This window comes from Mesorhizobium sp. WSM4808 (genome assembly GCF_055811675.1).
This window is the reverse complement of record NZ_JBVVQX010000007.1, coordinates 246,431-300,447: the sequence shown is the minus strand read 5'-3', so window position 1 is coordinate 300,447 and position 54,017 is coordinate 246,431. Positions and strand designations below refer to the sequence as shown.

General features: G+C 63.5%; 58 protein-coding genes (2 of these 58 running past the window's edge). 28 read left to right on the top strand and 30 right to left on the bottom strand.

What is annotated here, in order from left to right; genetic code table 11:
- Positions 1–1,361, top strand: the 3' portion of a protein-coding gene (locus AC0L2U_RS15620) for an ABC transporter substrate-binding protein (protein WP_473602153.1). Its footprint begins 280 nt before the window's first position; 1,361 of the gene's 1,641 nt are visible here — the last part of the coding sequence; its start codon lies off the left edge, out of view; its stop codon occupies positions 1,359–1,361.
- Between the two features lie 434 nt (positions 1,362–1,795).
- Positions 1,796–1,978, top strand: coding sequence for a hypothetical protein (locus AC0L2U_RS15615; protein ID WP_292695260.1), 183 nt, complete (start codon positions 1,796–1,798; stop codon positions 1,976–1,978).
- A 153-nt stretch (positions 1,979–2,131) separates the two neighbouring features.
- Here the strand turns inward: AC0L2U_RS15615 and AC0L2U_RS15610 are convergent, their stop codons facing one another.
- Complete coding sequence (locus AC0L2U_RS15610; RefSeq protein WP_164895779.1) at positions 2,132–2,644, bottom strand: hypothetical protein; 513 nt, start codon at positions 2,642–2,644, stop codon at positions 2,132–2,134.
- Between the two features lie 289 nt (positions 2,645–2,933).
- Between AC0L2U_RS15610 and AC0L2U_RS15605 the strand changes: the two genes are divergently transcribed.
- Positions 2,934–4,001 carry a cyclic nucleotide-gated potassium channel gene (locus AC0L2U_RS15605; protein WP_128289832.1) on the top strand — a complete coding sequence of 356 codons (1,068 nt, stop codon included), beginning with the start codon at positions 2,934–2,936 and terminating at the stop codon, positions 3,999–4,001.
- Positions 4,002–4,122: 121 nt separating this feature from the next.
- On the opposite strand, the gene lepA is transcribed toward AC0L2U_RS15605, so the two are convergent.
- Positions 4,123–5,928, bottom strand: coding sequence for a translation elongation factor 4 (gene lepA, locus AC0L2U_RS15600; protein WP_128289831.1), 1,806 nt, complete (start codon positions 5,926–5,928; stop codon positions 4,123–4,125).
- Between the two features lie 259 nt (positions 5,929–6,187).
- On the opposite strand from lepA, the gene AC0L2U_RS15595 reads away from it, so the two are divergent.
- The 4 genes from AC0L2U_RS15595 (at position 6,188) to msrA (ending at position 9,531) form a co-directional block, all read left to right on the top strand.
- The gene (locus AC0L2U_RS15595; protein ID WP_128289830.1) at positions 6,188–7,240 is read left to right on the top strand and encodes a TadE/TadG family type IV pilus assembly protein; all 1,053 of its coding nucleotides are present in this window, start codon (positions 6,188–6,190) and stop codon (positions 7,238–7,240) included.
- A gap of 147 nt (positions 7,241–7,387) precedes the next feature.
- Positions 7,388–8,080: a DUF1223 domain-containing protein gene (locus AC0L2U_RS15590; protein ID WP_127398808.1), complete on the top strand. Its 693-nt coding sequence runs from the start codon at positions 7,388–7,390 to the stop codon at positions 8,078–8,080.
- Positions 8,081–8,181: 101 nt separating this feature from the next.
- Positions 8,182–8,481: a hypothetical protein gene (locus AC0L2U_RS15585; protein WP_473602152.1), complete on the top strand. Its 300-nt coding sequence runs from the start codon at positions 8,182–8,184 to the stop codon at positions 8,479–8,481.
- Between the two features lie 318 nt (positions 8,482–8,799).
- The gene (gene msrA, locus AC0L2U_RS15580) at positions 8,800–9,531 is read left to right on the top strand and encodes a peptide-methionine (S)-S-oxide reductase MsrA (RefSeq protein WP_127268581.1); all 732 of its coding nucleotides are present in this window, start codon (positions 8,800–8,802) and stop codon (positions 9,529–9,531) included.
- Positions 9,532–9,618: 87 nt separating this feature from the next.
- On the opposite strand, the gene AC0L2U_RS15575 is transcribed toward msrA, so the two are convergent.
- A complete protein-coding gene (locus AC0L2U_RS15575; protein ID WP_127397543.1) occupies positions 9,619–10,623 on the bottom strand; it encodes a cytochrome d ubiquinol oxidase subunit II in 1,005 nt (334 codons plus the stop codon).
- 295 nt (positions 10,624–10,918) lie between these two features.
- On the bottom strand, positions 10,919–12,280 hold the full coding sequence (locus AC0L2U_RS15570) for a cytochrome ubiquinol oxidase subunit I (RefSeq protein ID WP_127808524.1): 1,362 nt from the start codon (positions 12,278–12,280) through the stop codon (positions 10,919–10,921).
- A 260-nt stretch (positions 12,281–12,540) separates the two neighbouring features.
- Here AC0L2U_RS15570 and AC0L2U_RS15565 point away from each other — a divergent pair, with 260 nt between their 5' ends.
- Positions 12,541–13,467 (top strand): ABC transporter ATP-binding protein, encoded by a 927-nt coding sequence (locus AC0L2U_RS15565; RefSeq protein WP_127268578.1) that lies wholly within the window; start codon positions 12,541–12,543, stop codon positions 13,465–13,467.
- A complete protein-coding gene (locus tag AC0L2U_RS15560) occupies positions 13,464–14,225 on the top strand; it encodes an ABC transporter permease (RefSeq protein ID WP_292337343.1) in 762 nt (253 codons plus the stop codon). Before AC0L2U_RS15565 ends, AC0L2U_RS15560 begins: the two co-directional genes overlap by 4 nt.
- A gap of 192 nt (positions 14,226–14,417) precedes the next feature.
- Here AC0L2U_RS15560 and AC0L2U_RS15555 read toward each other — a convergent pair whose 3' ends face one another.
- On the bottom strand, positions 14,418–15,455 hold the full coding sequence (locus tag AC0L2U_RS15555) for a phosphatidylglycerol lysyltransferase domain-containing protein (protein WP_473602151.1): 1,038 nt from the start codon (positions 15,453–15,455) through the stop codon (positions 14,418–14,420).
- Between the two features lie 352 nt (positions 15,456–15,807).
- On the opposite strand from AC0L2U_RS15555, the gene AC0L2U_RS15550 reads away from it, so the two are divergent.
- Positions 15,808–16,998 (top strand): flavin-containing monooxygenase, encoded by a 1,191-nt coding sequence (locus tag AC0L2U_RS15550; RefSeq protein ID WP_473602150.1) that lies wholly within the window; start codon positions 15,808–15,810, stop codon positions 16,996–16,998.
- Here AC0L2U_RS15550 and AC0L2U_RS15545 read toward each other — a convergent pair.
- Together AC0L2U_RS15545 and AC0L2U_RS15540 are read right to left on the bottom strand one after the other, a co-directional pair.
- Positions 16,990–17,214 carry a hypothetical protein gene (locus AC0L2U_RS15545; protein ID WP_013528677.1) on the bottom strand — a complete coding sequence of 75 codons (225 nt, stop codon included), beginning with the start codon at positions 17,212–17,214 and terminating at the stop codon, positions 16,990–16,992. The two genes, AC0L2U_RS15550 and AC0L2U_RS15545, sit on opposite strands and share 9 nt — an antisense overlap.
- Positions 17,215–17,353: 139 nt before the next feature.
- On the bottom strand, positions 17,354–19,357 hold the full coding sequence (locus AC0L2U_RS15540) for a PhoX family protein (protein WP_473602149.1): 2,004 nt from the start codon (positions 19,355–19,357) through the stop codon (positions 17,354–17,356).
- Positions 19,358–19,980: 623 nt separating this feature from the next.
- On the opposite strand from AC0L2U_RS15540, the gene AC0L2U_RS15535 reads away from it, so the two are divergent.
- Positions 19,981–20,379 carry a hypothetical protein gene (locus tag AC0L2U_RS15535; RefSeq protein WP_473602147.1) on the top strand — a complete coding sequence of 133 codons (399 nt, stop codon included), beginning with the start codon at positions 19,981–19,983 and terminating at the stop codon, positions 20,377–20,379.
- A 280-nt stretch (positions 20,380–20,659) separates the two neighbouring features.
- Here the strand turns inward: AC0L2U_RS15535 and AC0L2U_RS15530 are convergent, their stop codons facing one another.
- A complete protein-coding gene (locus tag AC0L2U_RS15530) occupies positions 20,660–21,319 on the bottom strand; it encodes a response regulator (RefSeq protein ID WP_023813468.1) in 660 nt (219 codons plus the stop codon).
- The gene (locus AC0L2U_RS15525; RefSeq protein ID WP_473602146.1) at positions 21,316–22,710 is read right to left on the bottom strand and encodes a sensor histidine kinase; all 1,395 of its coding nucleotides are present in this window, start codon (positions 22,708–22,710) and stop codon (positions 21,316–21,318) included. The genes AC0L2U_RS15530 and AC0L2U_RS15525 overlap by 4 nt, the downstream gene beginning before the upstream one ends.
- Before the next feature lie 172 nt (positions 22,711–22,882).
- On the opposite strand from AC0L2U_RS15525, the gene AC0L2U_RS15520 reads away from it, so the two are divergent.
- The 5 genes from AC0L2U_RS15520 to AC0L2U_RS15500 all read left to right on the top strand — a co-directional run bounded on the left by AC0L2U_RS15520 (position 22,883) and on the right by AC0L2U_RS15500 (position 28,001).
- On the top strand, positions 22,883–23,224 hold the full coding sequence (locus AC0L2U_RS15520; protein ID WP_013528672.1) for a hypothetical protein: 342 nt from the start codon (positions 22,883–22,885) through the stop codon (positions 23,222–23,224).
- A gap of 14 nt (positions 23,225–23,238) precedes the next feature.
- Entirely contained in the window at positions 23,239–23,958 is a 720-nt protein-coding gene (locus AC0L2U_RS15515; RefSeq protein WP_292565027.1) for a phosphatase PAP2 family protein, read from the top strand.
- Between the two features lie 246 nt (positions 23,959–24,204).
- Positions 24,205–24,483, top strand: a complete 279-nt coding sequence (locus AC0L2U_RS15510; protein ID WP_473602145.1) for a helix-turn-helix domain-containing protein — start codon at positions 24,205–24,207, stop codon at positions 24,481–24,483.
- Between the two features lie 69 nt (positions 24,484–24,552).
- Complete coding sequence (locus tag AC0L2U_RS15505) at positions 24,553–26,286, top strand: SulP family inorganic anion transporter (protein ID WP_128288868.1); 1,734 nt, start codon at positions 24,553–24,555, stop codon at positions 26,284–26,286.
- Positions 26,287–26,624: 338 nt separating this feature from the next.
- Positions 26,625–28,001 carry an adenylate/guanylate cyclase domain-containing protein gene (locus AC0L2U_RS15500; protein ID WP_127320693.1) on the top strand — a complete coding sequence of 459 codons (1,377 nt, stop codon included), beginning with the start codon at positions 26,625–26,627 and terminating at the stop codon, positions 27,999–28,001.
- Between the two features lie 128 nt (positions 28,002–28,129).
- On the opposite strand, the gene AC0L2U_RS15495 is transcribed toward AC0L2U_RS15500, so the two are convergent.
- From AC0L2U_RS15495 to AC0L2U_RS15480, 4 genes are read right to left on the bottom strand one after another with little or no spacing between them, the layout of a single operon-like run.
- Positions 28,130–28,591 (bottom strand): hypothetical protein, encoded by a 462-nt coding sequence (locus AC0L2U_RS15495; RefSeq protein WP_473602143.1) that lies wholly within the window; start codon positions 28,589–28,591, stop codon positions 28,130–28,132.
- 1 nt (position 28,592) lies between these two features.
- Complete coding sequence (locus tag AC0L2U_RS15490) at positions 28,593–29,111, bottom strand: hypothetical protein (protein WP_128307096.1); 519 nt, start codon at positions 29,109–29,111, stop codon at positions 28,593–28,595.
- Entirely contained in the window at positions 29,104–29,460 is a 357-nt protein-coding gene (locus AC0L2U_RS15485; RefSeq protein WP_473602142.1) for a hypothetical protein, read from the bottom strand. The genes AC0L2U_RS15490 and AC0L2U_RS15485 overlap by 8 nt, the downstream gene beginning before the upstream one ends.
- Entirely contained in the window at positions 29,460–29,603 is a 144-nt protein-coding gene (locus AC0L2U_RS15480; RefSeq protein WP_127331916.1) for a hypothetical protein, read from the bottom strand. Before AC0L2U_RS15480 ends, AC0L2U_RS15485 begins: the two co-directional genes overlap by 1 nt.
- Positions 29,604–29,778: 175 nt before the next feature.
- Here AC0L2U_RS15480 and AC0L2U_RS15475 point away from each other — a divergent pair, with 175 nt between their 5' ends.
- Positions 29,779–30,750 (top strand): AraC family transcriptional regulator, encoded by a 972-nt coding sequence (locus tag AC0L2U_RS15475; protein WP_292656541.1) that lies wholly within the window; start codon positions 29,779–29,781, stop codon positions 30,748–30,750.
- A 72-nt stretch (positions 30,751–30,822) separates the two neighbouring features.
- Here the strand turns inward: AC0L2U_RS15475 and AC0L2U_RS15470 are convergent, their stop codons facing one another.
- The 3 genes from AC0L2U_RS15470 to AC0L2U_RS15460 form a co-directional block, all read right to left on the bottom strand.
- Complete coding sequence (locus AC0L2U_RS15470; protein WP_127808496.1) at positions 30,823–31,629, bottom strand: C40 family peptidase; 807 nt, start codon at positions 31,627–31,629, stop codon at positions 30,823–30,825.
- Positions 31,630–31,710: 81 nt separating this feature from the next.
- Positions 31,711–32,643, bottom strand: coding sequence for a CHAD domain-containing protein (locus tag AC0L2U_RS15465; protein WP_127268426.1), 933 nt, complete (start codon positions 32,641–32,643; stop codon positions 31,711–31,713).
- The gene (locus AC0L2U_RS15460; protein WP_127268427.1) at positions 32,640–33,113 is read right to left on the bottom strand and encodes a CYTH domain-containing protein; all 474 of its coding nucleotides are present in this window, start codon (positions 33,111–33,113) and stop codon (positions 32,640–32,642) included. The genes AC0L2U_RS15465 and AC0L2U_RS15460 overlap by 4 nt, the downstream gene beginning before the upstream one ends.
- A 90-nt stretch (positions 33,114–33,203) precedes the next feature.
- Here AC0L2U_RS15460 and AC0L2U_RS15455 point away from each other — a divergent pair, with 90 nt between their 5' ends.
- The 4 genes from AC0L2U_RS15455 to AC0L2U_RS15440 are packed head-to-tail and all read left to right on the top strand — an operon-like array spanning position 33,204 to position 36,907.
- Complete coding sequence (locus tag AC0L2U_RS15455; protein WP_127397826.1) at positions 33,204–33,890, top strand: CerR family C-terminal domain-containing protein; 687 nt, start codon at positions 33,204–33,206, stop codon at positions 33,888–33,890.
- A gap of 13 nt (positions 33,891–33,903) precedes the next feature.
- Positions 33,904–34,857, top strand: a complete 954-nt coding sequence (locus AC0L2U_RS15450; protein ID WP_128288875.1) for an HlyD family secretion protein — start codon at positions 33,904–33,906, stop codon at positions 34,855–34,857.
- Positions 34,854–35,774, top strand: coding sequence for an ABC transporter ATP-binding protein (locus tag AC0L2U_RS15445; RefSeq protein ID WP_292139547.1), 921 nt, complete (start codon positions 34,854–34,856; stop codon positions 35,772–35,774). The genes AC0L2U_RS15450 and AC0L2U_RS15445 overlap by 4 nt, the downstream gene beginning before the upstream one ends.
- The gene (locus tag AC0L2U_RS15440; RefSeq protein WP_473602141.1) at positions 35,771–36,907 is read left to right on the top strand and encodes an ABC transporter permease; all 1,137 of its coding nucleotides are present in this window, start codon (positions 35,771–35,773) and stop codon (positions 36,905–36,907) included. The genes AC0L2U_RS15445 and AC0L2U_RS15440 overlap by 4 nt, the downstream gene beginning before the upstream one ends.
- A 615-nt stretch (positions 36,908–37,522) precedes the next feature.
- On the opposite strand, the gene AC0L2U_RS15435 is transcribed toward AC0L2U_RS15440, so the two are convergent.
- From AC0L2U_RS15435 to AC0L2U_RS15425, 3 genes are all read right to left on the bottom strand, one after another.
- Entirely contained in the window at positions 37,523–37,894 is a 372-nt protein-coding gene (locus AC0L2U_RS15435) for a hypothetical protein (RefSeq protein ID WP_063173458.1), read from the bottom strand.
- A complete protein-coding gene (locus AC0L2U_RS15430) occupies positions 37,884–38,165 on the bottom strand; it encodes a hypothetical protein (protein WP_063173459.1) in 282 nt (93 codons plus the stop codon). Before AC0L2U_RS15430 ends, AC0L2U_RS15435 begins: the two co-directional genes overlap by 11 nt.
- Positions 38,166–38,304: 139 nt before the next feature.
- Positions 38,305–39,234, bottom strand: a complete 930-nt coding sequence (locus tag AC0L2U_RS15425) for a LysR substrate-binding domain-containing protein (RefSeq protein WP_473602140.1) — start codon at positions 39,232–39,234, stop codon at positions 38,305–38,307.
- A 115-nt stretch (positions 39,235–39,349) separates the two neighbouring features.
- Between AC0L2U_RS15425 and AC0L2U_RS15420 the strand changes: the two genes are divergently transcribed.
- On the top strand, positions 39,350–39,958 hold the full coding sequence (locus AC0L2U_RS15420) for an NADPH-dependent F420 reductase (RefSeq protein ID WP_473602170.1): 609 nt from the start codon (positions 39,350–39,352) through the stop codon (positions 39,956–39,958).
- 43 nt (positions 39,959–40,001) lie between these two features.
- Here AC0L2U_RS15420 and AC0L2U_RS15415 read toward each other — a convergent pair whose 3' ends face one another.
- From AC0L2U_RS15415 to AC0L2U_RS15405, 3 genes are all read right to left on the bottom strand, one after another.
- The gene (locus AC0L2U_RS15415) at positions 40,002–40,601 is read right to left on the bottom strand and encodes a DNA-3-methyladenine glycosylase (protein WP_473602139.1); all 600 of its coding nucleotides are present in this window, start codon (positions 40,599–40,601) and stop codon (positions 40,002–40,004) included.
- Between the two features lie 97 nt (positions 40,602–40,698).
- Positions 40,699–41,676 carry a threonine/serine dehydratase gene (locus AC0L2U_RS15410; RefSeq protein ID WP_128288879.1) on the bottom strand — a complete coding sequence of 326 codons (978 nt, stop codon included), beginning with the start codon at positions 41,674–41,676 and terminating at the stop codon, positions 40,699–40,701.
- A gap of 242 nt (positions 41,677–41,918) precedes the next feature.
- Positions 41,919–42,242 (bottom strand): hypothetical protein, encoded by a 324-nt coding sequence (locus AC0L2U_RS15405; protein WP_023813492.1) that lies wholly within the window; start codon positions 42,240–42,242, stop codon positions 41,919–41,921.
- Positions 42,243–42,418: 176 nt separating this feature from the next.
- Here AC0L2U_RS15405 and mbfA point away from each other — a divergent pair, with 176 nt between their 5' ends.
- Positions 42,419–43,402: an iron exporter MbfA gene (mbfA, locus tag AC0L2U_RS15400; RefSeq protein ID WP_128362864.1), complete on the top strand. Its 984-nt coding sequence runs from the start codon at positions 42,419–42,421 to the stop codon at positions 43,400–43,402.
- Between the two features lie 165 nt (positions 43,403–43,567).
- Here the strand turns inward: mbfA and AC0L2U_RS15395 are convergent, their stop codons facing one another.
- The 3 genes from AC0L2U_RS15395 to AC0L2U_RS15385 form a co-directional block, all read right to left on the bottom strand.
- Positions 43,568–43,912 carry an antibiotic biosynthesis monooxygenase family protein gene (locus AC0L2U_RS15395; protein ID WP_127383493.1) on the bottom strand — a complete coding sequence of 115 codons (345 nt, stop codon included), beginning with the start codon at positions 43,910–43,912 and terminating at the stop codon, positions 43,568–43,570.
- Entirely contained in the window at positions 43,909–44,241 is a 333-nt protein-coding gene (locus AC0L2U_RS15390; protein ID WP_013528650.1) for an NIPSNAP family protein, read from the bottom strand. The genes AC0L2U_RS15395 and AC0L2U_RS15390 overlap by 4 nt, the downstream gene beginning before the upstream one ends.
- A 63-nt stretch (positions 44,242–44,304) precedes the next feature.
- The gene (locus tag AC0L2U_RS15385; RefSeq protein ID WP_127321960.1) at positions 44,305–44,520 is read right to left on the bottom strand and encodes a DUF1127 domain-containing protein; all 216 of its coding nucleotides are present in this window, start codon (positions 44,518–44,520) and stop codon (positions 44,305–44,307) included.
- A 68-nt stretch (positions 44,521–44,588) separates the two neighbouring features.
- Between AC0L2U_RS15385 and AC0L2U_RS15380 the strand changes: the two genes are divergently transcribed.
- Positions 44,589–45,263 (top strand): ArsR/SmtB family transcription factor, encoded by a 675-nt coding sequence (locus AC0L2U_RS15380; protein WP_127331372.1) that lies wholly within the window; start codon positions 44,589–44,591, stop codon positions 45,261–45,263.
- Between the two features lie 12 nt (positions 45,264–45,275).
- On the opposite strand, the gene ligD is transcribed toward AC0L2U_RS15380, so the two are convergent.
- Positions 45,276–47,792: a DNA ligase D gene (ligD, locus tag AC0L2U_RS15375; RefSeq protein WP_473602138.1), complete on the bottom strand. Its 2,517-nt coding sequence runs from the start codon at positions 47,790–47,792 to the stop codon at positions 45,276–45,278.
- Positions 47,793–47,804: 12 nt separating this feature from the next.
- A complete protein-coding gene (gene ku, locus AC0L2U_RS15370; RefSeq protein WP_128290160.1) occupies positions 47,805–48,674 on the bottom strand; it encodes a non-homologous end joining protein Ku in 870 nt (289 codons plus the stop codon).
- A gap of 377 nt (positions 48,675–49,051) precedes the next feature.
- Here ku and AC0L2U_RS15365 point away from each other — a divergent pair, with 377 nt between their 5' ends.
- From AC0L2U_RS15365 to AC0L2U_RS15355, 3 genes are all read left to right on the top strand, one after another.
- Complete coding sequence (locus tag AC0L2U_RS15365; protein ID WP_013528645.1) at positions 49,052–49,192, top strand: hypothetical protein; 141 nt, start codon at positions 49,052–49,054, stop codon at positions 49,190–49,192.
- A gap of 2 nt (positions 49,193–49,194) precedes the next feature.
- Positions 49,195–49,320 carry a hypothetical protein gene (locus AC0L2U_RS15360; protein ID WP_281061741.1) on the top strand — a complete coding sequence of 42 codons (126 nt, stop codon included), beginning with the start codon at positions 49,195–49,197 and terminating at the stop codon, positions 49,318–49,320.
- A 125-nt stretch (positions 49,321–49,445) separates the two neighbouring features.
- Positions 49,446–49,832 (top strand): thiol-disulfide oxidoreductase DCC family protein, encoded by a 387-nt coding sequence (locus tag AC0L2U_RS15355; protein ID WP_281062270.1) that lies wholly within the window; start codon positions 49,446–49,448, stop codon positions 49,830–49,832.
- A 43-nt stretch (positions 49,833–49,875) separates the two neighbouring features.
- On the opposite strand, the gene AC0L2U_RS15350 is transcribed toward AC0L2U_RS15355, so the two are convergent.
- The 3 genes from AC0L2U_RS15350 to AC0L2U_RS15340 form a co-directional block, all read right to left on the bottom strand.
- On the bottom strand, positions 49,876–50,259 hold the full coding sequence (locus tag AC0L2U_RS15350; RefSeq protein ID WP_127395883.1) for a DUF1850 domain-containing protein: 384 nt from the start codon (positions 50,257–50,259) through the stop codon (positions 49,876–49,878).
- On the bottom strand, positions 50,256–52,361 hold the full coding sequence (locus AC0L2U_RS15345) for a TRAP transporter permease (RefSeq protein WP_127395884.1): 2,106 nt from the start codon (positions 52,359–52,361) through the stop codon (positions 50,256–50,258). The genes AC0L2U_RS15350 and AC0L2U_RS15345 overlap by 4 nt, the downstream gene beginning before the upstream one ends.
- Positions 52,362–52,447: 86 nt before the next feature.
- A complete protein-coding gene (locus tag AC0L2U_RS15340; RefSeq protein ID WP_127395885.1) occupies positions 52,448–53,407 on the bottom strand; it encodes a TAXI family TRAP transporter solute-binding subunit in 960 nt (319 codons plus the stop codon).
- A 259-nt stretch (positions 53,408–53,666) separates the two neighbouring features.
- On the opposite strand from AC0L2U_RS15340, the gene AC0L2U_RS15335 reads away from it, so the two are divergent.
- On the top strand, positions 53,667–54,017 hold the 5' portion of the coding sequence (locus tag AC0L2U_RS15335; RefSeq protein WP_127267556.1) for a YciI family protein. Its footprint extends 18 nt past the window's final position; the window shows 351 of its 369 coding nt (coding positions 1–351); it begins with the start codon at positions 53,667–53,669; the stop codon falls past the right edge of the window.

Here is a 54,017-nt window from a genome sequence, read left to right as displayed (position 1 = left end):
GCAACGAATATCTGGTGCGCTGGAACACCGACTTCTCCTTCGAACCCTGGCTGCTCGAAAGCTGGGAGGCGAGCGACGACGCCAGGACGCTGACCCTGCATGTGCGCAAGGGCATATCCTGGTCGAATGGCGATGCCTTCAACGCCGATGATGTCATTCACAACCTCACCCGCTGGTGCGATGCCTCGGTGCCCGGCAATTCGGTCGCCGCGCGCATGGGCGCGCTGGTCAATGCCGACACCAAGAAGGTCGTCGACGGCGGCATCGCCAAGGTCGACGACTTCACCATCAAGCTCAATCTGCCCAAGTCAGACATCTCGCTGATCGCCGGCATGGCCGACTATCCGGCGCTGATCATGCACCGCTCCTATGAGGGCGATGGCGACCCCATGAAGGCGCTTGCCATCACCACCGGCCCCTGCGAGCTGGTCAGCTGGGATGCCGAGACGGGCGCCGAGGTGAAGCGCAAGGAAAAACCCTGGTGGAAGGGCGAATTCCATCTCGACGGCATCAAATGGGTCGACTACGGCTCCGACCCCAACGCCATGCTGTCGGCCTTCGAATCCGGCGAGATTGACACCGACCACGAGACCGCTTCCGACGCCGTCTCGCAGACCGAGCAGATGGGGCTGATGAATTCCGAGATCGCCACCGGCTCGACCATCGTCGCCCGCTTCAATGTCGCCAACGCGCCCTATGACGACGTCAAGGTGCGCCGCGCCGCCCAGCTCGCCGTCGACAATTCCGCCGTGCTGGCGCTCGGCCTCGGCGGCCGCGGCAAGCCCGCCGACAACCACCATGTCGGCCCCATGCACCCCGAATATGCCGATATCGGCCCGGCCAGGCGCGACGTCGAGCAGTCGAAGAAGCTGCTCGCCGAGGCCGGCAAGGCCGACCACGAATTCGAGCTCATCTCCGTCGATGTCGAATGGCAAAAAAGCACCGGCGACGCCATCGGCGCGCAGATGCGCGAGGCCGGCCTCAAGATCAAGCGCACGGTGCTTCCGGCCGCCACCTTCTGGAACGACTGGAGCAAATACCCCTTCTCCTGCACCGAATGGCTCGGCCGCCCGCTCGGCGTCCAGGTGCTGGCGCTCGCCTACAAGTCCGGCGCCGCCTGGAACGAAAGCGCCTACGCCAATCCCGAATTCGACACGCTGCTCGACAAGGCGCTGGCAACGCCCGACGCCAAGGCGCGCAAGGAGATCATGGGCAAGATCGAGCAGAATCTGCGCGATAGCGGCATCATCATCCAACCTTACTGGCGCTCGGTCTACCGGACGTACCGCAAGGGCGTCGAAGGCTGCGAACAGCACCAGGCGCTGGAGCAGCATTTCGAGAAGGTTTGGATTGAGGGGTGAGGCGTCGACCGTGACGCGTTGAAGGGACTTAAAGCCGAGGTCAGCGCCGCCCCTCATTGCCCTGCCGGGCATTTCTCCCCGTATAGTGACGGGGAGAAAGACGCTGGCCGCAACGCCGACGCTTTTTCTGCACCGTTTGCGATTGGCGAAAGCCAAGACGACAGCGCCCCTCTCCCCGTCTCTATACGGGGAGAGGATGCCGGCAGGCAGGTGAGGGGCAGCGCCCACATTGGTCTTCCCTGCTCCGTGAGGTTGAGGCAAGGCGCGTCAGCGCGCATCGCCAGCACCTATATTTCATGTACGGCGCAAAACGTGCGGTGCCAGGCGGTGGACCGCCGCGGCCACAGGGCGCATGGTTGCGCTGTCGCTGGCCACTGTATGGGCGCTGGTGCTTGAGAGTGTCAGCGTGCTCCCGCCCCGTCGGGAGCAATGCAATGGAAGGACCCCACGGCCCCGCGCTTACTTTCCATGCGTTGCGAAGGGCATTCAAGACATCCATTGCCGAACGCCTCATCCCTGAGGCGCAATGGGCGGACCACGCCAAGGCCTTGGTGCGCAAACTCACTGATAAGGCGCATGTCGACAGCGGCCTCGTCGACTGGATCATTCGCAAGTGAAGCAGAAGTGGCCGGCGCGAATGCCGGTGAGGCAGTTGCCTGAGCCCGCGCCGGCCACTGGCGACCTGATAAGGTCCGCCGCCCGGATTTTTTACCGTTCCGGCGATGCCGGATCAACCAGGTCGGACGTTTGGTACGGAAGCGGACAAAGGCTCACCGTTCCGCCCTCAGCAACGTCCAGATCCAGCCAACAAAGGTCAGCACCAGGAACGGATAGCCGGCGGCGGGCAGCGGCGCCGAGGTTGGCAGCAAGGGCGCGCCCCAGAGGATCATGCAAGCCGAGATGACAAACAGCACGGCAGCCACCAGCGCGGTGAGCCGCATCCACAGGGCGAAAGTCTTCGGCGCGCTGACCATGACCAGTGCCGCCGCCCACAGCGAGATGCCGCCGACATAGGAGGGCACGCTGGCCTCCAGTCCTGCCGCATTGCCCGCCAGCAGCAGGGTCTCGCCGGCGAGGAAGGTCAGGAAGCCGGCAGCTATGCAGTCATTGCCCAACCGCTGATATTTCATGGTCAGCAGGGCGGTCGCCACCACGAGTGCCACGCCGTCGATCGTCCAGAGCGTTTCGCGCAGCGGGGCGCTGGCGACGAAGGTGCCGGCTAGGCCGAAGGCACCGCCGATGGCGAGGCCGATCGCGGCGATGGTGTCTAAAGTGGTGCGCATTTGATGTCTCCCCAAGCTGGCTCGAGGATACCGCAGGACGGTGTCTGATCCAATGCTCGCCGATGGCGAGGCGCTCTCACCTGTTTGACTTCCCGACGCGGCTCCAGTGTCAGCCCGAAATCGACAAGGCGTGAAGGCAGAGACTGTCGAGAGAGCGGTCCGCAGCGCGTCCGCAGTCGACAAAGTCAGCCTTGCCCGAGAACCGATATCGGCGGATCGCAGCAAGCACCTTTACGCTTGCCTTGAAGGCAGCCTACTTTGGCAAATAGTAGCCGCTCGTGGGCACAGAATGTCGGTACTGCCTTTCCTGAGAATTTACGCGCCGCTCAACGCGGTGCTGGCTGCCCCTGGGCTTCTGGTGGTGGCTGCGCTCACGACACCGAACCTGTCCGGACGAAGCAGACTGGCTCTGACCGCACTGCTCGCGGTCATTTGGGGCGCCTATCTTCTGCAGATGGCCGCGACGCTGCTCAAGCACCGGGCGGGAGACCTTCGGGACAGGACGCCGGCAATCGCCATCGATGTGCTCGCGGTTTTGGTTCCACTCGCCGCATTTCTGCTCGGCGGCACGCCCGACTGGAGCCTCTACTGTGGTGTCTGGCTGCTGAAACCGCTGCGCGACTCGACCTTCTTCCCGGTGCTGGGCAGGGTGCTGGCCAACGAAGCGCGCAACCTGATCGGCGTCACCACGCTCTTCGGCGTCGTTCTGTTTGGTGTCGCACTCGCCGCCTATGTCATCGAGCGCGACATCCAACCGGAAAAGTTCGGCAGCATCCCCGAGGCAATGTGGTGGGCGGTGGTCACGCTGTCCACCACCGGCTATGGCGACCACATTCCGCAAACCTTCGCCGGCCGCGTCCTTGCCGGGGCGGTCATGATGACTGGCATCGGCATCTTCGCGCTCTGGGCCGGCATTCTTGCCTCCGGCTTCTATCAGGAAATCCGTCGCGAGGATTTCGTCCGCAATTGGCAATTGGTCGCCGGCGTGCCCTTGTTTGAGAAGCTCGGCCCGGCCGTGCTGGTCGAGATCGTGCGCGCGCTAAGACCTCGCAACTTGCCGGCGGGCGCCGTGATCTGCCGCAGTGGCGAGACCGGGGATCGGATGTTCTTCGTCGTGGAGGGGCGCGTCAGCGTCGCGACGCCGAACCCGGTGGAGCTTGGCCCTGGCTCCTTCTTTGGCGAGATGGCGCTGATCAGCGGCGAACCGCGTTCGGCGACCGTCAACGCCGCGACAGCGGTCTCCCTCCTGTCGCTGCACGCGGCGGATTTCCAGATGCTGTGTAGCAGCAGCCCGGAGATCGCGGAAATCATCCGCAAGACCGCGCTCGAGCGCCGCGGCGCGGCACCGATGGCTTGATCCCAATCGTGCAGCTCCACCGCCGCGCTGGCAGGGTGCGCGCTGCCTCCGGCAGCTCCCAACCGGACTTGTGCTCGCATCGACCAACCGGGTCGATGCGTTCGGCCGAAGGCCGAACCGCTTAGTCGCCCATCTTAAGCGCCTGGATAAACGCCTCCTGCGGAATATCCACCTTGCCGAACTGCCGCATCCGCTTCTTGCCTTCTTTCTGCTTGTCCAGCAGCTTGCGTTTGCGCGAGACGTCGCCGCCGTAGCATTTGGCGGTGACGTCCTTGCGCAGCGCCGAGATGGTTTCCCGCGCAATGACCTTGCCGCCGATGGCGGCCTGGATCGGAATCTTGAACAGATGGTTCGGGATCAGCTCCTTCAGCTTCTCGCACATCTGCCTTCCGCGCTTTTCCGCCGCCGTGCGGTGCACCAGCATGGAGAGCGCGTCGACCGGCTCCTCATTGACCAGGATCGACATTTTTACCAGGTCGCCCTCCTTGTAGTCGGTCAGGTGATAGTCGAAGGAGGCGTAGCCCTTGGAGATCGACTTCAGCCGGTCGTAGAAGTCGAAGACGACTTCGTTGAGCGGCAGATCGTAGATCAGCATGGCGCGCTTGCCGACATAGGAGAGGTCGGCCTGGATGCCGCGCCGGTCCTGGCAAAGTTTCAGGATGCCGCCGAGATAGTCGTCGGGCGTCAGGATGGTGGCGCGGATCCATGGCTCCTCGATCGCCGAGATCTTCACCACGTCGGGCATGTCGGCCGGGTTGTGCAATTCCTTCATCGAGCCGTCGGTCAGAGCCAGCCGGTAGACGACGCTCGGTGCCGTGGCGATCAGGTCGAGGTTGAACTCGCGCTCCAGCCGCTCCTGGATGATTTCCAGATGTAGGAGGCCAAGGAAGCCGCAGCGATAGCCGAAGCCGAGTGCGGCGCTGGTTTCCATTTCAAAGGAGAAGCTGGCGTCGTTGAGGCGCAGCTTGCCGACCGCGGCGCGCAGATCCTCGAAATCGGCGGCGTCGACCGGGAACAGGCCGCAGAACACTACCGGCTGCGCCGGTTTGAAGCCGGGCAGCGCCTTGGCCGTGGTGCGCTTGTCCTCTGTGATGGTGTCGCCGACGCGGGTGTCGGCCACCTCCTTGATCGAGCCGGTGAAGAAGCCGAATTCGCCGGGGCCGAGCTCGTCGACATTGATGCGGGCCGGCGTGAACACGCCGGTGCGCTCGACCAGGTGCTTGGCGCCGGTGCCCATCATGCGGATGGTCTGGCCCTTTTTCAGCACGCCGTCGATGACGCGCACCAGCACGATGACGCCGAGATAGGCGTCGTACCAGGAGTCGACCAGCATCGCCTTCAACGGGGCCGACGCGTCGCCTTCGCGCGGCGGCGGCAATTGGTGGACGATGGCCTCCAGCACGTCGGGAATGCCAAGGCCGGTCTTGGCCGAGATCAGAACGGCGTTGGAGGCGTCGATGCCGATCACCTCCTCGACCTGCTCGCGGATGCGCTCGGGCTCGGCGGCCGGCAGGTCGACCTTGTTCAGCACCACGACGATCTCGTGGTTGTTGTCGATGGCCTGGTAGACATTGGCCAGCGTCTGCGCCTCGACGCCCTGGGAGGCGTCTACCACCAGCAGCGAACCTTCGCAGGCGGCTAGCGAACGCGACACTTCATAGGCGAAGTCGACGTGTCCGGGCGTGTCGATCAGGTTGAGGATATAGTCCTCGCCATTGTTGGCGCGGTACTTCAGCCGCACCGTCTGCGCCTTGATGGTGATGCCGCGCTCGCGCTCGATGTCCATCGAGTCCAGCACCTGCTCCTTCATGTCGCGCAGCTCCAGCCCACCGGTCAGCTGGATCAGCCTGTCGGCAAGCGTGGATTTGCCATGGTCGATATGCGCGACGATGGAGAAATTGCGGATGTGGTCGAGGGGCGTGCTCATGGCGCGCGTTTAGCAGGGGTGGCTTGCCCGAGCAAGCGGCAGGCTGCCGCCGCACATGTGACCCGGCCCGTTGCCTGGCAAGCCGTACGGCCGCTGCCGGGAAGGCAGAGCAGGCGGCTGCCGAGGCAAGCGGTGCGGGCGCTTGTCGCCTTTTCCCCCGGATTCCTCGAAAAATAGATAAATTTTAACCACACGCGTTAGAGCATAATTTGTGATCGGCATGTTAGCGGAGGGAAATATCTGATGTAAGGACGAAGGCATGCGGGGGCTTGCAGGCAGTTTTATCGAGTCGCGGAGCGGCTCGTTCGCACCGATACTTGTTCTCGCCATGATACCGCTGATCACCGCGGTCGGCTTTTCCGTCGACTACACCTCCGCGGTCCAGACCAGGTCGACCGAGCAGGCGGCACTCGACGCCGCGATCCTGTCGATCACCACGATGGACACGGCCTCGACGAAACCGCAGCGTCAGTTGGTGCTGCAGGATACCTACAGAGAAAACGGCGGACAGGGCACCGCGACCTTGAACAGCTTCGACGTCAGCGCCAACGGCACCGCCACCGCGCAGGCCTCGGCGAGTTTCGCCATGAAGACCGTGTTCATGCAGATCGCCAGTATCCCCACGGTGGCGATCGGCGTCACGTCGGCGGTGAACAAGGCGCCAGCTTTGGTGGAGGCGACCTTCAAGGTCACCGGGGTGTCGGGCTACTGGAACAAGACAATGACGCTCTACGGCACGATGTTCGGTGCGAAGGAGGGCAAGCCTCTGATGACGATCGATTACAAATACGGCGGGGGCACGGATCCCAAAGGGTACGGCACCACCACCGTCAGCAAGATCGACAGTCTGGGCGTCGCCACGGTGGCCCAAACGCAGGTTTGCAAGGTCGGCAAAAAGGCGCCTGACGGGGTGACGCTGAACACCGACCAGTTTGGCACGAAATATTACTGCGTCGACACGATGGCTGCCGGCAACACCGCCGGTGCCTCAATCGACGTCAGCCAGATGGCTGGCCTCTATCTGCAGATGAACGTCCCATCTGGCAATCCGCAAAACCTCTATTCGAACGATCCGGCCACGTCCAACCGGCTCTATAGCTCGACAAGCAAGGACATCCCCCCGGCCGAAATGGCGACCGGCCAAATCGTCGATATCTTTGGCCTCGTTCCTTGTGGATCGACAGCCTACCAGGCCTGGGAAGACGGCGGCAACAAGGTCCCGGCGCCCGTCAGCAACGCCGACTTCTTCTACAACGTCACCGGCAAGTGCGACTTCAACAAGCGGCCCAACAACACGCGGCTGACGCAGTAGAAGCTGCTCTTCTTGCCTTCTCCCCTTGCGGGAGAAGGAAGAACGCTAGCGATCACAAACCGGTGAGCGCTGTAACGAAGGCGCCGACAGCGGCGAAGTGGGGATATCAGCGGTGCATTCAGGCGCCGCCGCCCACGGAGCAAGCCGATGTCCCGCAAGTTCGTCACAGTGTCCAGCCTCTCATCGCTTGCGCTGGCGGCATCGCTCGGTGCGGCCGCCGCCCAGCCGCTCAGCGTGGTCGAGCTGTTCACCAGCCAGGGCTGCTCGTCCTGCCCGCCGGCCAACGCCAATCTGATCAGGGTCAAGGACCAGCCCGGCGTGCTGGCGCTGTCGTTCAACGTCACCTACTGGGACTATCTCGGCTGGAAGGACATTTTCGGAAAACAGGAATTCACCCGGCGCCAGGTCAATTACGAGCCGGCGCTCGGTCATGACGGGCCGTTCACGCCGCAAGTGGTGGTCAACGGCCATGCCGATGTCGTCGGCGCCGCACCTGGCGAGATCGAAAAGCTGATCTCGGTGAGCGGCCGGACGAGCGGCCCGGCATTGTCGCTCGATGGCGGCAAGATCAGCATCGGCGCCGGCGCCGTACCTGGCGGCCACGCCGATGTCTGGCTGGTGCACTATGCCAAGGGCGTCGTCGAGGTGCCGGTGTCGCGCGGCGAAAACACCGGCCGCACCTTGCCGCACGCCAATGTCGTGCACGCGCTCGAAAAACTCGGCGGCTGGACCGGCGCGGCCACGACGTATCCGCTGCCCGCCGCATCCGGCGGCCTGAGCACCGCCGTGCTCGTGCAGTCGCCCGGTGGCGGACCGATCCTGGCCGCCGCGACAAACTAGATCACGCTTCAACAAGAGATTGCGCAACGCCGCATGGAGCGGCGCCGCATAGCACGGCCGCCAAGAGGGCGCGCCTTCACGACCAACCCAAGGAGATCATCATGACCATTTCCCGCCTGACGCTGCCGGCGCTCGCTCTCGCTTTGTGCTCGACGGCGCTGTTTGCCGGCGGCATCGCTCGCGCCGACGACGCGACCAACGCGATGAAGCCGGCTGCAGATGCCATGAAACCGGCCGCGGATGCGATGAAGCCTGCCGCGGATGCGATGAAGCCTGCCGCGGATGCGATGAAGCCGGCCGATCCGATGGAAACCAATTCCATGAAGCCGGCCGCCGACGCCATGAAGCCGGCGACGGATGCGATGAAACCGGCAACGGATGCGATGGCTCCGGCCAACTAGTTCTGCCGCGTCTCAGCCGTTCATTCACAAGGGCGGCCCTTGGCGCTGCCCATCACCTGCCTGCCGGCATCCTCTCCCCGTATAGTGACGGGGAGAGGGGCGCTCATCGACGGTTTCGCCAATCATCGGTGTTGCAGGTAGAAACGCCAGCGTCGCGGTCAGTCGCTCTCTCCCCGTTTTACGGGGAGAGATGTCCGGCAGGACAGTGAGGGGCAGCGCTGACGGTAAGATTCCGCATTCGGCGCACGCGAATGTGCGTCGCGCCGCACTATTTGATGCAATAGACTGATCCCTATGGAAGCCACGAGGAGTGCAACCATGACCAACATCAAGATTTCAAACCGTTCGCTCGGCTTTGTCAAAGGCGCCCTCGCCGCGCTTGCACTTGCCGCCGCTGGCGCCGCCTTCTGGCTGACACCGGCGGTTTCGGCCGAGGACGCGGTGAAGATCCCGCCGCCGGCAATCGACGAGAAGGCGGCCGCCGGCACTGAAAAGGCGATCTTCGCCGGCGGCTGCTTCTGGGGCGTGCAGGGCGTCTTCCAGCACGTCAAGGGCGTCACCAGGGCCGTCTCCGGCTACTCCGGCGGCGACAAGGACACCGCCGTCTACGAGACGGTCGGCTCAGGCCGCACCGGGCATGCCGAATCCGTCGAGATCACCTACGATCCATCGAAGGTGACCTATGGCCAGCTGCTGCAGGTCTATTTCTCGGTCGCCCACAACCCGACCCAGCTGAATTTCCAGGGTCCGGACTCCGGCACGCAATACCGCTCGACGATCTTCGCCGAAAACGATGCACAGAAGAAGATCGCGCAAAGCTACATCGCCCAGCTCGACCAGGCCAAGGTGTTCCCGGAGCCGATCGTCACTACGCTGGAAACCGGCAAGACCTTCTATCCGGCCGAGAATTACCATCAGGATTTTCTGACGCTGAACCCGACCTATCCCTACATCGTCTACAACGACCTGCCCAAGGTGGCGAATTTGAAGGCACTGTTCCCGGCGCTCTACAGCGACAAGCCGGTGCTGGTGCTGTCGGCGAGCAATTGAGTCGGCTTTATTGAGGAGGCGTCGGCGGGACAGCACCCCCCTCTGCCCGGCAGCCAGAGAGGGGTGCCTCGCGCCTGCATCGGCAGGTCAATCATACGTCAGATCCGTCGCCTTGCCGCCGAACACCCGGTAGGCATAGAACGAATAGAAGATGATGACCGGCAGCACGACCACGGTGCCGGCGAGGATGATGGCCAGGCTCTCCGGCGCGGAAGCCGCCTGCCAGATGGTCAGGCGATCGGGCACCACGAACGGGTAGAACGACCAGGCGAGACCGGCAAAGCCGAGCGCGAAGATGGCGGCCAGCGTCAGGAACGGCATCAGCGAATGGCGGTCGTCGGGCTTCGGCAGATGGAAGGTCTGCCGCCACAGCCACAGGAACAAAAGCGCCGACAGGATCGGCAGCGGCGACAGATAAAGCATTTCCGGCCAGACGAACCATTTGTCGAAGATGCGCGGGCTGGCGAAGGGCGTCGCCAGCGACACCGCCGCCATGCCGAGCGCGGTCAGCACCAGCGCGGTGCGCAGCCAGCGCACCGCTTTCTTCTGCAATTCGCCTTCGGTCTTGTAGATCACCCAGGCGGCGCCCATCGCCGCGTAGGCGGCGGCAAGGCAGAACGCCACCAGCACGCCGAACGCCGTGCCGCCGAGGCCGACATCGAGCCCGAGCACATAGACGCCCAGCATATAGCCCTGCGCCAGCGAGGCGATGAGCGAACCCAGGAAGAAAATACGGTTCCAGCGATGCTTGCGGCCAGCTGGCACCTTGGCGCGGAAATCGAAGGCGACGCCGCGCAGGATCAGCCCGAGCAAAAGCACGAAGACCGGAATGTAGAGCGCCGTCAGGATGACGCCATGCGCCAGCGGGAAGGCGACCAGCAGCAGGCCGACGGCCAGCACCAGCCAGGTTTCGTTGGCGTCCCAGAACGGGCCGATGGCGGCGATCATCGTGTCCAGTTCAGCATCCTCGGCTGCCGCGAACAGAATGCCGATGCCGAGATCGAAACCGTCGAGAATGACGTAGATCAGGATGGCGAGGCCCATCAGGCCGGCGAAGATCAGCGGAAGCGCGGTTGGCCAGTCGAAGGTCATCTTTTTCTCCTCACTCACCAGAGCCGGCTAATCGCGATGTGATCGGATGGGGCTCTATCGAGGCTTCAGATCGATTGCCGAAGTCGGCGCCGCCCCTCATCACCCTGCCGGGCACTTCTCCCCGTATAGGGACGGAGAGAAGGGGGCTGGCCGCAATCTCGGCGCTTTTCTTGCAACGCTGGTGATTGGCGAAACCGTCGATGCGAGCGCCCCTCTCCCCGTCCCTATAAGGGGAGAGGATGCCGGCAGGCAGGTGAGGGGCCGCGCCGGCGCCCGGCTGGAGTGCCATATCAAATCACTCCCCCGCAGCCGGCTGCGACATCGGCGCGTTGAGCACGCCGGGCAACGGCGAGTTGTCGCCGTCCTTCGCCGCCTTCAGCGCCAGGTGCACCAGCACGCCGAGATAGGCGATCAGCAACAGCACATAGAGAACGAGGTATATGGCGAGCGTCAGCGCGACATGGCTGCCGGCCACCGGGCCGACCGCGTCGGCGGTTTTCAGCACGCCCGTCACCAGCCAGGGCTGGCGGCCGATTTCGGTGGTGTACCAGCCGGCCAGCGTCGCCAGCCAGCCCGACAGCGCCATCGGCACCATCAGCATGGCCAGCGGCTTCGGCAGGCTGTGCCGGCGCTTGAGGAAGAAGGCCGCCGACCATGAGACGAGCAGCATCAATATGCCCGTGCCGACCATGATGCGGAAACCCCAGAACACCGGAAAGACCGGCGGATGGTTGCCGGGATAGTCGTTCAACCCCGGCACCACGCCGCTGGTCGAGTGCCGCAGCACCAGGCTGGCTCCATCGGGAATGGCGATCTCGAATTTGTTTTCCTTCGCCGCCTCGTCGGGCAGCGCGAAGAGCACCAGCGGCACGTTGGGGCCGGTGTTCCAGTTGGCCTCCATGGCGGCGATCTTCTGCGGCTGATGCTCCAGCGTGTTCAGCCCATGCTGGTCGCCGGCGAAGATCTGGATCGGGATCAGGATCGCCGCGGTGAAGACGCCGGTGCGCAGCGCCTTCCACATCGATTCCGAGCGGTCGCCGGTGAGATAGCGCAGCGCCGACAGGCCTGATATCAGGAACGACACCGTCAGCCCCGACGCCAGCAGCATGTGGGTCAGCCTGTAGGGCATCGACGGATTGAAGATGATTGCCCACCAGTCGACCGCATGCGCCACGCCGTCGCGCATCTCGAATCCGGCCGGCGTCTGCATCCAGGAATTGAGCGCGATGATCCAGAATGCCGAGACGGTGGTGCCGCCGGCGACCAGCACCGTCGCCAGCGTGTGGATGCGGTTGGAGACGCGGCGGAAGCCGAACAGCATGATGCCGAGAAAGGCCGCTTCGAGGAAGAAGGCGGTGAGGATTTCGTAGGCCAGCAGCGGCCCGGCGATGTTGCCGACCTTTTCCATGTAGCCCGGCCAGTTGGTGCCGAACTGGAAGCTCATGGTGACGCCCGAAACCACGCCCATGGCAAAGGACAGCGCGAACACCTTCACCCAGGTGAAATAGGCGCGCATCCAGGCGGAATCGTTGGTCGCGTTGTAACGCAACTTGAAGAACAGCAGCACCCAACCCAGCGCAATGGTGATCGTCGGAAATAGAATATGGAATGAAATATTCGCGCCGAACTGGATACGCGAAAGTATGAGCGGGTCCATGATGGGCTCCGGCTGCTGCAAATACTCGCGAAGGATAGGCCCGAAGCGAGTTCAGGTCAAAGCGGCGTCCTGCCGCGAGGCTGAACGCCACAGGACAATTTTGCCGGTTGCGTGCCGTGCAACTCCGGGCCTGTGCGCCGCACCTGCAACGGCCGGCCGGCACGATTGTCGAGAACTGTCAGCAGGGCATTGACTTGCGGTTGCAAGCACCGACATTCGGCCTATATCAGGGGACCTCTTTCAAGCAGCCGTTTTCATCCATGCCTTCCATCCTGTCCATTTCCGGGGTCTCCAAGACCTACGCCACCGGCTTCACCGCGCTCAAGGAAGTCAATCTCGACATTCAGCGCGGCGAGATCTTCGCGCTGCTTGGACCCAATGGCGCCGGCAAGACGACCCTGATCTCGATCGTCTGCGGCATCGTCAACCGTTCGTCGGGCACCGTCACCGTCGACGGCCACGACATCAACAAGGATTATCGCGCCGCGCGCGGTCTGATCGGGCTGGTGCCGCAGGAACTGACAATCGACGCCTTCGAGAGCGTCTGGGCGACGGTCAATTACAGCCGTGGCCTGTTCGGCAAGCCGGCCAACCCCGGCTTTGTCGAGAAGGTGCTGCGCGACCTGTCGCTGTGGGACAAGAAGGACGCCAAGGCGATCACCCTGTCGGGCGGCATGAAGCGCCGGCTGATGATCGCCAAGGCGCTGTCGCATGAGCCGCGCATCCTGTTCCTCGACGAGCCGACCGCCGGCGTCGACGTCGAGCTGCGCCAGGACATGTGGGCGATGGTGCGCCGGCTGCGCGAGGACGGCGTCACCATCATCCTCACCACGCACTATATCGAGGAAGCCGAGGCGATGGCCGACCGGGTCGGCGTCATCAACCGCGGCGAGATCATCCTGGTCGAGAACAAGGCCGAACTGATGCGCAAGCTCGGCCGCAAGCGGCTGGTGCTGGAACTGCGCAATCCGCTGACGGCCATTCCCGAGGCGCTCTCGCGCTATGCGCTGGAGTTGTCGCCCGATGGCGGGCAGCTGACCTACACCTATGACAATCAGGCCGAGCGGCCCGGCGTCGCCTCGTTGATGCGCGATCTCGAGGCCGGCGGCATCCAGTTCCGCGATATCGACACGCAAAACTCTTCGCTCGAGGAGATCTTCGTCAATCTGGTGAGGAGGGAGCCATGAACCTTCGCGCCGTATGGGCGATCTACCGCATGGAAATGGCGCGTGCTTTCCGCACCGTGCTGCAGAGCATCGTCTCGCCGGTCATCTCGACGTCGCTGTATTTCGTCGTCTTCGGCTCGGCCATCGGCTCGCGCATCACCGAGATCGACGGCATCAGTTACGGCGCCTTCATCGTGCCGGGTCTGATCATGCTGTCGCTGTTGACGCAGTCGATCTCCAACGCCTCCTTTGCCATCTACTTCCCGAAATTCGTCGGCTCGATCTACGAGCTTCTGTCGGCGCCGGTCTCCTATCTGGAGATCGTCATCGCCTATGTCGGCGGTGCCGCGACCAAGTCGATCCTTCTCGGCCTGATCATCCTGGCCACCGCCTCGCTGTTCGTGCCGCTGACCATCCTGCATCCGTTCTGGATGCTCGCCTTCCTGGTGCTGACGGCGGTGACCTTCAGCCTGTTCGGCTTCATCATCGGCATCTGGGCGAAGAGTTTCGAGCAGCTGCAGCTGGTGCCGCTGTTGATCATTACGCCGCTGACCTTCCTCGGCGGCAGCTTCTATTCGATCAACATGCTGCCCGAGGTCTGGCGCACGGTGACGCTGTTCAATCCGGTCGTCTATCTGATCAGCGGCTTCCGCTGGAGCTTCTACGGCAAATCCGATGTCTCGGTCGGTATCAGCCTCGGCATGACGATCGTCTTTCTGCTGATCTGCATAGCGATCGTCGCCTGGATATTCAGGACCGGCTACCGGCTCAGGAACTGAGCGGCGAAAGCGCCCTGAGCGCCGCTAGGTCTGTTGAGATTCAGGTCAGGCCGAGTCGAAAATGGTGGATTCCGAGAACCGGAGCGGAGCGTACTTTTTGTACGTGAGCTCAGTTCTACTGCGTGGCAGTAGAACTAGGGAAGCGCAGGAAGCCGCCATTTGCAGGCCGGCCTCACCTGAATATCGCCAGACCTAGATCGCCTTGATCAGCCGCAGCAGCCCCAGCATCTCGACATACGTTCCCTGGCGGAAGGCGATGTAGACCGGCTCCTCGACGCCGTGGAAGCGGCGCTTGAACGCCGCCTGGCCCTGCAGGTTGAACCTGCGGCGATTGACCCAGGGCGAAGAATAGGCGCGCTGGAAGGCATTGCGCCAGAAATCGCTTTCGGCAAATCCGCTCGGGCCCACATCGACGAGCGGCGACAGGCCGAGCGTGACCACCGAGATGCCCTCTTCGCGAAAACGGTCGACGGCGAACTTGGTCAGGCCGATCTCGGCATGCGGTGAGGCGTCGAGATGCTTGCGCTTGAAGGCGGTGGTGTAGCCGATGACCTTGCCGTCGGCGAACAACGGGTCGAAGTCGAGCAAAGCGACCAGTTCGCCATCGGGACCGTGCAGGACGAAACGGCGCATGTCGGTGCCGAGATGGTCGGCGAAATGGCGGTTAAGAAAACCCATCTCCCAGCGCTTGACGATGCGGTCGCCGCGCCAGTTTTCCGAAAGCCGGGCGATCTCGTCGAGGTAGATCGTGCGCTTGTCCTCTTCGAACGAAAAGCCTTTCTTCAGCAGCCAGCGCTCGGAGTAGCGCACGGTCTCGTTGCGCTTCCCGGAAAAATCATGCTCGGGCAGGGCGAGGCGGGTGTCGATGCCGAGGCGATTGACCTTGTAGCCAAGGCCGGCCAGCACGCGTGCGGTGTCCTCGCCGACCTGCACGAACCATGGGCTGCCGGCGGTCTCGACGAAACGGTTGATGTAATCGGCCCGACGCACCGGAGCCGCCACCGGGTCGCCGAGCGCGAAATGGTGCTTCATCTTGGTACCGAAGGCGATGTAGCCGTCGGCATCGCCGAAATAGGAAAGCTTGCCTTGCACGGCGGTCGAATAGGCGAGCGAGAAGTCGCCATAGCGGCGCACCAGTGCCAGGCGTTCGACATGGGTCAGCGCCTGACGCTCGACCTCGGGCGCGGCGGCCTCAAGGATCTTGTCGAAATAGAACCGCAAGGAGGGCATGGTCGAGATTCCGCGTGCCGCCTACAGCGCCGGCCGTCCAGGACGCGCCAAGGTGCTGTAACACTTTGATTCTGCGCATGACTCGAAAATCGGACTCGATTTCGGGCATGCGCGTGGGGGATAACCGAGACCCGCCAGCCACCCAAGGCCTCGAATCAATCACATTGCCGCGACCTGATTACCGTTGATATCGCGCATATGCCATATAGAGCGCAACCGCGGCCCGGCGTGTGGCGCTAAATCGCATCGCTCGAAATTCGGCCGCGGTTTGCTGCAGGGGATCCTGCGCGCGATCAAACGGTTACAGCGTCCTGCGAGCCTTACGGCGGGACGTCCAATGGGATTCGAGTGAATGACTGATACGACAATCAGATCGGTGGCGGATCTGCCGGCCACGGTCGAGCCGACAATCGTCGTCGGCGCCGGTGCTGCCGGGCTGGCCGCCGCGCATGCCTTGATGAACGCCGGCGTGCCGACGGCGATCCTGGAAAAGGAAAGCCGGCTGGCCGAGCCCTGGCACCGACGCCACCAGCAATTGCATCTCAACACCCATCGCGATCTTTCTTCGCTGCCTGGTCTCGCCTTTCCCCCTGGCACGCCTGCCTTTCCGCAAAGGATGGTCGTCATCCGCCACATGAACGATTTCCAGAAGGAGAACCGGCTGCCGGTGCAGTTTGGCGTCGCGGTCGAAGAGATCACCTTCAAAGGCGACCACTGGGCATTGCGCACCAGCACCGGACCGCGCTTCGCCCGCAATGTCGTCATCGCCACCGGCCGCGACAGGCAGCCGTTCACCCCCGAATGGAAAGGCATGAAGGATTTCGTCGGGCGCATCATCCATTCGGCGGATTTCGGTGACGCGCAAGCCTATGCGGGCCAAAAAGTGCTGGTCGTCGGCGCCGGCAATTCGGGCTTCGATGCGCTCAATCATCTGGCCGGCATAGACACGGCCGCCATCTGGCTGTCGGCCCGCAACGGTCCCGCCCTGCTGCCCAAGCGCATCTGCAAGATCGCCGTGCACCGGCTTTCGCCGATCATGGCGCGCTTGCCGTTGCGGCTCGCCGATGCGGTGATGGCGGCAACGCAGCGGCTGGTTTTCGGCGACCTGACCAAATTCGGCCTGCCGCCCGCGCCTGCGGGCGGCGCCAGCCGCCTGAGCTCGGATTACACCGCGATCGCGGCCGACGACGGCGCCGTCGGCGCCATCAAGGCCGGCAAGATCACCGTCGTGCCGGGCATACGGGAATTCACCCGCGATGGCGTGATCCTGGCCAATGGCAGCCTGATCTATCCCGACATCGTCATTGCCGCGACAGGCTACCGCACGGGGCTGGAGCCCATGGTCGGCAAGCTCGGCGTGCTCGACGCCAAGGGCGTTCCGCTCTTCAACGGTGGCGAAGCCGATCCAAAATTGCCCGGTCTGTGGTTCACCGGCATGCGGCCAAGCATTCGCGGCTGCTTCGCCAATGCCGGCATCCTGGCCAAGGCGATCGCCAAACGAATTGCAGGGTCGGCCTCGCACCAATCCAGCGCATCACGCTGATTTCGGTTCCAGCCGCCGGAAACCGACGGCTTCCATCAGCATGTCCTCTTCCACCATGCCGGCATTGTGCAAGGCGAGCAGGTTAAGCGCGATTTCCCGCGCGTCGGCGGAATCGGGATGTGCCTCGCGCCGCCGGCAGGCCTCGTCGAACACGCGCTGCAGCTTGGCGATATCGGCTGGCTTGAGCAAGCCACGGTCATAGACGGACTTCGACATGGCGATCTCCTGATAAAGACCTAGAGCGCCACGTTTAAATTGCCAATCTTTCCCGAGGCCTGACGGATTTCACGCAAAAAAGGGAGGGACTTCGGGTCGCCGAAGTCCCTCCCTTGAGATTGCAAACGAGTACCTGATATCAGACCGCGATCTTGCCGCCGCCCTGTTTGGTGATGGCGACGACCGACGGCCGCACCGGCATGTCGGGCTTGAAGTCGGGCCAGCGCGTCGACAGGTCCTCATAGTAGGACGGGCGCCCGAACGCTTCCCAGTCCTCTCCGCCGTCGCCCGGATGCTGGACGGCGACGAAGGCGGTCCGGTCGTCGGGCGCAAACAGCGGACCGCACATTTCGGCGCCGATCGGCACGCGGAAGAACAGTTTCGAGGTCGCCCGCGCCGCCCCCTCCGTGTCCACCGCCCATAAGCCATCGGTGCGGCCGGTGGCTTTCGGACCCTGGCCGTCGGTCGCGACCCAGAGACGCCCGGCCGAATCGACCGCGCAATTGTCGGGCATGCCGAACCAGCCATTGGCCGTCGTTGCCGTCGAGAAGGTGGCACCGACATCGGCAACCGAGGGATCGCCGCATTTCAGCAGCACTTCCCACTTGCCCTTGGCGGCCGTGAAATCACCGCCGTCCTCGGCGATCTCGATGATGTGGCCGAAGGCGTTTTCGGCGCGCGGGTTGGCGGCGTCGACCTGGTCGGCCTTGCGCTTCGAATTGTTGGTCAGCATGACATAGACCTTGCCGTTGACGCCATTGGGCTGAATGTCTTCCGGGCGGTCCATCTTGGTGGCGCCGAGCAGGTCGGCGGCGCGGCGCGTCTCGATCAGCACGTCGGCCTGGCCAGTGAAACCGTTTTCAGCCGTCAGCGGCCCCTGGCCGAACACGATCGGCAGCCATTCGACCGTGCCGTCTTCGGCGAACCTGGCGACATGCAGCGTGCCATCGTCGAGCAGGTCCTTGTTGGCGGCACGGTCGTTCGGATTGAACGCGGCCCTGGTCACGAACTTGTAGACATAGTCGAAGCGCTCGTCGTCACCGAGATAGAAGACGACGCGGCCGTCCTTGGCGACGATCGATTCGGCGCCCTCATGCTTGAAGCGGCCCATGGCGGTGCGCTTCCTCGGCGTCGAGGTCGGGTCGTTGACATCGACCTCGACGATCCAGCCGAAGCGGTTGGCTTCGTTGGGTTCCTTGGCGAGGTCGAAACGCTCGTAATGCGCCGCCCATTCATAGGCGCCTTCGGGAATGCCGAGACGCTTGTAGTTCGCGGCTTCCTTGTGGTCTTCCGGCAGCTCGCCGGAAAAATAGCCATGGATGTTCTCCTCGGCCATCACATAGGTGCCCCAGGGCGTGACGCCGCCGGCGCAATTGTTGACGGTGCCGAAAACCTTGGTGCCGGACGGATCGGCTTTGGTCTTGACGCGGTCATGGCCGGCGACGGGGCCGGACAGCGCCATTTCGGTGTTGGCGGTGATGCGGCGATTGAGCTTGCCGTCGCGCACCACCTGCCATTTGCCACCGTCCTTGCGGATCTCGACGATGGTGCCGCCATGGGCGGCCATCTCGACATCGACCTGCTCCTTCGAGAGGGGCGCGACTTCGGCCGACTTCTTGCCGTCCTTTTCGACGATCTTCACGATGCCCGGGAACATCAGATGCGGATTGGTGTATTCGTGGTTGACCACCAGCAGGCCATGTTCGGCTGAGCCGTCGATCGGGATGTAGCCGACATAGTCATTGTTGTAGCCGAACTGTTTCGCCTGGGCCTCGGCCGACTGTTTCGTCGGGTCGAAGTCGGGCGAATCGGCAAAAAGCGGATCGCCCCAGCGCAGCAGGACATCGGCATCGTAACCCGGCGCGACATGGTGCTTGTCGTCGATGCCGGCCTCGAGTTCGTCGAACGCGAAGACCGAGCCTTCCGCTGCCCGGGCCTCGTCGGCGCTGATCAGCGCCAGCGGGCTTACGGTGGCGGCGATGGCCGAGACGGCCAGCGAGCCCTTGAGGAAGCCGCGGCGCGAGAACCGCGCGGCGATGATCTCGCCCATGGTGCGGTTGTCGGAGGCATTGATGGCCGGGCCGTCGTTTTCCTCGAGCAGGCTGGTGCGGAATCCGGTGTCGGGAGAGCGAAGGTCAGTCATAATGGCTTGCCTCTGGCTGTTGGGTGGCTGGAGCGTGGGGTACCTGTTTGACCCCCCTTATAATCGCCGGGTCACATTTTCGTGACATTGGGGGACCTTTCAGACGCGACTGCATTACGCGCAGCGCTGGCTCAGCCTTCCCGAAGGCCGTGAACTGCTCCGGAATCGACTTTTCGAGATGAAGGAGACCTTCGGCGGCATGTTTCGCCGCGCCTCCTGCGACGGCGCATGGCGTCAGCCGCTGCAAACCGATCAACGCACAAAGCCGGCTCGACAAAGTCACCTCCGCCGCCCCCGGCGGAGGTGACTTGATGTTCGGCGTCTGCCGTCGTCAGGCGTAGGGAAAGCGAGTCTCCCATTTAACGATGGCGGTCGCGGCGCCGTTCATGCAAAGCTAATGTAGCATACGCTTGGGACTTTAGTCCAATCTTGCGCTTGCAAAGGTCCTAGTTGACAACCGCAACGGTCGGAGGTCGCTTCCGGGCGCCGCGTCTTTCGGCAATGTTGTTGCACTGCAACGTTGGGGTGGGGCGCGCCGGGCTCAGTCGTCGGAGATCAAAATGCACAGATCGGTCACGACCCGTTGTTGCCGGCTGGCGCTCAAATCGGCAGCGGCGCTGGCGTTGACGATTGCTCCCTACCAAATTGTCCTGGACGGCTCCGTTCCCGGCATCCACACCGCCAGCGCATACGCCAAGGGTGGCGGTAACAGCGGTGGTGGCGGCGGCAATTCCGGCGGCGGCAATGGAGGGAACAGCGGCGGGAATAGCGGGAATGGCAACAGCGGCAATAACGGCAACAGCGGCAAATCGGGATCCAATCAGGGTAAGAGCGGAAGCCATGTCAATGCAAAGACCGGTGACAAGGTCGACGTGACCGGCAACAAGATCACGGTCCGGCATCCCGACGGCATAACGGAAAAGCTCGAGAACGGACGTTTCAGCATGAAGGACGCGCTCGGTCGCACGATCATCGACCGCCAGGCCACGCCGGCCGATGCCGATCGTCTCAAGGCCTTGTGAAGCTGGCCAACAGGCAACGGTCAGCTTTGCACGTCACCTCCGCCGCCCCCCGGCGGAGGTGACATCGTTTTGGCGGTGCCACGCCGGTCCCGAGGCGTGACGCGCTTTGCGAGGTCCGCACCTTGCGGAGGCACGCAACCGTTCAATTATTGTTTTGCGCAATTCGGATGATTTCAGGTCGAAGCGGCCTGAAAAATGAATCCGCCTCTAAATCAAAGAGATAGAGCATGATGTCTTCCGAAAACCGCTTCACACCTTTCGGCATCATGCTCTAGTTGCTCTAGGAAGGCCTGTCGCGGTCGCGCAACTCACGCATCATCAAGGCCGCTTCGGTGCGGTTTCGCACATTGAGCTTCGACAGCACCCCGGTCATGTGATGCTTGACGGTCTTCTCCTGCAGCTCAAGCCGCAAGGCGACTTCCTTGTTGCTCAGCCCCTCCGCCACCAGCCGCAGGATTTCCGTCTGCCGATCGGTGAGCTGCCGCAGCCGTTCCGCAATGCCGTCGGTCGGCTGCTGGGACTGGAGATCCGAAAGCAGCCGGGCCGACAGCGTCGGCGACAGATAGCTTTCGCCGGCTGCAACATTGCGCAGGATGTCGGCGAGCCCGCGCGACCCGACGCCTTTGAGGACATAGCCATTCACCCCTGCGTTCAGCGCCTTTGTCACATCGGCGTTGGCCTCCGAAACGGTCAGCATGACGATCTTCTGGGCCGGATGGCTGGCGAGGATGCTTGCGACGGCGGTCAGCCCGCCGCCCGGCATGGAGATATCGAGCAGCAAGATGTCGGGCCGCACCGTCGTGGCGAGGCGTTCGGCATCCTGCGCCGTGGCGCCCTCGCCAACCATCTCGAAGCCTCCGATCTCCGACAGGCTGCGCGTCACACCTTCGCGAAAGAGGGGGTGATCGTCGACAATGGCGATGCGAATGGTCCCAGTCATGCTTGCTCCTCGACCGATAGACGGATCACCAAACGCGTACCTTGCGGCCCGGTCAAGGTTTCGAACTGTCCGCCAATGCTTTCGACCCGCTCCCTGAGGCCGGCGAGGCCGAGACCCTCGACCCGTGCCGCCGGATCGAAGCCGGGCCCGCCGTCCGACACTTCGACAAAAAGCCGGCCACCTTTCATCCCCGCACTCACCGCCTGATCCTTGCCCAACCCATGGCGATAGGCGTTGTTCAGCCCTTCCTGGACGAAACGATAGATGCTGATCTTCTCGGAGGCGCCGGGCTCCGGCAAGTGTCCGGTCAGCGTCAGCGTCACCGACGTTCCCGTCCTCTGCTCGTGTTCCTTGACCGCCAGCCGCAGAATGTCGGTTGCGGCAGCCATCTCGATCTGCGGCAAAACAAGGCCGGTGCAGATGCCGCGTATTTCGCGCATCGCGTCCTCCAGTGTCTTGCGGATCATTGCGACCTCGGTCGAACGGCTTACGCTCGAATGGCCATCGCTGGAAAATATCGGGCTGTCCATGCGCAGCGCCGCCAGTGCCACGAGTTGGGCCGGGCCGTCATGGAGGTCGGCGCCGATCCGGCGCAGATATCTTTCGTTGAGCGCGGTGGCGCGGCGGGAGGCCCGTTGCACGCGCAGTCGCAAAGCACTGTTTTGCACCACCAGACCCTGCAGCTCCGAAACCTGGCGGCGCAGCGCCCCACGCTGATCGTCGATGGTGCGGCTGCCGCGCAGGACGATGCCCGACAGGAGCAGGAATGCCGCGAGCGTCGCGCCGGCCACGATCAGCCAGCTCGACCACAGGGCGGACGCCAGGGTGGCCTGGAAATCGTCGGCGATCTCATAAAACTCGGTGACCGCCACCACCTCGCCCGACCAGGGCTCGCGCACGGGATTGTATATCTCCAGCAATGGCAAGCCGATAGCCTTCTCCTCGCGTTCATCATCATCGAATGTATTGAATTCAGCGACGACATTGCCTTCGAAGGCGGAACGCAGGTTGTCGCTCGGACCGAAGCGGCGGCCGATCAGGGACGCCTCCTTGGCGTAGAGAACCGTGCCGTCGCGGCGCCAGAGCACGAACGATTCGAGGCGCTTGCCGAGCGCGCCCTGGCCAAGCGTCTCGTCCAGCGCCTGCTTGACGGATTCGCTGAGCTCCTGGTCCTTGCGCAAGTCGGGAAGCAACGGCGCAATCACGCTGTCGACATAGAGCGCCGTCGTGGCGGCCGAATTGCGGATGACGCCGTCCCGGATCTGCGCCGTCACCCAGGTGCCCACCACCAACATGACGGCCAGCAGGCCAAAGCCGCCGGCAACGACGAATTGCAGGGCAAGGGAAAGCTCGCTCCAGCGCCGCATCAGGTTTTGAAAACTGCGAATCATGAGCCCCTGACCGCCCTTCGAACCGACAGATTGGGCGATGTTCGTACTTTGAGCTTCCGGCTTGCCATTGCCAAGGGCTTCGTTTGGTCGAGGTCGCTTGACGTCCCGGCGCGCTTGGGAAACAACGTCCGCGACGCATGCGGCGGGAGCCGCTTCGAGAGGGGGCGAAACGTTGAGTTTTTCGGGATTGCTGCAGCTCGGCTTTTCGACGGTCATTTTCCTGCTGGCGGCGACAGCCGCCAAGCAATGGGGCCTTGCGCCGAGCCTTGGCAAGATAGCGCTGACGCTGGCGCTCTATTCGCTGGGCAATCTGATCATGCTGCGGCTGATCCGCGAATTCGGCATGTCGGTGTCGTTCAGCCTTTCCGCCGTCATCCAGCTGGTCTCCGTGAACGTCGTGGCGCTGGTCTTCTTCGGCGAGCGCGTCAATGCGCTGCAGGCGACCGGCATCATGCTGGCGATCGCAGCGGTGGCGCTGATCACGCTGGGACCCTATCTGCAAGGCCGGCTGTAACGGGCGAATTGCCGATGAAGAACGCCGCGAACGCTTTGCTCAACCGGGTCGAATTCCCGGTGCTGCTGGCCGGCCTGGTCATCGCCGCCGGCCTGTGGGGATTCGAGGAGCTGATGGAGATTGCGCGCGCCACCACGCCGCACGCCTTCGACACCGAAATCCTGCTCGCCTTCCGCCAGGCGGGGCGCCCTGACAGCCCGATCGGCCCGCTGTGGCTGCAAGGGGCGATGCGCGACATCACAAGTCTTGGCAGCGGCAGCGTGTTGGTGCTGATCGTGACGGCGGTAATCGTCTATCTCCTGCTTATCCGCAGGCCGGCGACCGCCCTTTTCATCTTCGTGGCGGTGGCCGGCGGTCAGGTGCTGTCGAGCCTGCTGAAAGCCGGCATCGACCGGCCGCGCCCCGAACTCGTCTCGCATCTCGTCAACGAAACGACGCTGTCTTTTCCGAGCGGCCACGCCATGCTGTCGGCCGTGACCTATCTGACGCTCGGCGCGCTGGCGGCACGCTTCCTGCCCGGTCGAACGACGAAGATCTATGTGCTGTCGCTGGCGGTGCTGACGACGCTGCTGGTCGGCATCAGCCGCATCTATCTTGGCGTCCACTGGCCATCGGATGTGCTTGCCGGCTGGTGCGCCGGCTTCGTCTGGGCGATGCTGTGCTGGCTCGCTGCCCGGGCGTGGCAGCGATGGCGCGGGCAGCATCCAAACGGCGACGACGAGGCTGGAGACTAGATCAGCCGGTCGATCAGCCCGTGCCCGCAGCCCACCGGCAGCAAGGCCGCCCAGGTCATGAAGGTCTTGAAGAATTCAACCGCGTTACCCCCTGCCTAGATGGACACCCTAGGCACAATCCCGGGAAGTATCTGAATGATCGGTCAGCCGCCCCCCTTACGTCTCAGACGTTCATCCTAATGCTTGAAACATCACAATGATGGTATTATACCTTATTCCTGCAGACTCAGACGGGGATTCCGGCCGATGATCACTGCCGCGCAGATGCGCGCCGCAAGGGCGCTGGCCGGCATCGATCAGAAGACGCTCGCCGAGCGCGCCAGCGTTTCGCTTCCGACCATCCAGCGCATGGAGGCGAGCGATGGCGTGGTCAGGGGCGTGGTCGACACGCTGATGAAGGTCATCCAGGCTCTCGACGAGGCCGGGGTGGAGCTGATCGGCGAGAACCAGACCAGCGAGCGCGGCGGCCGGGGCGTGCGCCTCAAGCCTGCCGGGCCGCGGGATCCCAAGGCTGAGCCGGCATAAAGTCGCGACGGCGACCGCCGACAGCCCTGCCGACGATCCCGCCGCCTTTCAGGGTGCGAAAGGCAGTCCATGGATCAGACGCAGCGGGCAGTGCATCAACCGGCCCACAGGTCGGCCCATAGGCCGGTAAAACCGACATTTTCCGAATTGTTCACGCCGAAGCTGGTGACGGTCTGGCGCGAGGGCTACACGTTCGCCGACTTCAAGGCGGACGCCATTGCCGGGCTGACGGTCGCCATCGTCGCGCTGCCCTTGTCGATGGCGATCGCCATCGCCTCGGGCGTGACGCCCGAGCGCGGCCTCTACACCTCGATCGTCGGCGGCTTCATCATTTCGGCCCTCGGCGGCAGCCGCTTCCAGATCGGTGGTCCGGCCGGCGCCTTCATCGTGCTGGTGGCCGCGACGGTTGCCCGGGTCGGCATCGATGGACTGCTGTTGGCAACGATGATGGCAGGGGTCTTCCTGCTCGCCATCGGCTATCTCCGCCTCGGCACCTACATCAAGTTCATTCCCTATCCGGTGACGGTCGGCTTCACCGCCGGCATCGCCGTCATCATCTTTTCAGGACAGATCGTCGAACTGTTCGGGCTGAAGCTTGCCGGCAGGGAGCCGGGACCGCTGGTGCCGAAGTTGATCGCGGTCGGTGAGGCGGCCGGCACCATCAATCTTGCGGCGACCTTCGTGGCGGTGTTGACCATCTTCACCATCGCCGGCCTGAAGCGCTGGCGGCCGACATGGCCTGCCATGCTCATCGCCATCGGGCTGGCATCGCTGGTCGTGGCGCTTCTCTCGCTGCCCGCGGAGACGATAGGCACTCGCTTTGGCGGCATCCCGCGTAGCCTGCAAATGCCTGCCTTGCCGCCGGTGAGCCTGGGCAGGATGATTGACGTGCTGCCGGATGCCATTGCCTTTGCCCTGCTCGGCGCGATCGAATCGCTGCTGTCGGCGGTGGTCGCCGACGGGATGACGGGCCGGCGGCATCGTTCCAACTGCGAACTGGTGGCGCAAGGCTTCGCCAACATCGCGTCCGCCCTGTTCGGCGGTATCTGCGCCACCGGCACCATCGCCCGCACCGCGACCAATGTGCGGGCCGGCGCCCACGGACCGGTTTCGGGCATCGTCCACTCCGCCATCCTGCTCGCTTTGATGCTGGTGGCGGCGCCGCTCGCCAGCTACATCCCGCTCGCAGCCCTGGCTGGCGTGCTGGCGGTCGTGTGCTGGAACATGTTCGAGAAGCAGGCCTTCGCCACCTTGCTGCGTGCCTCGCGCGGCGATGCGCTGGTGCTGACGGCGACCTTCCTGCTCGTCATCTTCCGCGATCTCACCGAAGGCATCGTCGTCGGCTTCGTGCTGGGCTCGATCCTGTTCATCGACCGCATGGCCAAGTCGACTGCGGTAGAGGCCGATCAGCCGCTGGTGCAGGAGGATGTCGCCGACAGCGCCAACGCCTACGATGCCAGCGAGGCGACCGACGCCGACACCGTGGTCTACCGCATCTCGGGCGCCTTCTTCTTCGGCGCGGCATCGACCGTCGGCACGGTACTCGACCGCATCGCCGACCAGCGCAGGAATTTCATCCTCGATTGCTCGGCCGTACCGTTCTTCGATTCGACGGCGGCCAACGTCATCGAGGGCGCCGCCCACAAGGCCAGGCGCGCCGGCGTCCGCTTCATCATATCAGGTGCCTCGCCGCAGATCCGGCGCATGCTGATCAACCACGGCGTGAAGCGTCCGCTGGTGACCTATGCAGCGTCGATCGAGGAGGCGCGGGCGCAGCTGAAAGGCAAGATCGAGGTGCGGTAGGGGCCGGGATTTGCCGGCCGGCGGTCGCTTGAACGTCAACTTTTTGATCTCAAGCAAGCGGGGAGCACGCTTTAGGCGAGCGGGCCCACTTTAGTCCCAGATGCAAGGAAAGTCGCTTCGCGGCGGCGTCGAATGCACCAATCTTCGTGACCTGAACAGGGAAGCCTCCGCCTATCCTGCTTCAGCTTTCACCGTGGTCCTTTGTCCGGACATTTTACTCTTTGCAGCCGCGTTTCAAAAATGAAACCGCAATCATGGTAGAGTTCGCGCACTGATTTGCCAGTAGAAGGCGGGTTTGCCAAATGCGTGACACGTCCCCGCGAAATCGAAGTGATCCTATGCCGACCGCGCCAACACTTGAACTTCGCCGCTATTCACGGCTGAGAAATTTGCGAGAGCGCGCAGAACGCCAAGGTGCTGCATTGCAGTTCTGGGCGCGTACGGCATCGCTCGCCGTGATCTCCTGCTTCTTTTCATTAATCAGCCGCTGGGATGCCTCTCTGCTCTTCGTGCTGGCGGGCCTCATGTTGTTCCAGCTCGTCGGCCTGATCCAGTTTCGCTTTGCGCGCCGTCGCAACGCGCCATGGTGGATCGGTTATCTCGTAGGCACGCTGGACATCGTTCTGTTGACCGTTCTGCTGGTAACGCCCAACCCGTTTTCCCTGGAGGTCGCGCCGGCCGCGATGCAACTGCGCGAAGGCAGCTTCAAATTCCTGTTGATTTTCGTGTGCCTTGGCGCGCTGACCCTTTCGACCCGATTGGCGCTCTATCTCGGAGCGCTCGCAGCCTTGACGTGGACGATCGGGGTGGGATGGGTGATTCTTCATGCGGGAACCGTCCTTCCGGCGACGAACCTCTATTCGCTGCCGACGACAGAGCGACTGAACCTCTATCTCAATCCCAATTTCGTCGACACATTCGCGCAGGCGACCAACGTGTTGGTTGTGCTGATTATCGGCGCGATCATGGCATTGGTCGTCTCTCGTTCTCGACATCTGTCGGAAGACTATGTCAAGGCAGAGCGCGCCCGCGCCAATCTCGCCCGGCATTTTTCGCCAAATGTCGTCGACCAGCTCGCCGCGGATGACGAGCCCTTCGGTCCGGTCCGCCGGCAGGATATCGCGGTACTGTTCGCCGACATCGTCGGCTTCACACACTATTCCGAGGATCATCCGGCCGAAGCAGTGTTCGAACTTCTGCGTCAGTTCCACCGTCGCATGGAGCAGGTCGTTTTCGACCACCATGGCACCGTCGACAACTATATCGGCGATTGCATCATGGCCACATTTGGGGTTCCGCAAGCCAGCCATAACGACGCAACCCGAGCCATCCAGTGCGCTGAAGCGATGATCGCCGCTCTCGAAGACTGGAATGTGCAGCGGGTGTCCAGGGGATACCCGTCGCTGGACGTTCGGATCGGTGCACAATATGGCGCAGTCGTCATCGGTGCGGTCGGCAGCGAGCGCAATCTTTCCTTCGCGGTGGTGGGCGACACCGTCAACGTCGCCAGCCGTTTGCAGGCGCTTTGCCGTGAACTTCAGGCAAACATTTGCTTTGGGTCACGACTGATAGAAGCCGCGAAGGCGGAATCGCCCACGACACAGTTGAATGCGCGCGATCATGGGCCGGTGAGCATCCGCGGTCGGGATGAACCGGTCCATGTCTGGGTCGAACACAGAGCCGAAAACCAGGGTGCTGTTGCAGTTTCGGCATGATATAGCCGCCATGTGAAGCGCCTGCATCTGTCGGAAAGTTCACGCCTGAAGGTATCATGCGCTCGCAGGCCCTGAGCGAGGCCTCGATGTTCCTCTATCTGCGCGATATCGAGGAGCTCGCAATCGTCTCAGCATGATTGCATCTGGCGGCTGAGCTTGCCGCGCACGGCCCTGGCGGTGCCGACGGCCACTATTTTCGCCGCTGTCTTGCCGCCCGGACCTGCCATGCGGCCGGCGATGCCGACGGCGCCATTGACCGCGCCCATCATCTTCATCTGCCCGGCGGTCTCGTTCATGCGCGCCCGGCAATCCTGCATTTTCCTGGTCGCCTCGACTGCAGCCAGGGCTTCGCCAAGACCTTCCGGCGAGTCCGGGCCGGCCGCCAACTCCGCCAATTGCGCATGCTGGTCTGGCGTGATCGGCAGGCTGGCGGCCGTCTGGCTGCAGCTGGAAGCCAGCAGGCAGATAAGCATTGCGATCGGGCTGCCCCGCCTGACACGTGCCGTGGTTGGAAAAATGCCGCGATGTTCGGCCTCGAGGCTCCCGCCCGGAGTTGCTTTTCCCGCCACCCGTTTGCTGTTGCCCAACATCCTATCGCCCCATCGCCGGGCCGAGGATGAGGCTGCGGATTTTTGGCGTCAGCGGCCTGACGACATCGGCGAAGGGGTCGCCCTCGGCCCGCAAAGCCATCAACCCTTCGACCTCTTCGTCGATGGCCGCGATGGTCTCCGTCTTCTGTGCGTCGGTCAGCTCCCTCATGCCGGATATGGCATTCCTGAGCTTGACGAAAATGGCATCGAGTTCCGCGACCGGCATCGTCGCCAGGAACCCGCGGATGGTCTCGCCAAGCGCGACCTTCCAGCTGTCGGCGGTGAAGCCGGCTGTGCCGATCAAGCCCTTGTCCGCGGCATCGCGCTCGTACCAGTCGGCGGCGATCTCCTCGTCATAGGCGAACTGACCGAATTCGGGCTGCAAGGCCTCGATCAGGCCGACGACCGCCGACGCATCCCGCGCTGTCAGCGCCAAGGCATGCGGGCTGTCGAACATCATGCCGGCAAGTGCGAGCGCGCCGGCCAGCCGGCGCATGGCTGCGAAACGCCGCTCAGCCATAACAGTCCTCCACAACGCCGGCCCGGGCACTGCTCGTCGCCTGGGACTGCAGAACCGAGCCGCCGATCGAGGCGGCCTGGCCGGCAATGACCCCACCATTGCCGGCCAGACCGCCAAGACCCCCCGCCATCGACAGGACACCGCCGAGCAGAGCCGCATTGGTCTGCGCCTTCGCCGCCTTCTTGGCGGCCTCGGCGCAGGCGGTTTCCGTCGATGGTTCGTTCCGGGCCTTGTTGCTGCCGGCCGCGCTCGCGATCGATGCCGGGTTGCTGTCGGCCTGGCCCGTTTGGCAGCCCGCCAGGGCAATGGTCAGGGCCACGAAAATGCTTTTTTTCATGGTGCTGCTCATCATCGGGCAGCGCGCGGCGGCAGCTTGACCTCGCGGTGATCGGTCACCGTGTTGCCCAACGCGATCGACAGCAGATAGGCACGCGGATTGAAGCCCGCCGCGGCCAGTGCCGACAGCGTCTTGAACAGTTGCAAATGAAACATCGTGCCCCCTTGGATTGCCGCCAATACGGTTCCGGTTTCGGAATCGCGCCGCAAACTGGGGGCATCAAAGGGGGACAGCTTGGACAGAACGGCACTGAAAGCGGCCAAAACGGCCCGGTATTGACGTTTTGCAGGCCGCGGCGCATATGACCGCGCTCTTGGCATGGGGGTGTCGATGACTGCGACGATGGGGCCATCAGCTTCGTTCAGGCTGGCGACGGAGATGTTTCCGGAGCGGGATCGCGTCGAGATTACGCGCGAGGTTTACGGCCGCACGGTTCTGAGGGTGGACCTCGATCCGCTTGCGCCGGCGCAGATCGACATGCGGGTGCGCGCGTTGCCGGGCCTCGGCATCGCCACCGGCAGCTCATCGGAATTCCGGGTGCATCGCACATCGTCGCTGATCGACAACGACGACTTCGTTCTTCTGGCGGCCCTCGATGGGGGCAGCGTGATGAAGCACCGCGGCCGCGAGGAGGCGGTCGGCAACGGCCAGGCGCTGATGATGAGCGGTGAAGAGGTTGGCTTCAACCTGATCGGCGCCGGCGGGTTCCGCTTCATCAATATGAGTTTTTCGCGCAAGCAGCTTTCGCCTCTGATCGGCGATCCGGCAGCGGTCCTTATGCGGCCCTTGCCGACCCAAAGCGGGGCGATGCGGCTGTTGCTCGACTATATCAGCTCGATCCAGGAGGTCGGAGACGAGTTGACTGCGGAGGCCTGCCACCTTGCGACGACGCATGTCTTCGACCTTGCCGCACTCGCCATGGGCGCGACCAGGGATGCGGCCCAGATCGCGCGCGGCCGTGGCGTCAGCGTTGCCCGCTTGCGCGCCATCAAGGCCGATATCGTCGCGCATGGTGGCCATGTCGACCTGTCGGCGCGGGACGTCGCCGCCCGCCACGGACTGTCGGCCCGCTATGTCCGCAAGCTGTTCGAGAGCGATGGCACATCCTTGATTGATTTCATGATGAACCAGCGGCTGGCGCGTGCCCATCGCATGCTCGGCGATCCGCGCCATGCCGGACGCAGCATCACCGCGATCGCCTACGAGGCCGGCTTCAACGATCTTTCCTATTTCAACCGGGCGTTCCGCCGCCGTTATGACGCCACTCCCTCGGACGTGCGCGCTGCGGCTTGCAAGCACTGACGCCAAAGCGCCGCCTGCCGGGCGGCGCTGCCGTGCCGTGCCGTCCATGCCGTTGGACTCATTTGATCGCGTCTATTCGGCGGCCTTTGCCCCGGGATCGGCAACCTTGTCGTCCCAGACCATCTGCCGGTAGTCGAAACCATATTCCAGCGTCGGTTTGACGATGCGGAAATAGGGCGACAGGTCGAAATCGCGCGGCGTGTAGAGCGAGTGGTGGCGGATGTGCAGGATTTCCTTGCGCGAATAGTTCGACTGCGCGGAGGCTCGGCCGGGCGCACGGGTGATTTCGGGCAGGATCGGATAGCGGATCTGGCCATAGGCCTCGGCGATCAGCGTCGAGCAGATCGCCCGTGTCGGATCGCCGGAGCCGAAGGCCAGCATGCGGCGGCGCCAGCGCACCGGCACCGGCGGTGTGGGCAAGAAAAAACGCAGCATGTCGAAAATGTTCTTGAGGTCGTATTTCAGGCCGAGCCTGCCGATCATGAAGGCGACGACCTTGTCGCGATCCTCCGGCGCCAGCCCGCTCGCCCGGCAGATGCGGGTGTTGTAGGTGCGGTAGCGCGACAATGGCACGGCGACGCAGCCTTCGCCGATCGTGACCTCGATCAGGCGCGGCCGCTCCGAGCCGTCTTCCGGCGCGGGCAAGGCATCGCCGATATAGAAGGCCGCATGCGACCAGGTCGACTGGGTCAGGTACTTGATCGCCGCCGAGATCTTCTGGTTGCCCTCGATCAGCAGGATGTCGCCCGGCTCAAGCGTGCGGCGCAGCGTTTCGGCATCGGACGGAGTGTAGGGCTCGTAGCCGGACGATTCTCCCTGCAGCCGGCCGGCAAGCCAGCGGCCAAGTCGATCCAGAAGCGTGTCGCCGGGCTCGGTCATGCCCCATGGCGATTAGCATGGGCGGGTAATGAGGGCTAGCGCACGCCTTCCTCCCCCGTCCGGAGCGCGAGGAAGAGCGTCCTACGATGCCGCGGCCTCTTCCGGCGGCGCAGCCAGATCGTCGCGCGCCTTGCGGGCCAGTTTGCGTGTCGAGCGTTTGGGATTGTCGCCGAACAGCTCGGCCGCTTCGGCCAGGCAGCTCTTCTTCAGCTGCTTCTCCGACCGTTTCAACAGCTTGCCCAGAAGTTTCGTGTCCTCGGGCAGCCCGAGCGGCTGGTCGTCGGCCTCGAGCAGCGCGCGCATCACCAGCACATCGTGCAGGTCGCCCAGCCGCTCGCCCAGTTCGTCGACCGCCTTGCGCCGGGCCTTGATCGGTGTCGGCCACAGCCTGCCGAGCAGCGACAGATGCATGCCGTGGGTCTTGGCCGCCTTGCGCAAATCGTGGAAATCATCGGCCGCGCCCCGCGATCTGGCCTTGTCGAGCGCCTTCCTGGCACGGCGCAGCGTGACGCGGGCACCTTCGGCAAGCACGTCGGCCGCCTGTTCCGGCTGGTCGGGCAAGGCCAACGCTTCGACGCGTTTGAGGCCATCCTCGCAAGCGGCGGTCGCCGCCCCGATCGCCGCCTCGAGCCCGCTGCCTTCGTGCAGTTCATGCTGGCGCGCGATCAGCCTGTCGCGCGCAGCAGTAAGCCCATCGTCGGCGCTCTCCTTGGGAAAGCTCGCCGCCAGCCGGTCGATGGTTTCGATCAGCGCTGTCGCCTCGCGCGGACCGGCAAGCAGGCCTGCTACATTGCGATAGCACTGGTTCTCGGTCTCGCAGAATGTTTCGTCGCCGGAACGAACAAGCCGCAGCAGGGCGCGGGCGCTCTTCAGCCGCTTGCGGCACTTGTGCAGCGCCTGTTCCGGCCGGCTCCGTGCGGCGTCAAGGTGATGCAGCGCCTTGCCGATTTCCTCGGCAAGGATACGCCTGACCTCGCCGGTCAGCGGCAGGCGCGGATCGATACGAAAGCTCATGCGGCGATCTCCGGTATCCCCCCAAGGGCGAGCGACGCGTTGTAGAATTTTGACTCGCCGGTGACTTCGCGGCCGAGCCAATCAGGCAGCATTTCGTCCGGCACGTCCTCCGGCGTCTCAAGTTCGGCGATCACAAGTCCCGCAAGCGGACCGCCGAAGACATCGATTTCGTAGAGATAGCCACGGTGCCTAACATGGTGACGTGTCTTCTCGATGACACGTCCGATGGCAAAGTCCAGCATCTCCACCGCCTCCGAGAGCGGGATCGAGTATTCGAATTCGTCGCGTTCGCGCGCCTTGCTGCCGAATTTGAGTGTCAGCTTGGCGGAACCGCCATCGCTGATGCGGATGCGCACCGTGCGCCCGGGGCCGGCAGCGAGATAGAACTGGAGAATGCGGATATTGGCCTCGGCCAGTTCCCGCCATGCGGTGCTGGTGACCAGGAATTTTCGTTCGACTTCCTTGCCCATGGCCGCGCACTAAAGCGTTTGCCGCCGTCGATGGCAAGATAATGACGAACAGAACTTGACTTTAATCAATCGATTGATTAAACTGCGCTCATGGTCAAACTGCCTGAGCCCAACATTCTTCGCCGCGAGCCCGCCGAGATGACGCGCGCGGCCCTTGTCCAGGCGGCGCTGAAGCTGTTCGGAAGGCAGGGCTTCGATGGCACCTCGACGCGCGAGATCGCCGCCGAGGCGCGAGCCAATATAGGCTCGATCGCCTATCATTTCGGCGGCAAGGAGGGTCTTCGCGCCGCTGCCGCCGACTTTATCGTCGAGACCATCCAGGGTGTAGCCGGCCAGGCGCTCGGCAATGTACAGGCGCCTGCGCCGGGACCAGCCAATCCGGAGGCGGCGCAAGCGCTACTCTTCGCGGCGCTGGAGCGGATGGTCGGCTTTGTCGTGGCCAGCCCGCAGGCCGGCGAGATCGTGCAGTTCGTGTTGCGTGAGCTTTCGCATCCGACGGCAGCCCTCGACCGCATCTATGACGGCGTCTTCGAGCCGACGCATCGCCGGCTGTGCCAGCTCTGGGAACAGGCGACCGGCGAGCCCGCCGAAAGCGAGGCCACAAGGCTCACCGTGTTCACGCTGATTGGCCAGGTCATCTATTTCCGCATCGGCCGCGAGGCGGTGATGCGCCGCATGGGCTGGAAAGACATCGGCGCCGCCGAGGCGGCCAAGGTAGTGGCGGTCACATCGGGTAATCTCAAGGCCATATTGGCTTCCAAAAAGAGCAAAGCATGAAGGGGCAAAGACCATGAGCTTTCTGTGTTCGCTGCCGCTCGCCGCGCAGCTCTTCTCGGCCTGTGCCCCGGCTGCCCCGCTGGCCGTCGGCTATGTCGAAGGCGACTATGTGCTGCTGGCGCCGATCGAGGTGGCGCAGGTCGAGACCGTGACCGTCAAGCGCGGCGATCGTGTCACGCCCGGCACCACCGTTGTGACGCTGGAAAGCGCCGATGCAAAGATCGCGGTGGCGCAGGCGCAGGCCGGCCTTGCCCAGGCGCAGGCGCAATTGGCCGATCTGCAGATCGGCAAGCGGCCGGAAGAGATCGCCGTGCTGAAGGCCGAGGTCGACATGGCCAGCGCCCAGGCCGCCGACGCCAAGCGCAAATACGACCGCGCCGCCGATCTGTTCAAGCGCGGTGCCGGCACGCAAGCCGACTTCGACACCGCGTCGGCCTCGCTCGAAACGGCCAACGCGCAGGTCGGCCAGGCCAATGCCAATCTCGCCGTCGGCGGCCTGCCTGCACGGGCCGAAACGATCAAAGCCGCCGACAATCAGGTCAAGCAGGCGCAGGCCGCGTTGGAGCAGGCGCAGTGGCGGCTATCGAAGCGGGTGCTGGCAGCGCCTTCTCCGGGCCGCGTCAACGATGTCATCCGCAATCCGGGCGACACATCAGGTCCGACCGCGCCGGTGATTTCGATCCTGCCTGACGGCGCGGTCAAGCTCAGCGTCTACATCCCGGAGAGCGCCTTCTCCTCGGTCAAGGTCGGCACCTTGCTCGGCGTTCATTGCGACGGCTGCGGCCCGGACGTGAAGGCGCGGGTCAGCTACGTGTCGCCCGATCCTGAGTTCACGCCGCCGGTGATCTATTCGTTGGAGAACCGGCAGAAGCTGGTCTACCTTGTCGAGGCGCGGCCGGAGGGCGATGCCGGGCCGCTGCAGCCCGGCCAGATCGTCGATGTTGATCTCGCGGACAGCGCAAGATGAACGCCATCGACGTCCACGGCCTGGTCAAGCGATTTGGCGACAAGACCGTCGTCGACCATGTGACGATGTCGGTCGCCGAGGGCGAGATCGTCGGCTTTCTCGGCCCCAACGGTTCGGGCAAGACCACCACCATCCGCATCATGTGCGGCCTGCTGACGCCGGACGAAGGCGAAGGCACGGTGCTCGGCTTCAACATCCGCACCGACAGCCTGCGCATCAAGCGTGAAGTCGGCTACATGACGCAGAAATTCTCGTTCTACGAGGATCTGACGATCGGCGAGAATCTCGAATTCGTGGCGCGGCTCTACCGGCTGAAGCCGGTTGAAGAGCATGTCGCGAGCACGTTGGAGGACCTCGGCCTGACGTCGCGCCGCAACCAGCTGGCCGGCACCTTGTCGGGCGGCTGGAAGCAGCGGCTGGCGCTGGCCGCCTGCATCATGCACAAGCCGAAATTGCTGCTGCTCGATGAGCCTACGGCCGGTGTCGATCCGAAGGCACGGCGCGAATTCTGGGACGAGATCCATCGCCTGGCCAGCGGCGGGCTGACCGTTCTGGTCTCCACCCACTACATGGACGAAGCCGAGCGCTGCCACCGCATCAGCTATATCTCCTACGGCAAGATGCTGGCCACCGGCACGGTCGCCGAGGTGGTGAAAAATGCCGGGCTGACCACGTTTGTGTTGCAGGGTCCGCGGCTCGATCAGGTCGCCGAAGCGCTCCAGGGCCGCTCCGGCGTCGACCAGGTGGCGCCTTTCGGCGCGACGCTGCATGTCGTCGGCTCCGACAGGAAGAAGCTCGAAGCCGCACTCGCCGACGTCGAGAAAGAGCACAAGGGCGTGAAAGTTTCGCCCGGCGAAACCAGCCTCGAGGACGTCTTCATCCAGTTCATGTCCGGCTCGAAGGACAACATGGCATGAACAGCGTCTTTTCCTTCGCCCGGCTTGGCGCGCTCCTGATCAAGGAATTCATCCAGATGCGGCGCGACCGCATCACCTTCGCCATGATGCTCGGCGTGCCGCTGATACAGTTGGTGCTTTTCGGCTACGCCATCAACAACGACCCGAAGAGCCTGCCGGCAGCACTCGTGGCGACGAGCAACGATCCCTACACGCGTGCCATTGTCGCGGCGCTGCAGACCACCGGCTACTATCGTTTCGACCATGTCGCGCAAAGTGCCGCCGAGGCCGAGTTCCTGATATCGCGCGGCGACGTCGCCTTCGTCGTCACCATCCCCGCCGATTTCGCCAGGAGGGTGGAGAGCGGCAACAACCCGCAGATACTCATCGAGGCGGACGCCACCGACCCGGCGGTAGCCAGCGGCGCCATCTCGACGCTCGGCACCGTCGCCAGCCAGGCGCTGCTGAGGGCGAAAGGCACGCAGGAAGCCGCCGCCGAGGCCGCCAAGGGTCAGCTCGACGTCGTCGTACACCGGCGCTACAATCCCGAAGGCATCTCGCAATACAACATCGTACCCGGCCTGCTCGGCGTCATCCTGCAGATGACCATGGTGATGATGACCTCGATCGCGCTGACGCGCGAGACCGAGCGCGGCACGATGGAGAACCTGCTCGCCATGCCGTCCAGTCCGCTCGAGATCATGATGGGCAAGGTGCTGCCCTATCTGGCGGTCGGCGGCGTGCAGGTGGTGGTGGTGCTGGCGGCGGCGAAGCTTCTGTTCGCCATCCCCTTCACCGGATCGATGTCGCTGCTCCTGACCGCCGTGCTGATCTTCGTGCTGGCGCTGGTGCTGCTCGGCTACACGATTTCGACCATCGCCCGCACGCAAATGCAGGCGCTCCAACTCACCTTCTTCTTCTTCCTGCCGTCGATCATGCTGTCGGGTTTTATGTTCCCCTATCGCGGCATGCCGGACTGGGCGCAAATCTTCGGCGAGATCTTCCCGCTGACGCATTTCCTGCGCATCACCCGCGCGGTGATGCTGAAGGGCGCGGAACTGCCGGCCGTGTCAACGGAGATCGGCTGGCTGGTGGTGTTCGTGGCATTGTTTGCCGGCGTGGCACTGGTGCGGTTCAGGCGGACGCTGGATTAGATGCCGCGCTCGTGGAGGGCGATTATATATGTGAACTGGCGCGCAAGATTGAGACCACCGACTCCGAAGAGCCCTTGAACGCAGCAACTAAGAAGGCGGTCAAGGCGCCTCCCGTGCCTGAAAAGAGGTCCAAGCCCATCAAAATAATTGCACCGGAACGGTGACGAAACGATTGCAAAAGCGGTCGAATACGGCCAAGATTCGCTTGTTAAAAAAGACCCCGCCGAAGCGGGGCTTGGAGTTGAAGTCTCTTACTAATTACACCGTCGGGTAGGACCGACAATGCTCTCGGACGAATTCCAATCGTCCGAACCGTACACGCCAGTAAAATACGACGTGTACAGCCTTCGGCCATGAACATGCTACCATGTTCTTGTCCTCCGCCGGGATAACCCCCGGTTGACCAGGTACGCAGGATCGCGCCCCGCCGGTTATCAGGGCGGGTCCTGTGGCCGGTCTGGAGTAGGCCAAACCAAACATTAGGTGATTCGTAGGTGCCCGACGACCCTAAGGCGTCGCCGTACCCGGTTTTCACAGGCAAACACGGCACAAACGGGGCTAAGGAAACACATGCGCGTGCTTTAGCGGGCCAATCCCCCTACGGCTGGGTAGCGCTTAGGACTTCGATTCCTTTTTTATGATGTCGAGCATCCCGTGCCGCCAATAAAGCAGCGCTCCGGAGGCTATCCAAAGAGCGATACCGATATAGAGGCAAATGGGCTGCACTACGCCGACCATAGCTTGGGCTGCCGCTGGGATTTGCGCCGCCATCTCCGTGTCTTTGTAGACATCGAGACCAAAGGCGAAAAACGCCGATCCAATCCCAAACGTTCCGGAGATAGCCAGGTTCGCAAGCCCTAGCTGCTTCAGTTCGCTATCGGTGACGGTGTAGCACCTCATTTCGCGAGACCCCATGACAAGCCGGATCGGCTCTGCGGGTCTTTCTGTGTAAGTTGTCGTCTGAGTAATTTGCACCTCATTTTCCATCGGACGGGTCCTTTGGTATGACACCGGACGCGATGGCACTGAAGGTGAGCATGTGACTGCAATTGTTGCAGACGACCATGAATTGCGGATAATTCGGACCGCCCATGATGATGCTCCCGCCATAGTGAATCTGAGGGGTCAAAATATGCTCGACAATGGCAAACGAAGAATGCTTGCATGCCGGGCACACCATGTTCGGAGCTTTTCTGTTTAGCCAGTCTATCGCCTTCTTTTGCTCTTCTGGCGACATCTTTCCTTCGGTATCCGGCATATGCTTCCTTACACAATGAAATCTGTGCGCGACTCATATCACCGGCCTCCTGCCTAGCCTAGGGTCTGTCAACTATCTAATCCCCTCGTGGCGTCGTCGTCCCAAGGCGAAGCGGGTGTCCGCTGGCTTCCCTCGAGCTTCACCCGAGGCTGCCGGCGAAGCGCTCGGCAAAGTGTTCGCGTCGGAAAGCGTCGACGACGAAATCGATGAAGACGCGGGTTTTCCCGGGCAGCAGCCTGCGGCTGGCGAAGTAGATCGAGAGCGCGCCGGCATCGGCATACCAGCGCGGCAGCACCCGGACGAGGCTACCGTTTTCAAGATGCTGCAGTGCATCCGGCACCGCGATCATGGTGACGCCAAGCCCCAGCAGGGCGGCTTGCCGCATGGCGGCCGGATCGTTGAGCACAATGGTCTCGCGCGGTGAGCCCGCCATCTCATTGCCTGCGGCATCCCGCATCGTCCAGTCACGGATGCGGCCGGTACTGAGCGAGCGCATGAGAATGCCATCGAAGGCGGCAAGGCCGGAAGGATCGGTCGGAGGTGTCCGTCCTGCCATATAGGCGGGCGAGGCGACGGCAATGACGTGGACCGGCGCCAGCGACCGCGATACGACGCCCGGCGAGAGGTCGAAGCCACCGCCGATTGCCGCATCATAGCCCTCGGCCACGAGGTCCACCGGCCGGTTCTCGAAATGCCATTCCGGGCGGATGAGCGGATAGCGCATGAGAAATGCCGGCAGCAGAGGCAGGCAATAGGCGATGCCAAACGTCGGCGACAGGCTGAGCTTGAGCACGCCTGCTGGTTCGCTGCCGCCACTGGACGTTGCCGCAATGGCATCCTGCAGCGCTTCGAGATTGCCGCCAATGTCGTGCAGAAAACGCTCGCCGGCTTCGGTCAGCGCGAGTTTGCGCGTCGAGCGATGGAACAGGCGCAGGCCGAGATTGCGCTCCAGCATGGCCACGTTGCGGCTGACGGCGGCCGGCGTCAGCCCGAGCAAGCGCGCGGCGGCGGAAAAGCCGCCGGCTTCAGCGCTGCGAACGAAGGATTCGAGATTGGCGAGTGTCTCCATCGTTCTCTGTAGCGAACAATCTTCAACTGATGTTTGAGAATAAAACAAGCAAATACCGGCTAATCCTAGGGCAATAAAAGGGAGATATCCACTCCCACAAACCAAAGGAGTGAAGATCACCATGAACAGCATCGGCATCATCGGCGCCGGCAATATCGGCCAGGCATTCGCCCGCACGCTGGCCAGGAACGGCATCGAGGCCACCATCGCCAACAGCCGCGGCCCGGAGACACTGGCGGAACTCGTTACGTCAATCGGCCCCTCGATCAAGGCCGGCACGCTGAAAGAGGCGGCGGCCAAGGACATTGTGCTTGTCGCGGTCAACTGGTCGAAGCTTCCGGGAGCACTTGCCGGCCTGCCCGACTGGAACGGGCGCATCGTCATCGACGCCAACAACTCGATCGAGGCGCCGCTGTTCAAGCCGGTCGATCTCGGCGGCCGTTTCTCAAGCGAGGTGTTTGCCGATCTCGTGCCAGGCGCCAGGGTGGTGAAGGCGTTCAACCATTTGCTGGCACAGCTGTTGGCCGACGACCCGGCGGCGGAAGGCGGCAAGCGCGTGCTGTTCTATTCGGGTGACGACGCGCAGGCCAAGGCTGAAATCGGCGCGCTGATCGGCAGGCTTGGCTTCCATGGCATAGATCTCGGACCGCTGACGCTCGGCGCTCGCCTCGTCCAATTTCCGGGCGGTCCGTTGCCGGTCCTCAATCTCGTTCGCTTCGAATAATGCACCCAGGCTGGCGTCCTCTTGCTGGCGACCAGCCCGTCGTCTAGCCGTTCAGCGAAGCTGGGCCGCTGACGAACGGGCTCTTTCTGACATAGAATCGCAGCAGGCGGTCCGCATCTTTCGAAATGCCGATCCTGACGCTTTCCCCTATTTCGTCGGGTTCATGATCATCGCGTGCGAGCCATAGCGGGCCTTTGCGGCAAAGATCGAGCCCGTCGAGGGAACGATCGATCCGCAATGCCTGGGCCAGCCTTCCCGGTCCCCGCGCCAGGTCGCGCAGGCGCTCGATGCCGCGATTGAGCCGCATGATCGGAATGCCTTCGAGCGGCTCGAGCGCCCTGATCAGCACGCCGGTTCCGACCCCCGGCATCTCGCTCGAGACATTGAGCATGTAGGAGATGCCGTAGGCGAGATAGACATAAGCGTGCCCGGGTTCGAGAAACAGCGAACGGTTGCGCGGCGTCGTCCCCCGGTAGCCATGCCCGGCGGCGTCACCGGTCACATAGGCCTCGGTCTCGACGATGCGGCCGCTGGCGATGCCTTCGGGCAGTTCGCGCACCACGATCTTGCCGATGAGGGTGCGGGCAAGGGATGCCGTATCGTCGGGCAGCTCGGAACGCGTGAGCGGGCGGTAGATGACCATGCTCAGCGCGGCGACGATTTGGCGGCGGCCGAGGAGTGATCCAAGGCGGAGCTTGTCTCCAGGTCCTCCATATCAGATTCCCTTGGACATCGCCGTCTCAAGCCGCCGCCATGATCCCGGCATAGGTGCGGAAATCGACATTGCCGCCGGACAGCACCACGGCAACGCATTTGCCGGACATCTCGATCTCGCCCGATGACAGTGCCGCCAGCGCCACGCAGCCGCCGGGCTCGACCACCAGTTTGAGATAGGCCATGGCGTCGCGCATCGCCTGCGCCGCCGCCTGGTCGGAGACGGCGATGCCACCGGTGAGGTTCCTGCGGTTGATCTCGAAGGTGATCACGCCAGGCTCGGCGGTCAGCAGCGCGTCGCAGATGGAGCTATGGCCGGGCTCGTTCGAAACCCTGGCGCCGGCGGCGAGCGAACGGCGGGTGTCGTCGAAATGCTCGGGCTCCACGGCCCAGACCGCGGTGTCAGGCGAGGCATCCTTGACGGCAACGGAGATGCCACTCGACAAGCCGCCGCCTCCACAGGGGACGATCACCGCGTCGAGGTTGACGCCAAGCGCTTTTGCCTGGCGCATCAATTCGAGACCGATCGTGCCCTGGCCGGCAATGATGGCCGGATCGTCGAAAGGCGGCACCAGCACCATGCCTCTTTCCATGTAAGGGCGGATCACGGTCATGCGGTCGTCGCGAAAGCGGTCGAACGGGACCACCTCCGCGCCCATCTTGCGCACGTTGGCAATTTTCATCGCCGGCGCGTCCGAAGGCATGGCGATCACCGCCTTGACGCCGAACATCGCGGCCGAAGCGGCGACGCCCTGCGCATGATTGCCCGATGAGAAAGCGACGACACCTTGGCTGCGTTCCGCCTCGCTGAGCGACGACAGCTTGTTGTAGGCGCCGCGGAACTTGAACGAGCCGGTGCGCTGCAGCGTCTCCGGCTTGAACAGGATGCGGCCCCCGAAGCGTCTGTTCAGCTCCTGCGATTCGATCAAGGGGGTTTCGATGATCAAGCCGGAGAGACGCGCGGCGGCGGCGTGGATGTCGGCGATGCCGGGAAGGGCGGTCATGGTGGGTCCTGTGGGAAGATGTTGCCCTTCATGATGCCCGCAAAGGGAGGTGGCGCACCATGGGAAAAATGTGACCGTTACAAAGTTTAGCGAGTCATGATCGGCGTTTGCGCCGCCCCTCATCTGGCTGCCGCCACCTTCTCCCCGTAAACGGGGAGAAGGACGCTGTCGCCTTTGGTTTCGCCAATCTTCAGCGTTGCAAGGGGGTGCGGCGCCGAGATCGGCAAATTGGCCACCCGATTCTAGCCAAGCAAAGTCCTCTGCCTCTTGCCCCCACCCAGCTTGCGCCAGTTGTTGAAACGGTGGCTGGCGGCGGCAAAGGATATCTTCATCTGCTGGGCGACCGAGTAGCGCGACTTGCCCTCGTCGAACATGCGGTAGCAGCACTCGACGCCCTCCTCCGTCAGTTTGCCGTCCGGCGCCTTGTTGTGCGGGTTGGCGGGGTCGAATTTCTCGACCTGCTGCTCGACCAGGCCCTTCAGGCGCTGCAGGTCGGCCTCGATGCTGGCGATGAGATCGAGAACGGGCTTGGGATCATAGGGGTGCGGAGGCTGTTTTGCCGTCATCTGCCGGTTCCTTGTTCTTGGCTTGAGTCCAGCAATATAGGTGAACATTCACTGATAATGAAGAGTCACCGCGGGCGTGGGGCTTCAACAATTCTTGACCGCGACCCAAGCGCGCAATTGACCGAAGGTGTTCAAAACCCTAGTTTAGAACTATTCTAAACTAGGGTGAATTCCTCATGCTTTCCCGTGTTTTCGGCTTCGGCCGCCGCCCCTTCGAATCGCTCTCCGAACAGGAGATCCTGGCGCTGGCCATTTCCTCCGAGGAGGATGACGGTCGCATTTACCGGGCCTATGCCGACGGGCTGACGGAAAACTTCCCGCAATCGGCAAAAGTGTTCGAGGAGATGGCCGAGGAAGAGGATGGCCATCGCGATGCGTTGATCGAGCTTTTCCGCAAGCGGTTCGGCGAGCGCATACCGCTGATCCGGCGCGAACATGTGAAGGGTTATTACGAGCGCAAGCCCGACTGGCTGGTCCGGCCGCTTGGCATCGAGCACGTGCGCAGCCATGCCGAGGCGATGGAGCGGCAAGCCTACCTTTTCTATGTCGAGGCGGCCAAGCGCACGGTAGATGCTTCGACGCGAAAACTGCTCGACGATCTGGCGGTGGCCGAACTGGGCCATGAGACCCTGGCGCAGCGGCTGGAGCAGAAACATGTGCCGGGCGCCGTCAAGGCCGAGGAGGCCAGCGCCGAGCAGCGCCAGTTCATCCTCACCTATGTGCAACCAGGGCTGGCCGGGCTGATGGACGGGTCGGTGTCCACTCTGGCGCCGATCTTTGCCGCTGCCTTTGCCACGCACGACACCTGGCAGACGCTGCTGGTCGGGCTTGCCGCCTCGATCGGCGCCGGCATTTCGATGGGCTTCACCGAAGTCGCTTCCGACGACGGCAAGCTGTCGGGCCGCGGCTCGCCGATCAAGCGCGGTCTGACCGTCGGCATCATGACGACGCTGGGCGGTCTCGGACACGCGCTCCCCTATGTCATTCCGCATTTCTGGACGGCCACCGGGGTTGCCGCGGTGGTGGTGTTCTTCGAATTGTGGGCGATCGCCTTTGTCCAGAACCGCTACATGCAGACGCCCTTCCTGCGTGCCGCCTTCCAGGTGGTGCTGGGCGGCGCCCTGGTGTTCGCGGCCGGCGTGCTGATCGGGAATGCATAGTTTTTTCCCTTCCCCTCTTGTGGGGGAAGGTGGATCGGCGCGCAGCGCCGAGACGGATGAGGGGTGTTCCAGCGGAGTGAGACGTTGGCGTTCCCTGGAACACCCCTCATCCGTCGCCTGCGGCGACACCTTCTCCCACAGGGGGAGAAGGAAGAAACTTGCCACTCACCCATTCACCGCCCGGCTATCCCTAGGCGCCTCGTCCCTCTCCGTCAGCCCATAATCCCTCACCACATGGGCGATGCGCAATCGGTAGCCGGTAAAGATACCGCCACGGCCGGCCTTCTGCGCCTGCCGGTGTTCCTCGGTGTTGCGCCAGGCCTTCACGGCTTCCTCGTCGCGCCAGAATGACAGCGACAGGATGCGGTTCGGATCGGCCAGGCTCTGGAAACGCTCGATGGAAAGAAAGCCGTCGATGCCGTCGAGCAGTGGACGCAGGTCCGCGGCGATGCTCAGATAGGCGTCGCGCCGGCCTTCCGCCGGTTCGACCTCGAAGATCACGGCAATCACGGCAGCACCAGTTTCGCGTGCGGGCCTGAGGCCAGTTTCAGGAACATGCGATCCTCCTTCAGGATGAATCTCTCGCGCTTGGCGAATTCGTAGTTTGCCTTGCCGGCGGGATCGGCGGCAAGCCGGGCGCGATAGGCTTCGTAGGCCGCCAGGCTCTCGATGTTGTAGGCGGCATAGGCGGTCGTCGCCGAGCCCTCATGCGGCGCGTAGTAGCCGATCAGATCGGCGCCGCAGCGTGGAATGGCCTGGCCCCAATTGCGCGCATACTCCTCGAAGGCCGCCTTGCCGAACGGGTCGATCTCGTAGCGGATGAAGCAGGTGATGGTCATTGTGGTCTCCTTGGGTTGCGTCGATAGTTCGAGCGGCATCGAAACGTTGTGTCGTCTGGTCTGCTAGGGCTGCCAGAAGGACTTCGCGCATTCGCGGCGCACGTCTTGCCGCGTTAGCCCAAGATCGCGCAGCTGATGATCATCGATCTCGGCAAGGTCCAGACGCTGCAAATGGCGGTCATACCAGCGGGCCAGCAGCCGCGAACGCAGCCAGCTGACGAACGGGAAGAATTGACGGCTGGGGAGCGGGGCTGAGGGGAAAGCGGTTCGTTCGGCCATCGTCGTCTCCTTGATCTCACCTGAGAATAGTGATTATCTGACAAGAACGCTTCGATGAGGAACGAACTATGCGTGAAGGACCCGACATCGCCCGCATCGCCAGCCTGGTCGGCGACCCGGCACGGGCAAACATGCTGAATGCCCTGATGGGCGGCACGGCGCTGACGGCGAGCGAACTGGCGCTCGAGGCCGGCGTCTCGCTGCCGACCGCCAGCTCGCATCTGGGCAAACTGATGGAAGGTGGGCTGCTCACGGTGGCGAGCCAGGGCCGGCATCGCTATTACGGCCTCGCCGGACCGCAGGTGGCGGGCATGATCGAAGCCATCACAGGCGTCGCGGAAGCCGTCGGTCCAAAGCGTGTGCGCCCGGGTCCGCGCGATGGCGCCATGCGCGTGGCGCGCGTCTGCTACGATCACCTCGCCGGCGAGCAGGCGGTGGCGATGCTCGATCGGCTCGTCGCCAAAAACGTATTGGTCCGCGACGAACAGGAGATCAGGCTCGGGCCATCGGCGGCTTCGCATTTCGCGGCGATCGGCATCGACGTTTATACCAAGCCGCGCCGGCCGGTGTGCCGCGCCTGCCTCGACTGGAGCGTGCGCCGTTCGCACCTCGCCGGCACGCTGGGCGCCGCCATCCTCGAGAAGATCCTGGCCGAGAAATGGGCGCGCCGCGAGAAGGACAGCCGCGCGGTGATCTTCTCGCCGCCGGGTAGACAGGCGTTTGAGAGGGTGTTTCTGTCTTGAACGGGCGAAGCGTTAACCCCGCCTCAGAGCCTTGCCCTGCTTAAAGAAATCCGACCACGGATCGGCTTTCGCCAGCTGTTTCAGCGTAGTCTTGCCGCCGATCGGGAAAGCGTTCGGCGCCAAGCCGGCATCGATCTCTGGCCAGGTCACCGGCATCGACACGGTGGCGCCCTTCTTGGCGCGTGACGAATAGGGCGCGACCGTCGTCGAGCCCCTGCCATTGCGCAGATAGTCGACGAAGATCTTTCCCGTGCGTGCCTTCTTCGACAGCGTCGCCGTGTAGCGGTCGGGGGCACCCTGCTCCAGCGCACGGGCAAAATCATGGGCGAAGGTTTTGACCTCATCCCAATCCGCCGCTGGTCTCAGCGGCACCATGACGTGAAAACCCTTGCCGCCCGAAGTCTTGACGAAATTCGGCAGCGACAGCTCGTCGAGCTTGCCCCTGATATCGAGTGCCGCCTCGCGGACCGCTTTCACGTCGACACCTTCATCGGGATCGAGATCGAAGATGATCTGGTCGGGCTTTTCGATCTCGTCGATCGTGCACCCCCAGATGTGGATCTCGACCACGCCATACTGGACCAATGCGGCGACACCATCGAAATCCCGGATGTACAAGATCTCCTCGCCGTCAGTCGGATCCTTCATGCGCGCGATCTTGTCGCTCATACCGGCCGAGGCATGTTTCTGGAAGAAACGCTGGCCACCGACACCGTCCGGCGCCCGCACCAGGCTGAGCGGCCGGTTGACGACAAACTGTTCCATGCGCGGCCAAACCTGCGCGTAATGGTCGAGCAGGCCCTGCTTGGATATGTTTTCGTCCGGCCACAGCAGCTTGTCGGGATGCGAGAGTTTTACCGTGGTCGTCATCGATCCGGCGGCTTTGCCACCCGATGCCGGCTTGGCCGTGCTCTTGCCTGTCGATGGCTTGCCTGTCGACGCTTTGGGCTTTTCCTGCACGACTTCCTCCGCCGGCTTGTCCTCGCGCAATCCCTGGAACGAGGCGTGGCGTATTATACGGTCCGAGGTCCAGCTGCGAAACTCCACTTCGCCGACAAGTTCGGGCTTGACCCAGACCAGGCCTTTGCCCTTCGGCACCGCGGTGGAGAAGGGCGATGTTTTTGCCGTCAATGCATCGAGTTTTGCCTTCAGCTCATTGGCGCCCTTGCCGGAGAAACCAGTGCCGACGCGCCCGGCATAATGCAGCTTGCCGCCCTCGTGGAAGCCGACCAGGATCGAGCGCAGGCCGCGCCCGGTCTTGTCCGACGGCAGATAGCCGCCGATGACGAATTCCTGCCGCGCCGTGCATTTCGACTTCACCCAGGTCGGGCCGCGGCCGCTGCGATAGGGTGCATCGGCACGCTTGGAGACGACGCCTTCCAGGCCCATCCGGCAGGCATGCTCCAGCATGATCTTGCCGGGTTCGGAAAAGTGGTCGCTGAAGCGGACCGCCGGATTGTCGGACTGCTTGCCGAGCAAATCCTGCAAGGCCTGCTTGCGCTCGACCAGCGGCTCGCGCCGCAAATCCCTTCCATCGAGGCGCATCAGATCGAATACGTAATAGATGAAGCGATTCGTCCGCTTCGCCGACAGATCCTGCTGCAACAGCGCGAAAGACGAGACGCCGCTGTCGGCCAGCACGACCACCTCGCCATCGATGATGGCGTCGCTGCACTTCAGCGCGGCCAACTCCGCGACGATCTCGCCGCCGAACTTCTTCGTCCAGTCGAGGCCGGTCCGGGTCAGCAGCCGCACGTCGGTGCCGGCGATCTGTGCCTGCATGCGGTAGCCGTCGAACTTCACCTCATGCAGCCAGTCCTTGCCCGGCGGCGCATCGCGCTCCAGCGTGGCCAGCTGCGGCTCGATGAAGTCGAGTTTCTTGCCCGCGGCCTTCGTCTTGCCGGCGGCCGGCTTGTTGGAATGCCAGACCTTCGGCTTCTCACCCTTCGCGGTCTTGCCCTCGCCGACCTCCTCGATGGTCAGGCCCGACTTCACCGATTCCGGCGCCTCCTTGAGGATGTCCTCGCCGGGACGCGCTGCGGCATCGTCCGACTTGATCAGCAGCCAGTTATCGCGCTTTTCACCCGCACGCGGCTTCAGTCGCACCAGATGCCATGCCCCATGCAGCTTGTGTCCCCTGAGCTCGAAGCTGATATGGCCCTTCTTCATCGCCTTGGCCGGGTCGATCTCGGGGGTCCAGGTGCCCTCGTCCCAAACGATGACCGAACCGCCGCCATATTCGCCCTTGGGAATGGTGCCCTCGAACGGCGCATAGTCGATCGGGTGATCCTCGACATGCACGGCCAGTCGCTTCTCATGCGGATCAAGGCTCGGGCCGCGCGTCACCGCCCAGCTCCACAGCACGCCGTCATGCTCGAGCCGCAGGTCGTAATGCAGCCGCGTCGCGGCATGCTTGTGGATGACGAAGATGCCGCCGACCTCGCTCTTCTTGGTCCGGGCGACCTTGCCGGCCGGTTCGGCGGTCTTCTTGAAATCGCGCTTGGAGTGATATTGTTCGAGGCTGGCCATCCGTTGGGTTCCTCAGGCCGATTTGCGTTTGGGCGCGCTGGCTTTCGGCTTGGCGCGTTTGGCCGCCGGCTTGGCTTTCGCCGACGAAGACCTTTTCGATGATCCGGAATCTGACAGGCTCTTCTTCAGCGCGTCGAACAGATTGACGACATTGGAAGGCTTGGGCGCCGCCTTGGCCTTCGGCGCCTTGTGGCCAGCCTTCTTGGCGCGGATCAGCTCCAGCAGCGCGTCCTCGTATTTGTCGTCGAATTTCGAGGGGTCGAACTTCGTCTTCTTCTTGTCGATGATCAACTCGGCGAGGTCGGTCATCTCGTGATCGGTCTTCACCGACTCGATGTCGCCGAAGACGGTGTCCGGCTGGCGCACCGTGTTGTCGTAGCGCAGCGTCGTCAGCACCATGCCTTTGCCGAGCGGCTCGATAACCACCGGCCGTTCGCGTCGGTAGAGCACGATACGCGCCAACCCGGCCATCTTCTTGCCCGCCATCGCGTCGCGAATGACGGCGAACGCTTCTTCCGACACCTTGTCGGCCGGGGCGACATAATAGGGCGTATCGAGATAGATCTGCTGGATCGAAGCTTTGTCGACGAAACCGTCGAGGGCCATGGTGTGCGAGGATTCGATCTGCACCGCCTCGATCTCGTCTTCCTCGATATGGATGAAATCGCCATCGTCGAGTTCATAGCCCTTGATCTCGTCATCCTCCTCCAGAGGCTTGCCGGTTTCGGCATCGACATAGAGGCGCTTCACCGTGTTGCCGGTCTTGCGGTTGAGAATCCGAAACGAGACCCGCTCCGTGTGGGTGACGACATTGGTGAGTTCGACGGCACAGGTGACCAGCGAAAGCTTTAAATAGCCTCTCCAGGCCGGACGCGGCGCCATGATATCTCCCTTCCACAACCAGATGAAGGTGAGAACGGACAGACCGCGCTCCAGTTCCGCGCTCACGGACCGATCTGGACGCCAGGGCGCGCCCGAGGCCTTATGGCCGTCAGCACCTGAATCTTGCGGGCGCGGCAAAAGTTGAAACAGAACCGCGCGCGCGCGACATTCAAACGAAACATATGTGATGCAAAAGTCACATTGGCCGGAATGCCGGCCAACTGCACGGAAAGACCCCGAATCAGCCGCAATCCAGCCACGAAGCAAGGCATTTTCGACCAGATATTAACATCACGTTCACCGACTATTCACGCCTCGACGCTATGATGACCGCAATTCGGAAGGGACATCCGAAAATCGGGACAGGGACAAGGGTAATGAACTTCCTCGCGCACCTCATCGGCTATGCCGCCGCCATCCGCGAATTCGTCGCGCCGACCTATCGGCCCGAGCGCTATTACATGCGCGGCCCCGGCCCTGCTTGCGCCCGTCGCGGCAACTCGCTGGGCGCGCACTGATCATGGCTTTCGAAAATCGCCACGACAGCCGGATCTGCCGGCCGGCCGCCTCTACCCGCGCCACCACCTATCGCGCCGAGCGTCCCGCTCTCGCCGACAGGCGCCGTGCGACATCGCCACGGCTTTGATACCGACGCTGGCCGGCTTAGTGTCATAGGACACGAGCAGCCGAGGCCAGCGTGACCGACCATTCCCAACCCAGTCGACCCCAGTCAAATCGTCCCTCCGGAACAACTCTCGACGCACGCCACGATTGATCGTTTTCGATGGCGTCTGCGTGCTCTGCTCAGGCTTCGTGCGCATGGTGGTCAGGCTCGATCGCCAAGGCCGTTTCCGCTTCGCCACCGCGCAGTCGCCCTTCGGTGAAACGCTGTTTCGGAAGCATGGACTGCGCACGGACTCTTACGAAACCAACCTCGTCCTGATCGACGGCGTCGCCTTCACGCGGCTCGACAGCTTCGTCGCTGTCATGGCGGAACTCGGCTGGCCCTGGCGGGCGGCAAAAACGCTGCTGCTGCTGCCGCGCCCGCTGCGCGACTGGCTCTATGATCGCGTTGCCAGGAATCGCTACGCGCTGTTCGGCAGGAAGGACAGCTGCGAGGTTCCTTCTCCGGAGCTGCGCGAGCGGTTCCTTGACTGAGGATGTGGCTGCTGGAGCCGCCGCTCAGCGCATTGATCGGGCGCTATCGCGGTTGGCTCGAACCGGTGGATTCGCACGGCTTCAGCACGATCGCGTCGCCGGCCCTTTTGCCCAGTTCCCTGCAGCCTTGAACCGAGCACAGCGTCCAGCCGTCGCCGGTTGCGCCGGAGGCGGCGAGTATGACGCGCCGCTGTGGGCCGACCGTGGGCGTATAGGCCCACCAGCTATTCTTCAGCACCGCGCCTTCCGATGGCTCCATGCCGGCGCCCGAGCCCTTGACCCGCGCCTCGACCAGCTGCAGGCCGATAGGCGTGACCTTCCAGTCTTCCTCCCAACGCGTCCGTTCCACCGAATGCGTCCAGGACAGCGTAAAGGCGGCGACGGAGAACGTCACCATCTTGCCGGCGGCCAGGATGCAAAGGCTCATGTTTTGACTGAAGCCTGCCGCGCACGAAAGCAGTGCCAGCCGATCCAGGCCAGCGCCAGCGCCCAGCCGGCCTCGTCGGTCAGCGGTACCGCGGCGACCAGAAGCACGCCGGCGGCGAAGGCAAGCAGGCGTTCCCACCCCGCCATGCGGCGGGCGAGAAAGCCGACGGCGGCGGCACCCCACAGCACGATGCCCATGCATGCCTTGGCGACGATGTAGGCGACCTCGACGGGATAGCCGAACTGGGCGGCGATCGGCCCGGCGTCCTGCAGCATCAGAGCCGGCGTGTAGACCGCCATGAACGGCACGACGAAGCCGGCAATGGCGAGTTTAGTCGCCTGGATGCCGATCTTCAGGCCACTTTCCCTAGCCATGGGTGCCGCGGCAAAGGCGGCCAGCGCCACTGGCGGCGTCAGATCGGCCATGATGCCGAAATAGAAGACGAACATGTGGCTGACCAGCAGCGGCACGCCGAGTTCCAACAGCGCCGGCCCGGCCAGCGACGAGGTGATGATGTAGTTGGGAATGGTCGGGATGCCCATGCCGAGCACCAGGCAGGTGAGCATGGTCAGCAACAGCGACAGGAACAGATTGTTCTCGCCGATGGAGATGATCCAGCCGATGAAGGTCGAGGCGATGCCGGTCAGCGTCAGCGTGCCGATGACGATGCCGACGATGGCGCAGGCAATGCCGACCGGCAGCGCGTTCTTCGCCCCTTCTGCGAGAGAGTCGACACAGATTTGCAACGTCTCGCGGCCGCCCCTGAACGTGAAGCAGGCGACGACCAGTGCGGCGATCACCAGGCCGAGGAGGTTGACGCCGAACTTCATGAACGAAGCGGCGGCAAGCCCGAGCGCTATCCAGAAGACGATGCGGAAGGCGAGCGGTCCGATCGCTGCTGCCAGCGGCGTGCCGAGGATGAGCACGATGGTCAGCGCCAGGCCCATCGTGCCGGCGAAGATCGGTGTATAGCCGGCAAACAGCAGGTAGATCAGGGCTGCCAGTGGCAGCACCAGCGGCCAGTGTTGCCGCACCGCGTCCCATGGATTGGGCAGCTCCGCTTTGGCCATGCCGTGCAGCCCGGCCTTGCCGGCTTCCAGATGCACCTGCCAGAAGCACGCGCCGAAATAGAGCAGCGCTGGGATGATCGCCGCCTTGACCACATCGGCATAAGGCACGTTCAGCGTCTCGGCCATGATGAAGGCGACCGCGCCCATCACCGGCGGCATGATCTGGCCGCCCATGGAGGAGGTCGCCTCGACGGCACCGGCAAAGGCCGAGCGGAAGCCGAAGCGCTTCATCAGCGGGATGGTGAACTGGCCGCTGGCCACCACATTGGCGACGCCCGAGCCGGAAATCGTGCCCATCAGCGCCGACGACAGCACGCAGACCTGCGCCGGGCCGCCGCGCCACGTGCCGACAAGGCCGAGCGCGAAATCGTTGAACAGCGCGATCATGCCGGCGCGTTCGAGAAAGGCGGCAAAGACAACGAAGATGAAGATGTAGGCGGCCGAGACATAGATCGGCGTGCCGTAGATGCCTTCGGTGCCGTAGGCGAAGGTGTCGACCAGCTGGGCGAAATCATAGCCGCGATGGACGAGCGGCGGCGGCAGATGGTTGCCGAAAAAGCAGTAGGCGAGAAAGATGAAGGCGATGATCGCCAGCGGCAGCCCCATCAGCCGCCGCGCCGCCTCGAAGACCAGCACCACCAGCACCGCGCCGACGATGAGATCCGGCGTGGTCAGGAAGCCGGAGCGGCGGATGAGGTCGGTGTAGAACACCCAATTGTACAGGCCGGTGCCGAAGCCGAGCGCGCCGAGCGCCCAGAACGCTGCTTTGGCCGGCATGCTCTTGGCGCGCAGGTTGGCGATCAGGCCGAAGCCGAGCAGCAGCAGGAAGCCGACATGCATGGCCCGCACCACCTGGCTCGGAATGCTGCCATAGGCGGCGACATAGATCTGGAACACGGAAAAGGCGACGGCGATGAGAAAGGCGGCCTTGCCGGCGATGCCGTCGCCGAAGCCGGGTGGCAGTCCTTCGACTTGTTCTTCGACGGCAGGCAGATGGAAGGTGGCGGATTTGCCGTCGGTTATTTCGCTCATCCGACGCACTCCAAAGCAAGCGAATTGTAGCGCCAGGCGCCCCCCTCTGCCCTGCCGGGCATCTCAGATAGCCGAGCCATGCTCCGCTATTTCAACAACCCCTTCTCCTTGTAATAACGCTCAGCGCCGGGGTGCAGCGGCACCGGCATGCCGGCGAGCGCCTTGGCCGGGTCGATCGCCTTGGCGGCGGCATGGGCCGCGGCCAGTTGGTCGAGATGGTCGAACATCAGCTTGGTCATCTGATAGGCGGTTTCGTCGGAGACATCGGCGCGGGTGATGAGGAAATTGCCGACGGCGGCGGTGGCGACATCCTCGCTCTGGCCCTCATAGGTACCCTTGGGAATGACCACCGAAAGATAGGGCGAGCCGATCTTCGCAACATCCTCGGCCGGCACCGCCACGACATTGATCGGCACCGAGGTGGCGAGGTCGCGGATCGAGGCGACGCCGAGCCCGGCCGATTGCAGCGTGGCGTCGAGCTGCCGGTTCTTGATCAGCTCGACCGATTCGGCGAAGGGCAGGTATTCGACTCGGCCGAGATCCTCGTATTTCAGCCCCGCGGCGGCGAAGATCGCGCGCGCATTGAGTTCGGTGCCCGACGCCGGTGCGCCGACCGACAGGCTCTTGCCCTTGAGGTCGGCCAGCGTCTTGATGCCGGACTCCTGGCTGGCGACGATCTGGATGTAATTGGGATAGATGGCGGCGATGCCGCGCAATTTGTCGAGCTTGCCTGGGAAACCGGCCTCGGCATTGCCTTCGGCGGCCATCTTGACGGAATCGCCGAGCGCAAAAGCGATCTCGCCCTTGCCCTGCTGCAGCAGATTGAGGTTTTCAACCGAAGCCTTGGTCGCCTGCACCTGGGTGCGCGCGCCTTCGATGCCCTTGCCGTAGATTTCCGACAACGCCACGCCGAGCGGATAATAGACGCCGGATGTGCCGCCGGTCAGCACGTTGATGAATTCCTGGGCTCCTGCCGACACAGCGCCAAGGCCAAGTGACAGCGCCACAGCGCCGGCTGCAACAAGTTTCGTTCTGAAATGAAACATCCGATTTCCCTCCCTGAAATATCGACGACCGCACCGCCTCCCAGGTGCGAACCGGGGCGAGTTTAGACAGTGGGCCGGAAATGCCAACCCGCAATTGTGCTCGTTAGACGAACGGTTGAGAGATCGGGAAGCAGATGGCGGCTTGCACAAAAATCCGTCGGAGCGGAAAGTTTTTCCGCAGCCTGTCGAAATCGTGCGCTGCTGCGCGACATACGTCCGGCTCGCAACGACGCGGCCTTCGAAACAACGGGAGAAGACCATGCGATACATGATTTTGATTTACGCCGACGAAGCCGCGATGGCGAATGCCCCGGCCGAGGCGACCTACCAGATGAGTGCCGCCTATGGCGCCTATACTGAGGCCCTGAAGAAATCCGGCGCGTGGCTGGCCGGTGACCGGCTGCGCCCGAGTCAGGCGACCACCTCGGTTCGGGTGGCTGGTGGCAAGACCAACGTCCTCGACGGCCCCTATGCTGACACCAAGGAGCAGCTTGCAGGCTTCTACATGATCGAGGCCGCGGATGCCGACGCCGCGATCGCCTGGGCGGCGCGCTGCCCGGCGGCCAGCGCCGGCACTGTCGAGCTGCGGCCGATCTGGGAACTGACCGAG

Excerpts from the sequence above, each read along its gene's own strand:
- AC0L2U_RS15615 (WP_292695260.1), top strand. The coding sequence starts at position 1,796 with ATGGAAGGACCCCACGGCCCCGCGCTTACTTTCCATGCGTTGCGAAGG.
- AC0L2U_RS15610 (WP_164895779.1), bottom strand. The coding sequence starts at position 2,644 with ATGCGCACCACTTTAGACACCATCGCCGCGATCGGCCTCGCCATCGGC.
- AC0L2U_RS15605 (WP_128289832.1), top strand. The coding sequence starts at position 2,934 with ATGTCGGTACTGCCTTTCCTGAGAATTTACGCGCCGCTCAACGCGGTG.
- lepA (WP_128289831.1), bottom strand. The coding sequence starts at position 5,928 with ATGAGCACGCCCCTCGACCACATCCGCAATTTCTCCATCGTCGCGCAT.
- AC0L2U_RS15595 (WP_128289830.1), top strand. The coding sequence starts at position 6,188 with ATGCGGGGGCTTGCAGGCAGTTTTATCGAGTCGCGGAGCGGCTCGTTC.
- AC0L2U_RS15590 (WP_127398808.1), top strand. The coding sequence starts at position 7,388 with ATGTCCCGCAAGTTCGTCACAGTGTCCAGCCTCTCATCGCTTGCGCTG.
- AC0L2U_RS15585 (WP_473602152.1), top strand. The coding sequence starts at position 8,182 with ATGACCATTTCCCGCCTGACGCTGCCGGCGCTCGCTCTCGCTTTGTGC.
- msrA (WP_127268581.1), top strand. The coding sequence starts at position 8,800 with ATGACCAACATCAAGATTTCAAACCGTTCGCTCGGCTTTGTCAAAGGC.
- AC0L2U_RS15575 (WP_127397543.1), bottom strand. The coding sequence starts at position 10,623 with ATGACCTTCGACTGGCCAACCGCGCTTCCGCTGATCTTCGCCGGCCTG.
- AC0L2U_RS15570 (WP_127808524.1), bottom strand. The coding sequence starts at position 12,280 with ATGGACCCGCTCATACTTTCGCGTATCCAGTTCGGCGCGAATATTTCA.
- AC0L2U_RS15565 (WP_127268578.1), top strand. The coding sequence starts at position 12,541 with ATGCCTTCCATCCTGTCCATTTCCGGGGTCTCCAAGACCTACGCCACC.
- AC0L2U_RS15560 (WP_292337343.1), top strand. The coding sequence starts at position 13,464 with ATGAACCTTCGCGCCGTATGGGCGATCTACCGCATGGAAATGGCGCGT.
- AC0L2U_RS15555 (WP_473602151.1), bottom strand. The coding sequence starts at position 15,455 with ATGCCCTCCTTGCGGTTCTATTTCGACAAGATCCTTGAGGCCGCCGCG.
- AC0L2U_RS15550 (WP_473602150.1), top strand. The coding sequence starts at position 15,808 with ATGACTGATACGACAATCAGATCGGTGGCGGATCTGCCGGCCACGGTC.
- AC0L2U_RS15545 (WP_013528677.1), bottom strand. The coding sequence starts at position 17,214 with ATGTCGAAGTCCGTCTATGACCGTGGCTTGCTCAAGCCAGCCGATATC.
- AC0L2U_RS15540 (WP_473602149.1), bottom strand. The coding sequence starts at position 19,357 with ATGACTGACCTTCGCTCTCCCGACACCGGATTCCGCACCAGCCTGCTC.
- AC0L2U_RS15530 (WP_023813468.1), bottom strand. The coding sequence starts at position 21,319 with ATGACTGGGACCATTCGCATCGCCATTGTCGACGATCACCCCCTCTTT.
- AC0L2U_RS15525 (WP_473602146.1), bottom strand. The coding sequence starts at position 22,710 with ATGATTCGCAGTTTTCAAAACCTGATGCGGCGCTGGAGCGAGCTTTCC.
- AC0L2U_RS15515 (WP_292565027.1), top strand. The coding sequence starts at position 23,239 with ATGAAGAACGCCGCGAACGCTTTGCTCAACCGGGTCGAATTCCCGGTG.
- AC0L2U_RS15510 (WP_473602145.1), top strand. The coding sequence starts at position 24,205 with ATGATCACTGCCGCGCAGATGCGCGCCGCAAGGGCGCTGGCCGGCATC.
- AC0L2U_RS15505 (WP_128288868.1), top strand. The coding sequence starts at position 24,553 with ATGGATCAGACGCAGCGGGCAGTGCATCAACCGGCCCACAGGTCGGCC.
- AC0L2U_RS15500 (WP_127320693.1), top strand. The coding sequence starts at position 26,625 with ATGCCGACCGCGCCAACACTTGAACTTCGCCGCTATTCACGGCTGAGA.
- AC0L2U_RS15495 (WP_473602143.1), bottom strand. The coding sequence starts at position 28,591 with ATGTTGGGCAACAGCAAACGGGTGGCGGGAAAAGCAACTCCGGGCGGG.
- AC0L2U_RS15490 (WP_128307096.1), bottom strand. The coding sequence starts at position 29,111 with ATGGCTGAGCGGCGTTTCGCAGCCATGCGCCGGCTGGCCGGCGCGCTC.
- AC0L2U_RS15485 (WP_473602142.1), bottom strand. The coding sequence starts at position 29,460 with ATGAGCAGCACCATGAAAAAAAGCATTTTCGTGGCCCTGACCATTGCC.
- AC0L2U_RS15480 (WP_127331916.1), bottom strand. The coding sequence starts at position 29,603 with ATGTTTCATTTGCAACTGTTCAAGACGCTGTCGGCACTGGCCGCGGCG.
- AC0L2U_RS15475 (WP_292656541.1), top strand. The coding sequence starts at position 29,779 with ATGACTGCGACGATGGGGCCATCAGCTTCGTTCAGGCTGGCGACGGAG.
- AC0L2U_RS15470 (WP_127808496.1), bottom strand. The coding sequence starts at position 31,629 with ATGACCGAGCCCGGCGACACGCTTCTGGATCGACTTGGCCGCTGGCTT.
- AC0L2U_RS15465 (WP_127268426.1), bottom strand. The coding sequence starts at position 32,643 with ATGAGCTTTCGTATCGATCCGCGCCTGCCGCTGACCGGCGAGGTCAGG.
- AC0L2U_RS15460 (WP_127268427.1), bottom strand. The coding sequence starts at position 33,113 with ATGGGCAAGGAAGTCGAACGAAAATTCCTGGTCACCAGCACCGCATGG.
- AC0L2U_RS15455 (WP_127397826.1), top strand. The coding sequence starts at position 33,204 with ATGGTCAAACTGCCTGAGCCCAACATTCTTCGCCGCGAGCCCGCCGAG.
- AC0L2U_RS15450 (WP_128288875.1), top strand. The coding sequence starts at position 33,904 with ATGAGCTTTCTGTGTTCGCTGCCGCTCGCCGCGCAGCTCTTCTCGGCC.
- AC0L2U_RS15445 (WP_292139547.1), top strand. The coding sequence starts at position 34,854 with ATGAACGCCATCGACGTCCACGGCCTGGTCAAGCGATTTGGCGACAAG.
- AC0L2U_RS15440 (WP_473602141.1), top strand. The coding sequence starts at position 35,771 with ATGAACAGCGTCTTTTCCTTCGCCCGGCTTGGCGCGCTCCTGATCAAG.
- AC0L2U_RS15435 (WP_063173458.1), bottom strand. The coding sequence starts at position 37,894 with ATGGAAAATGAGGTGCAAATTACTCAGACGACAACTTACACAGAAAGA.
- AC0L2U_RS15430 (WP_063173459.1), bottom strand. The coding sequence starts at position 38,165 with ATGCCGGATACCGAAGGAAAGATGTCGCCAGAAGAGCAAAAGAAGGCG.
- AC0L2U_RS15425 (WP_473602140.1), bottom strand. The coding sequence starts at position 39,234 with ATGGAGACACTCGCCAATCTCGAATCCTTCGTTCGCAGCGCTGAAGCC.
- AC0L2U_RS15415 (WP_473602139.1), bottom strand. The coding sequence starts at position 40,601 with ATGGTCATCTACCGCCCGCTCACGCGTTCCGAGCTGCCCGACGATACG.
- AC0L2U_RS15410 (WP_128288879.1), bottom strand. The coding sequence starts at position 41,676 with ATGACCGCCCTTCCCGGCATCGCCGACATCCACGCCGCCGCCGCGCGT.
- AC0L2U_RS15405 (WP_023813492.1), bottom strand. The coding sequence starts at position 42,242 with ATGACGGCAAAACAGCCTCCGCACCCCTATGATCCCAAGCCCGTTCTC.
- mbfA (WP_128362864.1), top strand. The coding sequence starts at position 42,419 with ATGCTTTCCCGTGTTTTCGGCTTCGGCCGCCGCCCCTTCGAATCGCTC.
- AC0L2U_RS15390 (WP_013528650.1), bottom strand. The coding sequence starts at position 44,241 with ATGACCATCACCTGCTTCATCCGCTACGAGATCGACCCGTTCGGCAAG.
- AC0L2U_RS15385 (WP_127321960.1), bottom strand. The coding sequence starts at position 44,520 with ATGGCCGAACGAACCGCTTTCCCCTCAGCCCCGCTCCCCAGCCGTCAA.
- AC0L2U_RS15380 (WP_127331372.1), top strand. The coding sequence starts at position 44,589 with ATGCGTGAAGGACCCGACATCGCCCGCATCGCCAGCCTGGTCGGCGAC.
- ligD (WP_473602138.1), bottom strand. The coding sequence starts at position 47,792 with ATGGCCAGCCTCGAACAATATCACTCCAAGCGCGATTTCAAGAAGACC.
- ku (WP_128290160.1), bottom strand. The coding sequence starts at position 48,674 with ATGGCGCCGCGTCCGGCCTGGAGAGGCTATTTAAAGCTTTCGCTGGTC.
- AC0L2U_RS15365 (WP_013528645.1), top strand. The coding sequence starts at position 49,052 with ATGAACTTCCTCGCGCACCTCATCGGCTATGCCGCCGCCATCCGCGAA.
- AC0L2U_RS15360 (WP_281061741.1), top strand. The coding sequence starts at position 49,195 with ATGGCTTTCGAAAATCGCCACGACAGCCGGATCTGCCGGCCGGCCGCC.
- AC0L2U_RS15350 (WP_127395883.1), bottom strand. The coding sequence starts at position 50,259 with ATGAGCCTTTGCATCCTGGCCGCCGGCAAGATGGTGACGTTCTCCGTC.
- AC0L2U_RS15345 (WP_127395884.1), bottom strand. The coding sequence starts at position 52,361 with ATGAGCGAAATAACCGACGGCAAATCCGCCACCTTCCATCTGCCTGCC.
- AC0L2U_RS15340 (WP_127395885.1), bottom strand. The coding sequence starts at position 53,407 with ATGTTTCATTTCAGAACGAAACTTGTTGCAGCCGGCGCTGTGGCGCTG.